The 56,529-nt window shown below is 72.3% G+C and carries 52 protein-coding genes and 2 tRNA genes; 29 read left to right on the top strand and 25 right to left on the bottom strand.

What is annotated here, in order from left to right; all coding sequences use genetic code 11:
* Positions 1-18: 18 nt before the first annotated feature.
* Positions 19-648: a MerR family transcriptional regulator gene (locus H0H10_RS15575; protein ID WP_188181644.1), complete on the top strand. Its 630-nt coding sequence runs from the start codon at positions 19-21 to the stop codon at positions 646-648.
* Here H0H10_RS15575 and H0H10_RS15570 read toward each other — a convergent pair.
* Positions 645-1,448, bottom strand: coding sequence for an exodeoxyribonuclease III (locus tag H0H10_RS15570; RefSeq protein WP_188181544.1), 804 nt, complete (start codon positions 1,446-1,448; stop codon positions 645-647). The genes H0H10_RS15575 and H0H10_RS15570 overlap by 4 nt on opposite strands.
* Before the next feature lie 66 nt (positions 1,449-1,514).
* Here H0H10_RS15570 and H0H10_RS15565 point away from each other — a divergent pair, with 66 nt between their 5' ends.
* The gene (locus H0H10_RS15565) at positions 1,515-1,991 is read left to right on the top strand and encodes a GNAT family N-acetyltransferase (RefSeq protein ID WP_188181543.1); all 477 of its coding nucleotides are present in this window, start codon (positions 1,515-1,517) and stop codon (positions 1,989-1,991) included.
* A 1-nt stretch (position 1,992) separates the two neighbouring features.
* Here the strand turns inward: H0H10_RS15565 and H0H10_RS15560 are convergent, their stop codons facing one another.
* Both H0H10_RS15560 and H0H10_RS15555 read right to left on the bottom strand, forming a co-directional pair.
* Positions 1,993-2,661 (bottom strand): response regulator, encoded by a 669-nt coding sequence (locus H0H10_RS15560; protein ID WP_188181542.1) that lies wholly within the window; start codon positions 2,659-2,661, stop codon positions 1,993-1,995.
* Entirely contained in the window at positions 2,625-3,899 is a 1,275-nt protein-coding gene (locus tag H0H10_RS15555) for a sensor histidine kinase (protein ID WP_188181541.1), read from the bottom strand. The genes H0H10_RS15560 and H0H10_RS15555 overlap by 37 nt, the downstream gene beginning before the upstream one ends.
* Positions 3,900-4,066: 167 nt before the next feature.
* Between H0H10_RS15555 and H0H10_RS15550 the strand changes: the two genes are divergently transcribed.
* Entirely contained in the window at positions 4,067-4,834 is a 768-nt protein-coding gene (locus H0H10_RS15550) for an ABC transporter ATP-binding protein (protein WP_188181540.1), read from the top strand.
* Entirely contained in the window at positions 4,828-7,248 is a 2,421-nt protein-coding gene (locus H0H10_RS15545) for an FtsX-like permease family protein (RefSeq protein ID WP_188181539.1), read from the top strand. Before H0H10_RS15550 ends, H0H10_RS15545 begins: the two co-directional genes overlap by 7 nt.
* Positions 7,249-7,366: 118 nt before the next feature.
* Here H0H10_RS15545 and H0H10_RS15540 read toward each other — a convergent pair whose 3' ends face one another.
* From H0H10_RS15540 to galU, 8 genes are all read right to left on the bottom strand, one after another.
* Positions 7,367-7,729: a hypothetical protein gene (locus tag H0H10_RS15540; RefSeq protein WP_188181538.1), complete on the bottom strand. Its 363-nt coding sequence runs from the start codon at positions 7,727-7,729 to the stop codon at positions 7,367-7,369.
* A 164-nt stretch (positions 7,730-7,893) separates the two neighbouring features.
* Positions 7,894-7,967, bottom strand: a tRNA-Ala gene (locus H0H10_RS15535).
* Positions 7,968-8,041: 74 nt separating this feature from the next.
* Positions 8,042-9,211, bottom strand: coding sequence for a divisome protein SepX/GlpR (gene sepX, locus H0H10_RS15530; protein ID WP_188181537.1), 1,170 nt, complete (start codon positions 9,209-9,211; stop codon positions 8,042-8,044).
* 168 nt (positions 9,212-9,379) lie between these two features.
* Positions 9,380-10,024 (bottom strand): GNAT family N-acetyltransferase, encoded by a 645-nt coding sequence (locus H0H10_RS15525; RefSeq protein ID WP_188181643.1) that lies wholly within the window; start codon positions 10,022-10,024, stop codon positions 9,380-9,382.
* A 20-nt stretch (positions 10,025-10,044) separates the two neighbouring features.
* Positions 10,045-10,584: a MogA/MoaB family molybdenum cofactor biosynthesis protein gene (locus tag H0H10_RS15520; RefSeq protein WP_188181536.1), complete on the bottom strand. Its 540-nt coding sequence runs from the start codon at positions 10,582-10,584 to the stop codon at positions 10,045-10,047.
* Complete coding sequence (moaC, locus tag H0H10_RS15515) at positions 10,581-11,084, bottom strand: cyclic pyranopterin monophosphate synthase MoaC (protein ID WP_188181535.1); 504 nt, start codon at positions 11,082-11,084, stop codon at positions 10,581-10,583. The genes H0H10_RS15520 and moaC overlap by 4 nt, the downstream gene beginning before the upstream one ends.
* An 86-nt stretch (positions 11,085-11,170) precedes the next feature.
* Positions 11,171-12,508: a molybdotransferase-like divisome protein Glp gene (gene glp, locus H0H10_RS15510; RefSeq protein WP_188181534.1), complete on the bottom strand. Its 1,338-nt coding sequence runs from the start codon at positions 12,506-12,508 to the stop codon at positions 11,171-11,173.
* A gap of 5 nt (positions 12,509-12,513) precedes the next feature.
* Positions 12,514-13,416 carry a UTP--glucose-1-phosphate uridylyltransferase GalU gene (galU, locus tag H0H10_RS15505; protein WP_188181533.1) on the bottom strand — a complete coding sequence of 301 codons (903 nt, stop codon included), beginning with the start codon at positions 13,414-13,416 and terminating at the stop codon, positions 12,514-12,516.
* A gap of 132 nt (positions 13,417-13,548) precedes the next feature.
* Between galU and H0H10_RS15500 the strand changes: the two genes are divergently transcribed.
* The gene (locus H0H10_RS15500; protein WP_188181642.1) at positions 13,549-14,124 is read left to right on the top strand and encodes a 5-formyltetrahydrofolate cyclo-ligase; all 576 of its coding nucleotides are present in this window, start codon (positions 13,549-13,551) and stop codon (positions 14,122-14,124) included.
* Positions 14,125-14,234: 110 nt separating this feature from the next.
* Here H0H10_RS15500 and H0H10_RS15495 read toward each other — a convergent pair whose 3' ends face one another.
* Positions 14,235-17,048 carry a penicillin acylase family protein gene (locus H0H10_RS15495; protein WP_188181532.1) on the bottom strand — a complete coding sequence of 938 codons (2,814 nt, stop codon included), beginning with the start codon at positions 17,046-17,048 and terminating at the stop codon, positions 14,235-14,237.
* 234 nt (positions 17,049-17,282) lie between these two features.
* On the opposite strand from H0H10_RS15495, the gene H0H10_RS15490 reads away from it, so the two are divergent.
* From H0H10_RS15490 to mscL, 6 genes are all read left to right on the top strand, one after another.
* Positions 17,283-18,836, top strand: a complete 1,554-nt coding sequence (locus H0H10_RS15490) for a potassium/proton antiporter (protein WP_373566843.1) — start codon at positions 17,283-17,285, stop codon at positions 18,834-18,836.
* Between the two features lie 374 nt (positions 18,837-19,210).
* Positions 19,211-20,440 carry an MFS transporter gene (locus tag H0H10_RS15485; protein WP_223179951.1) on the top strand — a complete coding sequence of 410 codons (1,230 nt, stop codon included), beginning with the start codon at positions 19,211-19,213 and terminating at the stop codon, positions 20,438-20,440.
* A 67-nt stretch (positions 20,441-20,507) separates the two neighbouring features.
* On the top strand, positions 20,508-20,813 hold the full coding sequence (locus tag H0H10_RS15480) for an FmdB family zinc ribbon protein (RefSeq protein ID WP_188181530.1): 306 nt from the start codon (positions 20,508-20,510) through the stop codon (positions 20,811-20,813).
* Positions 20,814-20,918: 105 nt separating this feature from the next.
* Entirely contained in the window at positions 20,919-21,761 is an 843-nt protein-coding gene (locus tag H0H10_RS15475; protein WP_188181529.1) for an S-methyl-5'-thioadenosine phosphorylase, read from the top strand.
* A gap of 279 nt (positions 21,762-22,040) precedes the next feature.
* The gene (locus H0H10_RS15470) at positions 22,041-22,619 is read left to right on the top strand and encodes a CpaB family protein (protein WP_309141813.1); all 579 of its coding nucleotides are present in this window, start codon (positions 22,041-22,043) and stop codon (positions 22,617-22,619) included.
* 111 nt (positions 22,620-22,730) lie between these two features.
* Entirely contained in the window at positions 22,731-23,201 is a 471-nt protein-coding gene (gene mscL / locus H0H10_RS15465; RefSeq protein WP_188181528.1) for a large conductance mechanosensitive channel protein MscL, read from the top strand.
* Positions 23,202-23,244: 43 nt separating this feature from the next.
* On the opposite strand, the gene H0H10_RS15460 is transcribed toward mscL, so the two are convergent.
* Positions 23,245-23,427, bottom strand: a complete 183-nt coding sequence (locus H0H10_RS15460) for a hypothetical protein (protein ID WP_188181527.1) — start codon at positions 23,425-23,427, stop codon at positions 23,245-23,247.
* A 112-nt stretch (positions 23,428-23,539) separates the two neighbouring features.
* Here H0H10_RS15460 and H0H10_RS15455 point away from each other — a divergent pair, with 112 nt between their 5' ends.
* The 4 genes from H0H10_RS15455 (at position 23,540) to H0H10_RS15440 (ending at position 28,147) form a co-directional block, all read left to right on the top strand.
* Entirely contained in the window at positions 23,540-24,769 is a 1,230-nt protein-coding gene (locus H0H10_RS15455) for a low temperature requirement protein A (protein WP_188181526.1), read from the top strand.
* 39 nt (positions 24,770-24,808) lie between these two features.
* Positions 24,809-25,834, top strand: a complete 1,026-nt coding sequence (locus H0H10_RS15450; protein ID WP_188181525.1) for a P1 family peptidase — start codon at positions 24,809-24,811, stop codon at positions 25,832-25,834.
* A 185-nt stretch (positions 25,835-26,019) separates the two neighbouring features.
* Positions 26,020-27,243, top strand: a complete 1,224-nt coding sequence (locus tag H0H10_RS15445; protein ID WP_188181524.1) for a L,D-transpeptidase — start codon at positions 26,020-26,022, stop codon at positions 27,241-27,243.
* 157 nt (positions 27,244-27,400) lie between these two features.
* Positions 27,401-28,147: a DUF6227 family protein gene (locus H0H10_RS15440; RefSeq protein ID WP_188181523.1), complete on the top strand. Its 747-nt coding sequence runs from the start codon at positions 27,401-27,403 to the stop codon at positions 28,145-28,147.
* A 197-nt stretch (positions 28,148-28,344) separates the two neighbouring features.
* Here the strand turns inward: H0H10_RS15440 and H0H10_RS15435 are convergent, their stop codons facing one another.
* The 4 genes from H0H10_RS15435 to H0H10_RS15420 form a co-directional block, all read right to left on the bottom strand.
* Positions 28,345-30,471 (bottom strand): PTS fructose transporter subunit IIABC, encoded by a 2,127-nt coding sequence (locus H0H10_RS15435; RefSeq protein WP_188181522.1) that lies wholly within the window; start codon positions 30,469-30,471, stop codon positions 28,345-28,347.
* An 85-nt stretch (positions 30,472-30,556) separates the two neighbouring features.
* Positions 30,557-31,504, bottom strand: coding sequence for a 1-phosphofructokinase (pfkB, locus tag H0H10_RS15430; protein WP_188181521.1), 948 nt, complete (start codon positions 31,502-31,504; stop codon positions 30,557-30,559).
* The gene (locus H0H10_RS15425; RefSeq protein WP_188181520.1) at positions 31,501-32,262 is read right to left on the bottom strand and encodes a DeoR/GlpR family DNA-binding transcription regulator; all 762 of its coding nucleotides are present in this window, start codon (positions 32,260-32,262) and stop codon (positions 31,501-31,503) included. Before H0H10_RS15425 ends, pfkB begins: the two co-directional genes overlap by 4 nt.
* 185 nt (positions 32,263-32,447) lie before the next feature.
* Positions 32,448-33,965 carry an MFS transporter gene (locus tag H0H10_RS15420; RefSeq protein WP_188181519.1) on the bottom strand — a complete coding sequence of 506 codons (1,518 nt, stop codon included), beginning with the start codon at positions 33,963-33,965 and terminating at the stop codon, positions 32,448-32,450.
* 62 nt (positions 33,966-34,027) lie between these two features.
* Here H0H10_RS15420 and H0H10_RS15415 point away from each other — a divergent pair, with 62 nt between their 5' ends.
* A complete protein-coding gene (locus tag H0H10_RS15415; RefSeq protein ID WP_188181518.1) occupies positions 34,028-35,017 on the top strand; it encodes a helix-turn-helix transcriptional regulator in 990 nt (329 codons plus the stop codon).
* Between the two features lie 331 nt (positions 35,018-35,348).
* On the opposite strand, the gene H0H10_RS15410 is transcribed toward H0H10_RS15415, so the two are convergent.
* From H0H10_RS15410 to H0H10_RS15400, 3 genes are all read right to left on the bottom strand, one after another.
* Complete coding sequence (locus H0H10_RS15410) at positions 35,349-36,050, bottom strand: TetR/AcrR family transcriptional regulator (RefSeq protein WP_373566842.1); 702 nt, start codon at positions 36,048-36,050, stop codon at positions 35,349-35,351.
* A gap of 555 nt (positions 36,051-36,605) precedes the next feature.
* On the bottom strand, positions 36,606-37,604 hold the full coding sequence (locus tag H0H10_RS15405; protein WP_188181517.1) for a sigma-70 family RNA polymerase sigma factor: 999 nt from the start codon (positions 37,602-37,604) through the stop codon (positions 36,606-36,608).
* Between the two features lie 488 nt (positions 37,605-38,092).
* The gene (locus H0H10_RS15400) at positions 38,093-38,878 is read right to left on the bottom strand and encodes a dioxygenase family protein (protein ID WP_188181516.1); all 786 of its coding nucleotides are present in this window, start codon (positions 38,876-38,878) and stop codon (positions 38,093-38,095) included.
* 96 nt (positions 38,879-38,974) lie between these two features.
* Here H0H10_RS15400 and H0H10_RS15395 point away from each other — a divergent pair, with 96 nt between their 5' ends.
* Positions 38,975-39,490, top strand: coding sequence for a MarR family winged helix-turn-helix transcriptional regulator (locus tag H0H10_RS15395; protein WP_188181515.1), 516 nt, complete (start codon positions 38,975-38,977; stop codon positions 39,488-39,490).
* 111 nt (positions 39,491-39,601) lie between these two features.
* On the opposite strand, the gene H0H10_RS15390 is transcribed toward H0H10_RS15395, so the two are convergent.
* A complete protein-coding gene (locus H0H10_RS15390; protein ID WP_188181514.1) occupies positions 39,602-41,131 on the bottom strand; it encodes an MFS transporter in 1,530 nt (509 codons plus the stop codon).
* A gap of 206 nt (positions 41,132-41,337) precedes the next feature.
* On the bottom strand, positions 41,338-41,988 hold the full coding sequence (locus tag H0H10_RS15385; RefSeq protein WP_188181513.1) for a TetR/AcrR family transcriptional regulator: 651 nt from the start codon (positions 41,986-41,988) through the stop codon (positions 41,338-41,340).
* Between the two features lie 521 nt (positions 41,989-42,509).
* Here H0H10_RS15385 and H0H10_RS15380 point away from each other — a divergent pair.
* From H0H10_RS15380 to H0H10_RS15355, 6 genes are all read left to right on the top strand, one after another.
* A complete protein-coding gene (locus H0H10_RS15380; protein WP_188181638.1) occupies positions 42,510-43,754 on the top strand; it encodes a M6 family metalloprotease domain-containing protein in 1,245 nt (414 codons plus the stop codon).
* Positions 43,755-43,818: 64 nt separating this feature from the next.
* Positions 43,819-45,465 (top strand): IclR family transcriptional regulator domain-containing protein, encoded by a 1,647-nt coding sequence (locus H0H10_RS15375; RefSeq protein WP_188181512.1) that lies wholly within the window; start codon positions 43,819-43,821, stop codon positions 45,463-45,465.
* Positions 45,366-45,896, top strand: a complete 531-nt coding sequence (locus H0H10_RS41255) for an FAD-dependent oxidoreductase (protein ID WP_373566845.1) — start codon at positions 45,366-45,368, stop codon at positions 45,894-45,896. Before H0H10_RS15375 ends, H0H10_RS41255 begins: the two co-directional genes overlap by 100 nt.
* A 127-nt stretch (positions 45,897-46,023) precedes the next feature.
* A tRNA-Arg gene (locus H0H10_RS15365) sits at positions 46,024-46,096 on the top strand.
* 181 nt (positions 46,097-46,277) lie between these two features.
* On the top strand, positions 46,278-46,544 hold the full coding sequence (locus H0H10_RS15360; RefSeq protein WP_062698815.1) for a hypothetical protein: 267 nt from the start codon (positions 46,278-46,280) through the stop codon (positions 46,542-46,544).
* Entirely contained in the window at positions 46,541-46,987 is a 447-nt protein-coding gene (locus H0H10_RS15355) for a hypothetical protein (RefSeq protein ID WP_121747553.1), read from the top strand. The genes H0H10_RS15360 and H0H10_RS15355 overlap by 4 nt, the downstream gene beginning before the upstream one ends.
* A 215-nt stretch (positions 46,988-47,202) precedes the next feature.
* Here H0H10_RS15355 and H0H10_RS15350 read toward each other — a convergent pair whose 3' ends face one another.
* Positions 47,203-48,276 carry an ADP-ribosylglycohydrolase family protein gene (locus H0H10_RS15350; protein WP_507227370.1) on the bottom strand — a complete coding sequence of 358 codons (1,074 nt, stop codon included), beginning with the start codon at positions 48,274-48,276 and terminating at the stop codon, positions 47,203-47,205.
* Between the two features lie 154 nt (positions 48,277-48,430).
* On the opposite strand from H0H10_RS15350, the gene H0H10_RS15345 reads away from it, so the two are divergent.
* The 5 genes from H0H10_RS15345 (at position 48,431) to H0H10_RS15325 (ending at position 54,264) form a co-directional block, all read left to right on the top strand.
* Positions 48,431-48,904 carry a restriction endonuclease subunit S gene (locus H0H10_RS15345; RefSeq protein ID WP_188181509.1) on the top strand — a complete coding sequence of 158 codons (474 nt, stop codon included), beginning with the start codon at positions 48,431-48,433 and terminating at the stop codon, positions 48,902-48,904.
* 712 nt (positions 48,905-49,616) lie between these two features.
* A complete protein-coding gene (locus H0H10_RS15340) occupies positions 49,617-49,934 on the top strand; it encodes an SCO4402 family protein (RefSeq protein ID WP_223179937.1) in 318 nt (105 codons plus the stop codon).
* A gap of 1,239 nt (positions 49,935-51,173) precedes the next feature.
* Positions 51,174-51,731 carry a DinB family protein gene (locus H0H10_RS15335; protein WP_188181508.1) on the top strand — a complete coding sequence of 186 codons (558 nt, stop codon included), beginning with the start codon at positions 51,174-51,176 and terminating at the stop codon, positions 51,729-51,731.
* A 688-nt stretch (positions 51,732-52,419) separates the two neighbouring features.
* A complete protein-coding gene (locus H0H10_RS15330; protein ID WP_223179936.1) occupies positions 52,420-52,932 on the top strand; it encodes a DUF5994 family protein in 513 nt (170 codons plus the stop codon).
* A gap of 138 nt (positions 52,933-53,070) precedes the next feature.
* Positions 53,071-54,264, top strand: coding sequence for a PP2C family protein-serine/threonine phosphatase (locus tag H0H10_RS15325; protein ID WP_188181507.1), 1,194 nt, complete (start codon positions 53,071-53,073; stop codon positions 54,262-54,264).
* 2 nt (positions 54,265-54,266) lie between these two features.
* Here H0H10_RS15325 and H0H10_RS15320 read toward each other — a convergent pair whose 3' ends face one another.
* Positions 54,267-54,749, bottom strand: coding sequence for a DUF5994 family protein (locus H0H10_RS15320; protein WP_188181506.1), 483 nt, complete (start codon positions 54,747-54,749; stop codon positions 54,267-54,269).
* A 294-nt stretch (positions 54,750-55,043) separates the two neighbouring features.
* Between H0H10_RS15320 and H0H10_RS15315 the strand changes: the two genes are divergently transcribed.
* Positions 55,044-55,538 carry a hypothetical protein gene (locus H0H10_RS15315; protein WP_188181505.1) on the top strand — a complete coding sequence of 165 codons (495 nt, stop codon included), beginning with the start codon at positions 55,044-55,046 and terminating at the stop codon, positions 55,536-55,538.
* Between the two features lie 76 nt (positions 55,539-55,614).
* On the opposite strand, the gene H0H10_RS15310 is transcribed toward H0H10_RS15315, so the two are convergent.
* A complete protein-coding gene (locus H0H10_RS15310; RefSeq protein ID WP_188181504.1) occupies positions 55,615-56,406 on the bottom strand; it encodes an ABC transporter permease in 792 nt (263 codons plus the stop codon).
* Positions 56,407-56,529: the final 123 nt, after the last annotated feature.

Here is a 56,529-nt window from a genome sequence, read left to right as displayed (position 1 = left end):
GGCCCCCGCGAGTACCGCATGGAGGAGCTGGCCCGGCTGGCCGGCATCACCGTGCGCACGCTGCGCTTCTACCGCGAACGCAAGCTGATCCCGCCGCCCCGCCGCGAGGGCCGCATCGCCTGGTACGACGACCACCACCTGGCCCGCCTGCGCACCATCTCGGCACTCCTGGAGCGCGGCCACACCCTGAGCGGCATCGCCGAGCTCGCGGACGCCTTCGACCACGGCCGCGACGTCGGCGACCTGCTGGGCCTCGGCGAGCCCACCGAGGAGACCCCGGTCCGCCTCACCCCCGAGGAACTCGCCGCCCGCTTCGAGGGGGAGGTCACCCCGGAGAACCTGGCCGCCGCGATGGACCTGGGCTACCTCGGCACCGACGGCGACGAGATCGTCCACATAAGCCACCGCCTGCTGGAGGTCTCCTCGGCCCTGGTCCGCGAGGGCATCCCCCTCGCCGAGGTGCTCCAGGCCGGCGCCCGCGTCCGCGAACACGCCGACGCCCTCGCCGAACTCTTCGCCGACCTGGTCCTGCGCCACGCCCCGGAACAGGACCTGCCCCGCCTGCGCCCGCTGGCCCGCAGCGTCGTGGAGGCGGAACTGTCCCTGGCCATGGACCGGCGGATGCGCAAGCAGACGGGCCGGGACTAACGGTCGTAGACCACCGTCACCGGCGCGTGGTCGGACCAGCGCTCCGCGTGCGTGGCGGCACGCTCCACGAACCCCTTGACGGCCCCGGCCGCGAGGCCCGGCGTCGCGGCCTGGAGGTCGATCCTCCAGCCCGTGTCGTTGTCAAAGGCCCGCCCCCGGTACGACCACCACGAGTACGGCCCCTCCACGTCCGGGTGCAGCGCCCGCACCACGTCCACGTACCCGCCCTCCGCCGGGTCGAAGACGCGGCTCAGCCACTCCCGCTCCTCCGGCAGGAAGCCGGAGCTCTTCGTGTTGCCGCGCCAGTTCTTCAGGTCGGCCTTCTGGTGGGCGATGTTCCAGTCCCCGCAGACGACGACCTCGCGGCCCTCGGCGGCGGAACGCTCGCGCAGCTCCTTGAGGTACGCCAGGAACTCGCCCATGAAGCGGACCTTCTCGTCCTGGCGCTCGGTGCCGACCTCGCCGGAGGGGAGGTAGAGGGAGGCGACCGTCACACCCGGCAGGTCGGCCTCGACGTAGCGGCCGGCGGTGTCGAACTCGGCCGAGCCGAAGCCGACGCGGACCCGGTCCGGCTCGCGGCGGGTGTAGAGGGAGACGCCGGCGCGGCCCTTGGCGGCCGCGGGGGCGTGCGTCACGTGCCAGCCGTCGGGCGTGCGGACGTGTTCGGGCAGCTGCTCCGGCTCGGCGCGCACCTCCTGAAGGCACAGCACATCGGCGGAGGTGCCGGCGAGCCATTCCACGAAGCCCTTCTTCGTGGCGGCGCGCAGGCCGTTGACATTGACGGAGGTCACGGTGAGCACCCCGGCACGATACCGGCACACTGGACTACGTCCCGATCTGGATTGCATTGACATACGGTAGGCAGCATGAACATACGCCGGGTCTCCTTCGACCACCCCGACGCCGTGAAGCTGAACGACGAGGTCCAGGCCGAGTACGACCTGCGCTACGGCGACGGCGGTGACGCCACGTACCTGGACCCGTCGCACTTCGCGCCGCCGAACGGCCTGTACCTGCTCGCGTACGACGCGGACGACTCCCCGGTGGCCTCGGGCGGCTGGCGTGCCCAGGAGGCGAACGCCGAGAACTACCGGGACGGGGACGCCGAGCTGAAGCGGATGTTCGTCGTCCAGCAGATGCGCGGCCGGGGGCTGGCCCGCCGCATCCTGGCCGCCCTGGAGGAGGACGCCCGCGCCGCGGGACGCCGGCGCATGGTCCTGGAGACCGGCACCAAGCAGCCGGAGGCCGTCGCCCTGTACCTCTCCAGCGGCTACGAGCCCTGCGAGAAGTTCGGCTACTACCGCTTCCACGACGAAAGCCTCTGCTACGCGAAGGCGCTGTAGCTCACGCCCGCAGGAAGGCCAGGACCGCCAGGACCCGGCGGTGGGTGTCGTCGGCCGGGGGCAGGTCCAGCTTGGTCAGGATCGAGCCGATGTGCTTGCCGACGGCCGCCTCGGACACCACCAGCGTCCGGGCGATCGCCCCGTTCGACTTCCCCTCCGCGACCAGGGCCAGCACCTCACGCTCGCGGGGGGTGAGCCGGGCCAGCGGGTCCCGGCGCCGGCGCAGCAGCTGCCGTACCACCTCCGGGTCGACGACCGTGCCGCCGGCGGCGACCTCGGCGAGCGCGGCCACGAACTCCTCGACGTGGCCCACGCGGTCCTTGAGCAGATAGCCGACGCCGGTGCCGTCGCCGGAGTCGAGCAGTTCGGCGGCGTAGGCCCGCTGCACGTACTGGCTGAGCACCAGCACCGGCAGCCCGGGCCGCTCCGCGCGCAGCCGCACGGCCGCGCGCAGCCCCTCGTCCTGGAGCCCCGGCGGCATCCGCACGTCCGTCACCACCGCGTCGGGCCCGTGCTCGGCGACCGCGGCGAGCAGGGCGTCGGCGTCGCCGACGGCCGCGACGACCTCGTGCCCGAAGCGGGTGAGCAGTCCGACGATGCCCTCGCGCAGCAGCACGCTGTCCTCGGCGAGGACTATCCGCAGGGGTCTTCCGGAGGAATCGGCCGGCAAGGGATCTCCACGTGCAGCAGGGTCGGTCCGCCCGGCGGGCTGGACAGGGAGAGTCTGCCATCGAGCACCGACACCCGGTCCGCGAGTCCGGTCAGCCCGGTGCCGCCGTCCGGGTCGGCGCCGCCGCGGCCGTCGTCGCGGACCCGCAGCACCAGCCGCCCGTCCCCGTACCCGCCGCTCACCTCGGCGCGGTCCGCTCCGCTGTGCCTGGCCACGTTGGCGAGGGCCTCGCAGACCACGAAGTACGCGGCGCTCTCCACGGGCCGCGGCAGCCTCCCCGGCAGGTCCAGGTCCACGTCCACCGGGACCGGGCTGCGGTCGGCGGCGTCCGCGACGGCCGCGTGGAGACCGTAGTCGGCCAGCACCTTGGGGTGGATGCCGTGGATGAGCTCCCGCAGCTCCACGAGGGCCCGCTCGGCCTCCCCGTGGGCCGCGGCGAGCTGGTCGGCGAGCGGTCCGGGCGGGGCGTCCAGCCGGGCCAGGCCCAGCGTCATGGTGAGGGCGACGAGCCGCTGCTGGGCCCCGTCGTGCAGATCACGTTCGATGCGCCGCCGCTCCGCCTCGAAGGCGTCGACCAGCCTCACCCGGGAGCGGACGAGTTCGGTGACCCGGTCGGCATCCTTGCCGGCCAGCAGCACCCGCGCCAGCTCCGCCCGCGCCCCGGCGACCACGCCGAGGGCGTAGGCCCCCGCGGCCAGCAGCACCAGCCCCAGCGCGGCGGCCGCGAACGCCCCCGGCCAGGTGTCGACGAGCCACAGCTTGACCACCTTCGCCTCGCCGCCGGCGGCGACCAGCGCGGGCGCGGCGACCATGGACAGGGGGAGCACCGCGCCGACCACGACGGCCGCCGCGTCGAGCGGCCACAGCACCACGCCGAACAGCACCGCGTACGCCAGTTCCCGCCAGGTCGCCGTCTCCTTGAGGCGCGTCGCCAGCCACGCCGGCAGTCCCGGCCGGCCGGGCGTCCGGTGCTGTCCGGCGGGCACCGGGGCGACGCCGGCCAGCCGCAGCCGCCGGCGCTCGACGGCGGCCACGGGTATCCCGGCCAGTGCGGTCAGCACCAGCAGCGGCAGCCCGACGACGACGACGGCCAGGGCGCCTCCGGCCACGGCCCCGCTGACGATCACCACCAGGACGACGGCGCCGAGCAGTGCCCCGCTCGTGAGGTACGCGACCGCGCGCCAGGGCCACGCCGATCCGAGGTATCCGCGCCCGCCGAGCGCCCGCCACACCGTCATGCGGATCACCGTACGGGCGGCTTGCGGACCGCCGCCATCGGCGCAGCCGGAGGTGCGGGGGTATGCCTGGCCCTACCCCAAGTCTCGCCCCTGCCGCACTGATCCGGCCCGCCCTCCCGGGGTTTCGTTGAGCCGAAGGCACCGGACGAGTGGGAGCAGAGGCAGACATGGGAACCGACGCGATCGAACTGCGTTCCGTCAGCAGGCGCCACGGGAGGGGAGACGGCGCGGTGACGGCCCTGGACCGTGTGTCCCTGGCCTTCCCCGCGGGCACCTTCACCGCCGTCATGGGCCCGTCCGGCTCGGGCAAGTCGACGCTGCTGCAGTGCGCGGCGGGTCTGGACCGGCCCGACTCGGGCTCGGTGCGGCTCGGCGGGACGGAGCTGACGGAGCTGAGCGAGCGGCGGCTGACGCTGCTGCGCCGGGAGCGCATCGGGTTCGTGTTCCAGGCGTTCAACCTGCTGCCGTCCCTGACGGCCGCTCAGAACGTGGCCCTGCCGCTGCGCCTGGCGGGCCGGCGCCCGCGACGCGCCGAGGTGCGCGAGGTGCTGCGGCGGGTCGGCCTCGCGGAGCGTGCCGGGCACCGGCCGTCCGAGCTGTCCGGCGGCCAGCAGCAGCGGGTCGCGCTGGCCCGTGCCCTGATCACCCGGCCCGAGGTGCTGTTCGGCGACGAGCCGACCGGGGCGCTCGACTCGGTGACCGGCCGCGAGGTGCTGGCGCTGCTGCGGGACATGGCCGATGCCGAGGACCGCACGATCGTCATGGTGACGCACGACCCGGTGGCCGCCTCGTACGCCGACCGCGTCGTGTTCCTGGTCGACGGCCGGGTGCACGGGGAACTGGCGGGTGCCTCGGCCGCCGAGATCGCGGCCCGGACGGCCGGCCTGGAGACGGCCGGGGCGGAGACGGCCGGGGCGGAGGCCGTGCCGTGCTGAGCATCGCGCTGCGCACCCTGCGCGCCCGCTGGACCACCTTCGCGGGCAGTTTCGTCGCCCTCGCGCTCGGCACCGGGCTGCTCGCCGTGATGGGCCTGGCCCTGGCCTCCGCGCAGAACGCCCCCCAACGCGCGCCGGAACGGTTCGCGGCGGCGCCGGTGGTGGTGCGGGGGCAGGACACCCTGCGCGTGCCCACCGCGATCGGCGTGAAGACGGAGAAGCTGGCGCATCCCCGCCCGGTGCCGGAGCGGACCGTGGCAGCCCTGCGCGCCCTCGGCCCGGTCGCCGAGGACCGCTCCTTCCCGGTACGTGCCGAGGGCGGGCCCGGCGGACTGGTGGGCCACCCGTGGTCGACGGCGGCCTTCGCCCCGTACGAGCTGAGCGCGGGCCGTGCGCCGAGGACGGCCGGTGAGGTGGTGACCACCGGCGGCTGGGCGGCCGTCGGCCAGCGGCTACGCACCGGTCACGGCACGGTCCGCGTGGTCGGGACGGTGGACGACCGGGGCTTCGAGGACGCCGTCTTCTACACCGACGCCCGCGCCGCACACCTCGCGCCGGTCAGTACGCAGCTGGTGGTGGACGCCGACCCGGCCGAGGTACGGCGGACGGTGGGCGAGCACGCCCAGGTGCTGACGGGTACGGCACGGCGGCTCGCGGACGCCGGCCCGGACCGGGACCGGGAGGCGGTGACGGCGCTGACCGCCCTGTTCGGCACGGCGGGCGGGGTGGCCGGGTTCGTGTCGGTGTTCGTGGTGGCGTCGACGTTCGCCTTCACGGTGGCCCAGCGGCGCCGGGAGTTCGGGCTGCTGCGCACGGCGGGCGCGACGCCGGGCCAGATCCGTCGGCTGGTGTGCGGGGAGGCGCTGCTGGTCGGCGTGCTCGCCTCGGCGGCGGGCTGCGCGCTCGGCGCGTACGCCGCCCCGCGTCTGGCCGCGTGGGTGGTCTCCGAGGGGCTTGCGCCGGCCTGGTTCGCGATCGGCGGCCAGGTGTGGCCGTACCACCTGGCCTTCTGGACCGGTCTGCTGGTCGCGCTGTGCGGGGTGGCAGCGGCGTCCTGGCGGGCGGGGCGGACCGCCCCCGCACAGGCGCTGCGCGAGGCGTCGGTGGACACCGGGACCCTGACCCGGGGCCGCCTGCTGTGCGGTACGGCGCTGCTGGTCACGGCCGCCGCGACGCTTGCCGTGGCCCTGCTGACCGACCCGTCGGACCTGCTGCACCGCAAGACGTACGTCAGCCGCCCGATGCTGCTGATCACGGCGGTGGCGCTGCTGTCTCCGCTCCTGGTGCGCCCGCTGACCCGGCTGCTCGCCTGGCTGCCGTCCCGGCTGCCCGGCGCGGGCGGGATGCTGGTGCGGGAGAACGCCGCCGCGTCCGTCCGGCGTACCGCGGCCGTGGCGGCGCCGGTCCTGGTGACGGTGGCACTGGCGGGCTCGCTGCTCGGGGCGACGGCGACGCTGGACGAGGCGCGGGCGGCCGAGGCCCGGCAGCGGACCGCGGCCGGCTTCGTGGTGACCGCGGACGGCGGCCTGGACCGGGCCGCGGTGCGGCGGCTGCGGGCGGTCCCCGGCACCGTCGTCTCGCCCACCGCGCCGAGCGCCGTGTACGTCCTGGAGGAGGGCGTGGCCCTGATCAGGTCCGAGGCCCGCGCGGTCGACCCCCGGGCGCTCGCGGCCACGACACGGGTGCCGCTGACGGCCGGGCGGCTCACCGGCCTCGACGACGGCTCGATCGTCGTCAACGAGGAGTGGGAGCGGCACACGGTCGGGCAGCGCGTCACCGTCCGGCTCGGCGACGGCACCCGCCGGTCGCTGCGGATCGCCGCGGTGATGCCGGTGGGCACCGGCGACAACGGCGCCTACGTCACGTTCGCCAACGCACCCGGCGCCACGGTCGACCGGGTGGAGGTCACGGTCGCCGAGGGCGCGGACCGGCGCGCCGTGGCGGCGGGACTGCGGGAGGCGGTGGAGTCCTCGGGCGGGCGGGTGCTCACCCGGGAGGCGTGGCTGAGCGCCACGGCACCCCGCGCCGACGGCACGACACGGGCCGGCTTCCTGGTGGTCCTGGGCATCGCGCTGCTCTACGCGGGCATCGCGCTGGCGGGAACCCTGGTCATGGCGACGTCCGGCCGGCGCCGGGAGCTGGCGGCGCTGCGTCTGGCGGGTGCCACCCGTGGCCAGGTGCTGCGGCTGGTGGCGGCGGAGGCGCTGACCGTGGTCGCGGTGGGCGCGCTGCTCGGGGTCGCGGTGGCGGCGGTGAACCTGCTCGGGATGCGGGGCGCCCTGTTTCTGCTGTCGGCTCCGGCCCGGCTGGTCCTGCCGTGGCCGGCCATGGGGGCCGCGGCCGGTGCGTGCGCGGTCGTCGCCGTCGTCGCGGCGGCCGTCCCGGCCGGGGCGGCACTGCGCCGACGTACCTGAGCGGGCCGCACGGGGGCTTCGGGCCGCGCCAGTTGGGCGGCCGCGAAGCCCGAGCCCCTGCCGGCCTTCCCTGGCAGGGCTCCATGCCGCTTGGACTGGACGGGATTTGTCGAGCCCCTCATGGGCTGGAGACGGCCAGGGCGTGACCTCCGAGCACCACGGCGACGATCAGGCAGGCGACGGTGACGCCGGCGGCCACGCGCCGCCCCGGTAGAAACCTGCGCGGCAGGCAGACAACCAGCACCGCACTGACCCACGCCACGGACACCAGCCGGGGGAGCCACGCCTCGGCCCGGTCATTGACCAGGTAACAGTGCTCAGCCCGCGATCCGTGGACGCCGAAGTAGAAGAGACAGTCGTTCCCGAAGTTCTCGGAGAGCAACGCGGTGAGCCCCCACCACACGGTGGTGAGGACGGCCGCGGCCACCGCGACAGCGAGGAACGAGCAACCGCCGGGGCCACGCGGCGCGGCTGTGTCCATACTCCGACTTCTCCAGCGAGGAACCGTTCCGCCGAGGGATCCCGGCAGAGCTCGGAACATACGGCACCCGCTGACCGACGCCAATGCTGCAGGGCATGAACCGCGCTGCCCTACAACATGTCAAAGCCCCGGTCGGGAGTTCCCTACCGGGGCTTTGAGCTGCGTGGACCTGAGGGGATTTGAACCCCTGGCCCCCTCGATGCGAACGAGGTGCGCTACCGGACTGCGCCACAGGCCCTTGCAACGAGTGAAACTTTAGCATCCCGATCGGCCTGCTCAAAAATCCCTTCCGGGACACGGCCGCGGGGCGGCCTACTCGTTGGCCGCGCGGGGACGGTCGCCGTCCTCGTACTGGTCGAACAGCGGCGTGCGGCCCCGCTCGCGGGCCCGGCGGGCGGACGCGGCGCGGCGGGCGTCGCTGCGGCCGGCGCTCTCCGGCCGCTCCTCCGTGCGAGGGGCCGGGGAACGGTCCGGCTCGGGGGCGGCCGCCGCGTCCTGCGCGTCCGGGACGACCGGCCCGGACCGGGCCGAGCTCCAGGCGTCGGGGGCCGCGAGGTCCACGTCGGCCGTGGCGCGGGGCGCGACGGGTGCGGTCACGTAGGTGGGCAGCGGCACGGGCACCGGGTCCCAGCTCTCGCCCTGTCCCGGCCGCTGCTGCCGCTCGCGCTGCTGGTCGACCCACTCGGCGTGGTCGGTCTGCTCCACCAGGGCCCGCCGGTCCGCGGCGAGGGCGGACAGGCCCGGGTCGGCCTCGGTGTCGGGTCCCTCGTCCGGCTCCTCGGCGTCGGGGTCGCCGACCGCCTCGGCGGACGCGCGCCGCCGGGGCTGGCGGTCGCGCTCCCGCAGCCGCTGCGCCGCGGCCTCGGCCAGGCGCCGGTCCATCTGGAAGGCGAACCGGCGGCGCTCCTGGGAGCGCAGGTAGGCGATGTACGCGCTGAGCATGACCGCGGGCACGCCGGGTGCCCACAGGAAGGCCAGTCCGCCGACGGCCGCGACGATCGAACCGAGGGTGAAGGCGAGGAAGAGCACGACGGTGGTCCGCCGGCGCCGTGCGAGCACCTTCGAACGGCGGGCGCGGGCCGCGGCCGCCGGTGACACGGGTGCCTGGCGGGCTCTGGAGTCGTCCACGGACTCGTCCGTCGCTCCGCGCGCGGGTGCGGGCCGGTCCGCGATGTGCTGCGACGCGGTCTGCCGGGTGTGCCGGCGCGTTCTGGACACGGCGAAGGCCCGGACGTCCACCGAGTCGGTGACGGCATCCGGGTCGTCCTCGTCGTGCTCCGCCTCGTCGGCGGGGCGCGACCGCAGGTCCTTGGCGTACCGGCGCTCCATGCCCGCCCGTCCGGACAGCAGCCGGATGGCGGTACTGAAGCGTTCCGTCGGACGGGCCTCGTTCAGCTCGTCCTGCCTACGGAGCCACATCGGCACCAAGTAGGCGGCCCAGGCCCCGACGATGACTGCGTAGATGAGGCCGCTGCTGCTCACGCCTCACACGGTAGAGGGGTTTGCGTGGGGCCATCCGCCAATTGGGCCGGTGTGTCGCACGATCTGGCTGATATTTCGAACTTTTTTTGTGACCGACGCGATCAGCCGGCCGTCAGGGCGGCGAATTTCCCGCCTCCGGATGGTCACCAATCGATCAATTTCGAACGTTTATTCAATTCCGGTGCCCGGCCGGGCGGGATTCTCCGAGGTGCCGTGGGATGCGCCGCGAGCCCGTGACCGGTGCCAGCGCCGCAGCAGTCCCTCGGGGGCCTCTTCCGCGGTGAGCGCGAACACCAGATGGTCGCGCCAGGCCCCGTCGATGTGCAGATAACGCGGCCTGAGCCCCTCCTCGCGGAATCCGAGTTTCTCCACGACCCGGCGGCTCGGCCCGTTCTCGGGGCGAATGCAGACCTCGACGCGGTGCAGCCCGACCGTGCGGAAACAGTGGTCCACGACGAGCGCCACGGCCGTCGGCATCACCCCGCGGCCGGCCACCGCCTCGTCCACCCAGTAGCCGACGTGCCCCGAGCACATCGAGCCCCAGGTGATCCCGGCGACCGTCAACTGCCCGACCAGACGCCCCTGGTACTCGATGACGAACGGCAGCATCCGGCCCGCGTTCGCCTCGGACCTCAGGTGGCGGACCATCTGGCGGTAGGTCGGCCGGTGCGCGAGGGGCCCGCCGGGCGCGGGCGGCGGGATCGTCGCCTCCCACGGCCTGAGCCAGTCGCGGTTGCGCCGGTTGACCTCGCGCCAGGCCCGCTGGTCGCGCAGCCGTATCGGCCTCAGGACGATCTCGCCGTCCCTCAGCACCACGGGCCAGGATGGGCTGTTCAGCTCGCACCCCCACTGACGGCCGGTCTGGGGTGGTCACCGCCGCGGATCTGGTCGACGGCGTGGACGAGCAGGGGCTCCAGCACGGCCAGGCCGTCCCTGACCCCGCCGGTGGACCCCGGCAGGTTGACGATCAGCGTGCCCTTCGCCACTCCGGCCAGACCCCGGGAGAGCACCGCGGTCGGCACCTTGTCCCGGCCGTACGCCCGGATGGCCTCCGCGATGCCCGGGACCTCGTACTCGATCACCGCCCGGGTCGCCTCGGGGGTGCGGTCGGTGGGCGAGATGCCGGTGCCCCCGGTGGTGACGATCACGTCGTAGCCGGCGTCGGTGCCGGCGCGGAGGGCGGCCTCGACGGGGTCGCCGTCGGGCACGACCTGGGGGCCGTCGACGGCGAAGCCGAAGCGGCGCAGGCCCTCGGCGATCAGCGGACCGCCCTTGTCCTCGTAGACCCCGGCGGCGGCCCGGTTGGAGGCGGTGACCACGAGAGCGGCGTACGGCGCGACGACGGCGCCCCCGGCCGGCGTGTGCGCTGTCATGCCCGGCTCCAGTCGCCCGACTTGCCGCCCGTCTTCTCCTCCACCCGCACGTCCGTGATGACCGCTCCCTTGTCGACCGCCTTGACCATGTCGACCACGGTGAGCGCGGCGACGGAGACCGCGGTGAGGGCCTCCATCTCGACGCCCGTACGATCCGTCGTCTTCACCGTGGCGGTGATCTCCACGGCGTCGTCCGCGACCGACAGTTCCAGTTTCACACCGGAGACCGACAAGGGGTGGCACAGCGGGATCAGGTCGGGGGTGCGTTTGGCGCCCATGATGCCCGCGATCCGCGCGGTGGCCAGGGCGTCGCCCTTGGGGACGCCCTCGCCGCGCAGCAGCTCGATCACGCGGGGCGCGACGAGGACGCGTCCGCTCGCGCGTGCGGTGCGCGCGGTCACGTCCTTGCCGGAGACGTCGACCATGCGGGCGGCGCCCGCCTCGTCGATGTGCGTCAGTCGGTCCTGCGTGTCCTCGGTGGGTCGGTCCTGCGTGCTCATGCTCGTGTGGCGCTCCCGGTCCGGGCCCGGCGCGGTGCGGCGCGCGGGCCTGCTGTGCGCGACACGGTACCGCCAACCCGGTGGGGTCAGCCGAGCAGGACCACCTCGACCTCGGCGCCGGGCTCGACGGACTCGGCGTCCTCGGGGACGACGATCAGCGCGTCGGCGTGCGCCAGGGCCGCCACCAGGTGGGATCCGGCCCCGCCGACCGGGGTGACCGTGCCGTCGGCGTAGGTGCCGCGCAGGAACTGGCGGCGTCCCTTCGGCGAGGTCAGCGCCTTGTCGGCGGACAGGGTGGCGGTGGCCGTCGGGCGGTGGACGTCCTTCAGGCCCATGAGGGTGCGGATCGCGGGGCGGACGAACAGCTCGAAGGAGACGTACGACGACACCGGGTTGCCGGGCAGGGCCAGCAGCGGGATGTGGTCGGGGCCGATGGAGCCGAAACCCTGGGGTTTGCCCGGCTGCATGGCCAGCTTGCGGAACTCCACGCCGCTGCCCGGCTCGTCCTCGTCGGCGACGTGCGCCAGCGCCTCCTTGACCACGTCGTAGGCGCCGACGCTCACCCCGCCCGTGGTGACCATCAGGTCGGCGCGGACCAGCTGGTCCTCGATCGTGGACCGCAGTGTGTCGGCGTCGTCGGCGACGGCGCCCACGCGGTAGGCGATCGCGCCGGCGTCGCGGGCGGCGGCGGTCAGGGCGAAGCTGTTGGAGTCGTAGATCTGACCGTGCCCCAGTTCCTCGTCGGGCTGGACGAGTTCGCTGCCGGTGGACAGCACCACCACGCGCGGGCGCGGGCGCACGCGGACCCGGCCGCGGCCGATCGCGGCCAGCAGGGCGATCTGGGGCGGGCCGAGGACCGTGCCGGCCCTGAGGGCGGGGTCGCCGGCCTTGACGTCGCTGCCCTTCGCGCGCACGTGCGCGCGAGCCTCGGCCGGGCGGTACACGTGCACCTCGCCCTCGGCGCCCTCGGGGGCCAGGCTGCGGGCGCGCATGCCGGCGACCGGGCCCTCGCCGAGGCCGCCGTCGGTCCACTCGACGGGGACGACGGTCTCGGCGCCGGGCGGCAGCGGGGCACCGGTCATGATGCGGGCGGCCTGGCCCGGACCCACGGTGGGCGGGTCGGCCCGGCCCGCCGCGACGTCCCCGACGACCTCCAGGACGGCCGGGAACTCCTCGCTCGCGCCCGTGACGTCGGCGACCCGCACCGCGTACCCGTCCATGGAGCTGTTGTCGAACGGCGGCAGGGAGACCGGGACCGTGACGTCGTCGACCAGGACGCAGCCCTGGGCGTCGAGCAGGTTCAGCTCGATGGGTTCGAGGGGGCGGACCGTGGCGAGGACGTCCTCCAGGTGCTCGTCCACCGACCACAGGCGGTCCGGGCCGGAGCGGTCGTCACCGGTGTCGCGGGGCGCGGCGCTGCTCAACGTCGTTACATCTCCTCGGCTACGTAACTGCGAAGCCAGGTCCGGAAGTCCGGGCCCAGGTCCTCACGTTCGCACGCCAGTCTGACAATGGCACGCAGATAGTCGCTGCGGTCACCGGTGTCGTAGCGGCGGCCCTTGAAGACGACGCCGTGCACCGGGCCGCCGACCTTCTCGTCCGCGGCGAGCTGCTGGAGGGCGTCGGTGAGCTGGATCTCGCCGCCGCGGCCGGGCTGGGTGCGGCGCAGTATGTCGAAGACGTGCGGGTCGAGGACGTAGCGGCCGATGACGGCGTAGTTGGAGGGGGCGTCGGCCGCGTCGGGCTTCTCCACCAGACCGCTGACCTTGACGACGTCGCCGTCCTCGGTGGTGTCCACGGCGGCGCATCCGTAGAGGTGGATCTGCTCCGGCGCGACCTCCATGAGGGCGATGACACTGCCGCCGTACTGGGCCTGGACCTCGATCATGCGCTGCAGGAGCGGGTCGCGCGGGTCGATCAGGTCGTCGCCGAGCAGGACCGCGAAGGGCTCGTCGCCGACGTGCGGGGCGGCGCACAGGACCGCGTGGCCGAGGCCCTTGGGGTCGCCCTGGCGGACGTAGTGGATCATCGCGAGGTCGCTGGATTCCTGGACCTTGCCCAGCCGCTCGGTGTCGCCCTTCTTCTCCAGGGCGGACTCCAGCTCGTAGTTGCGGTCGAAGTGGTCCTCCAGGGGGCGCTTGTTGCGGCCCGTCACCATGAGGACGTCGTCGAGGCCCGCGGACACGGCCTCCTCGACCACGTACTGGATCGCCGGCTTGTCCACGACCGGCAGCATCTCCTTGGGAGTGGCCTTGGTGGCCGGGAGGAACCGGGTACCGAGGCCCGCTGCGGGGATGACAGCCTTGCTGATCCTGGGGTGCGACTGAGTCATGCCCGACACCATATCCGGTGCCTTTAGGGAGAATCTGTGGGTCCGGATGATTGACGCTCATATGAGCGCATTGGAACGGTACGGGAGCGACCTTTGAGTCACATCGGACGTGCGGCCGAGCCTGACAAGCGGATGTTGCGGCGGGAGTTCCTCAAGGTGAGGAACAGTTTGCCAGCCGATGACGTGCGGGCGGCAGCGGGTGCGCTGGCCGAGCGGGCGCTCGGTCTGCCGGAGCTGGCACGGGCGCGCACGGTGGCGGCCTACGTGTCCGTGGGCGCCGAGCCGGGCACCCTCGCGCTGCTCGACGCGCTGCGCGCACGAAGCGTGCGCGTCCTGCTGCCCGTGCTGCTGCCCGACAACGACCTGGACTGGGGCACCTATACCGGGGAGGGCTCCCTCGCGCGCGTGGAGCGCGGTGGCCGGATGGCCCTGTTCGAGCCCGCCGGCGAGCGCCTGGGGCCGGACGCGGTGACGGCCGCCGACGTCGTGCTGCTGCCGGGCCTGGCGGTCGACGAGCGCGGGATGCGGCTGGGGCGGGGCGGCGGCTCCTACGACCGGGTCCTCGCGCGTCTGGAGCGGGCGCGGTCGCGTCCCGCGCTGCTGGTGCTGCTGTACGACTCCGAGGTCGTCGCGCACGTCCCCGAGGAGCCCCACGACCGTCCGGTGGACGCGGTGGTGACCCCGTCGGGGGTGCGGCGGTTCCGCTGACCGCCCAGAAGCTCCGGTCGCTCTGGTCACTCCGGTCGCTCCGGTCGCTCCGGACACGGAAAAACGGCCTCCACGCGTGCGTGGAGGCCGTTTCCGTCAGGGGCGCGTGCTCAGGGCTTGAGCACCAGCGTGTCGGTCGTGCCGTCGTCGACCGCCTTCTTCGAGAACGACCACGGCAGCAGCTCGCCCTCGGCCCACTTGTCCGTCTGGTCGGTGTAGTGGGCGCTGTAGGCGTGCCCGGAGGCGCCGGACAGGTTGATCCACCGCGACTTGTCGAGGTCGCCGAGGTTGACCACCATCCGCATGGACGGCACCCACACCACCTCGTAGCCGCCGGCCGCGTTCCAGCCGGTGGCGTTGACCGCCGCCTCGCCGCCGCTGAGCTTCCACGGGCCCCGGTTGAGGGCGTACTTCAGGAAGCCCGGGCCCTCGGTGCCGAGGGTCTGGTTGTTCAGGAACAGGCGGTGCAGCCGGCCCCAGTTCCAGGTGTCGATGTCCTTGCCGAGCTTGGCGGTCAGCTCCCAGCGGGCGTCGACCATGGCGCGCTTGAACAGGTCGTCGCGGTTGTCGGCGCCCTTGCGGGTGCCGGACTTGGGCGTCGTCCACCAGTCGCTGTCGGGGTCGTCCATGAGGTTGCGGACCACCTCGAACCAGCGGTCGCCGCCGTCCGGCTGCGCCTGGTCGGCGTCCCGCTGACCGCACTCGCGGACCTTGTTCGTCTCGTCCGCGGGCCCGGTGGTGTTGACCGGGTCGACCCACAGGCACTGGCCCTCGACCCGCAGCTCCTTGGGCAGCTTGTTGCCGAAGGCGAGCTTGAGGATGTTGCGCCAGACGGCGTTGAAGTAGGCGGCCGCCGCCGAGTCGGCGTCCTGGGTGTAGTCCCAGCCCTCCAGAAGCTTCTGCGCCTGGCGGACGTCCTTGTCCTCGACGTCGATCTTCAGCAGCTGGGGCACGAGCAGCTTGGCGATCTCGCTGCTGTTGTCCAGCTGCATCTGGCGCATGTCGTCGGTGGAGATCTTGCCGCCGTCCTTGATCTTCTGCTCGATCAGGGAGGTGATGCGCTGGCTGCGGGTGCCGTAACCCCAGTCCGTGGTCAGCGTGTACGGGTACTTCTCCCCGTCTATCACGGCCTGGTTGGCGGTCACGATGTAGCCGCGGTCGGGGTCGTACTCGTACGGCAGCTCGTCCTGGTCGATGTACTCGCCGGTCCAGCGGTAGTCGGGGTCCCAGCCCGGCGCGGGGACGGAACCGTCGTGCTTCTCCGCGCGCACCGGGATCTTTCCGGGCAGCGTGTAGCCGATGTGGTCGTCGGTGTCGGCGTAGACCAGGTTCTGCGAGGGCACGTCGAACAGGGCGGCGGCCTCGCGGAAGTCCTCCCAGTTCTTCGCCCGGTCCATCGCGAAGACGGCGTCCATCGTGGTGCCCGCCTCCAGCGCGGTCCAGCGCAGGGCGACGCCGTAGCCGTCGCCGCGGTCGGGTGCCGCGGTGTCGACGGTGGCCTTCCGCCCGACCTTCACGAGCTCGTCGTCGCGGTCGGACAGCAGGGGGCCGTTGTTGGTCTCGCGGACGACGATCTTCTTGGGCGCTCCGCCGGCGACCTTGATGGTCTCCTCGCGCGTCTTGAAGGGGACCACCTTGCCGTCGTACTGGTAGCCGTCGCCGGTGATCTTCTCCAGGTACAGGTCGGTGACGTCGACGCCGGAGTTGGTCAGGCCCCAGGCGATGTCCTGGTTGTGGCCGATGACCACGCCGGGCATGCCCGCGAAGGTGTAGCCGGAGACGTCGTACTGGCACTTGGCGGAGACCGTGCGGCAGTGCAGGCCCATCTGGTACCAGACGGAGGGCAGCGACGGCGACAGGTGCGGGTCGTTGGCGAGCAGCGGCTTGCCGGTGATGGTGTGCTCGCCGGAGACGACCCAGGAGTTGGAGCCGATGCCGTTGCCGTTCACACCGACGGCGGTGGGCAGGTCGTCCAGGACGTTCTGGAGGGCGGACAGTTGACTCTGCAGGCCGGCGCCCGTGCCCGTTCCTGTGCCGGTGCCCGCTCCCGTACCGAGGCCCGTGCCGGTACCGGTGCCGGTGCCCGTGCCGGTACCGGTGCCCGTGCCGGAGTCCTCGCCGGTGCCGGACGCCCCGCTGCCGTCGAACGTCTGCGTCAGCTCGTCGTACTGGCCGTCCTGGACGATCGCCCCGTTGCGGCTGTACGGGTACGCCGGGTACAGGTCGGCGATCTGCTTGGGGCCGAGCCGGCTGGTCATCAGGGCGCGGTCGACCTCGTCCTGCATGTTGCCGCGCAGGTCCCAGGCCATCGCCTTCAGCCAGGCGACGGAGTCGACCGGGGTCCACGCCTGCGGCTTGTAGTCGTTGGTGAACCCGAGGGCGGCGTACTCCAGGGAGATGTCCGCGCCGTCCTTGCCCTCCAGGTAGGCGTTGACCCCCTTGGCGTACGCCTGGAGGTACTTCTTCGTGGAGGCCGACAGCTTCTTGTCGTACTCCTCCTTCGCCACCCGGTCCCAGCCCAGGGTGCGCAGGAACTCGTCGTTGTCGACCTGGCTCTTGCCGAACATCTCCGACAGGCGCCCGGAGGTCATGTGGCGGCGCACGTCCATCTCGTAGAACCGGTCCTGGGCCTGGACGTAGCCCTGCGCCATGAACAGGTCCTCCTCGGAGGAGGCGTAGATCTGCGGGATGCCGTAGTCGTCGCGCTTGACGTCGACGGGTCCCGACAGGCCCTCCAGCGTGATCGACCCCTCGGTCTGCGGGAAGGAGGCACGGACCGTGCTGATCGACCAGTACGCCCCGTAGGCGAGGCCGCCGATGACGGCCAGTACCAGCACGAGGGCGATCAGGCGCGCTTTGCGCCCCTTTTTCCTGCCGGACTTGCCGGGCTGCTGACCCGAAGAGGCGGTGTTGGTGGGCGGCATCGCTGTCCTTGCTGTCCTAACACGAGCGGCAGGGCGGGCTGTGCTTTCTACTGAGCGCTGGAGCAACCATAGGCGCAGGGCCCGCTGCCCCTTGACGCGGAGTCGGGGAACCGGCGAGCACGGGCGTTCGATCTTGCCAAGCCGAGCGTCAAGAAATCGTCAAGAGTTAGGTAAGGTAACGAAGTAGTTGGCCGCGGGGTCCGCGGCCTCGTGTGCCATGGATGTGCGCCGCGCGTGGGCGCTGTGCGCGCTGTGCGCCAGGGAAGGGAACGGCCGCTGACTGTCCACCACCTCAACCAGCTCCTGCTCGTCTGCTCGCTCGTCCTGCTCATCGCCGTCGCGGCGGTCCGGATCTCCTCGCGCAGCGGGCTCCCCAGCCTGCTCGTCTACCTGGCCATCGGCATCGCCATGGGCCAGGACGGCATCGGCGACATCCAGTTCGACGACGCCGAACTGGTCCAGGTCATCGGGTACGGCGCCCTGGTCGTGATCCTGGCCGAAGGCGGTCTGGGCACGAAGTGGAAGGAGATCAAACCGGCCCTGCCGGCCGCCTCGGCACTCGCGCTGGCCGGGGTCGCGGTGAGCGTCGGGGTGACGGCGGCGGGCGCGCACTACCTGACCGGGCTGGAGTGGCGGCAGGCGCTGATCGTCGGCGCGGTGGTGTCCTCCACGGACGCGGCGGCGGTCTTCTCGGTGCTGCGCAGGATCCCCCTGCCCTCGCGCATAACGGGCACGCTGGAAGCCGAGTCCGGCTTCAACGACGCCCCGGTGGTCATCCTCGTGGTCGCCTTCTCCACGGCCGGCCCGATGGAGCACTGGTACGTGCTGCTGGGCGAGATCGCCCTGGAGCTGGCCATCGGCGCGGCCATCGGCCTCGCGGTGGGCTGGCTGGGCTCGTGGGGGCTCAGGCACGTGGCGCTGCCGGCCTCCGGCCTCTACCCGATCGCCGTCATGGCGATCGCCGTCTCCGCCTACGCGGCCGGCGCCCTCGCCCACGGCAGCGGCTTCCTCGCCGTCTACCTCGCCTCGATGGTCATGGGCAACGCCAGGCTGCCGCACTGGCCCGCGACGCGCGGTTTCGCCGACGGGCTCGGCTGGCTCGCCCAGATCGGCATGTTCGTGCTGCTCGGCCTGCTGGTCACCCCGCACGAACTGGGCGACGACATCGTGCCCGCCCTCCTGATCGGACTGGTGCTCACCATGGTCGCCCGTCCGCTGAGCGTCGTGCTGTGCCTGGTCCCGTTCCGGGTGCCGTGGCAGGAGCAGACCCTGATGTCCTGGGCGGGACTGCGCGGCGCCGTGCCCATCATCCTGGCGACCATCCCCATGGTCGAGGGCGTCGCGGGCAGCCGCCGTATCTTCAACATCGTCTTCGTCCTCGTCTGCATCTACACCCTGGTCCAGGGGCCGACCCTGCCCTGGCTCGCCCGCAAGCTGCGCCTGGGCAAGAGCGACGAGGCCGCCGACCTCGGGATCGAGTCGGCGCCCCTGGAGCGGCTGCGCGGCCATCTGCTGTCCGTCACGATCCCCGAGGGGTCGCGGATGCACGGCGTCGAGATCAGCGAGCTGCGGCTGCCGGCCGGGGCCGCCGTCACGCTGGTCGTCCGCGAGGGGAAGTCGTTCGTCCCCCTGCCGACGACGGGACTGCGGCGCGGCGACGAGCTCCTCGTGGTCGCCACGGATCCCGTGCGCGACGCCGCCGAGGCGCGGCTGCGCGCGGTCGGCCGCGGCGGCAAGCTCGCCGGCTGGCTGGGGACCACCGGCAACGGGAACGGCATTCGCAGGTGAGCGCGGCGGGCGTGCTCGCTTTCACAGGGCACGCCCCATTGATCCCTGTACGATGAAGGCGTCACCTGATCGAACCAACTCTGCCTGACGCAGAGCTGGCGCGACCGTATGGCGGCCGGAACGCCCCCTTCCGCACCGGGCCCCGGTATCTACCGCAGTCCGCGCAAGAGGACAGCTCTCGGCGCTCCCCGCACGGTGACCAGCCACAACAGGGGTCGGCGCTACCAGGCGGCAGAAAGGCACGGGCCGTGGCATCCACGGTCACCCCGTCGAAGAAGCCGAAGGAGCCGGCGAACACGCCGGAAGGGTCGGCGAACGCGCCGGAGGAGCGGCAGCACACCGCGCCCGCCTCCTCCCGCCCCGGATACGGACAGCTGCTGCGCACCCGCGGCGCCTGGACGTTCCTGCTGCCCGGCTTCGCGGCACGCCAGCCGTTCGCCATGCTGACGATCTCCATCGTGCTGCTGGTGCAGCACACCACCGGCTCCTACGGTGCCGCGGGCGCCGCCGCGGCCGTCACCGGCGTCTCCATGGCCCTGTTCGCCCCCTACAGCGGCCGGCTCGCCGACCGCTACGGGCAGCGGGCCGTCCTGCTGCCCGGCGTGCTCGTGCACGCCCTGTCGGGCCTGACCCTGACGGCCCTGGCGCTCGCCGGCGCTCCCCTGTGGGCGCTGTTCGCGGCGGCCGTGCCGACGGGTGCCTCGGTGCCGCAGATCGGTCCCATGGTCCGGGCCCGCTGGGGCGTGAAGCTCAAGGGCTCGCCCCTGATGAGCACGGCCGCGGCCTTCGAGTCCGTCACGGACGAGCTGACCTTCGTCCTCGGCCCGCTGGTCGCCACCGCCCTGTGCACGGCCGTGGACCCGGCCGCCGGCCTGGTCACCGAGGCCGCCCTGACGCTGGTCGGTGGTCTGCTGTTCGCCGCGCAGAAGAGCACGCAGCCGCGGGTCGGCGGCGCCGACGGCGACCACGCGCGCGTGGAGCACGTCTCGGCCCTGCGCGTCCCCGGGGTGCGCGTGCTGATCGTGACCTTCCTGGGCATCGGCTCCGTCTTCGGCGGCATGCAGGTCTCGCTGGCCGCGTTCACCGAGTCGATCGGCGAGCCCGGCCTGAACGGCGTCCTGTACGGCGTCTTCGCCGCGGGCAACATGCTCTCCGGCCTCGCCTGCGGTGCCATCGCCTGGAAGGCCGCCCCGCAGCAGCGTCTCCTCGTCGGCTACACCGCCCTCGCGCTGACCGCCTCCGGCCTGTGGGCCGCGCACTCGGTGCTCGTCCTGGCCGGCCTCGGCCTGCTCGTCGGCATGTGCATCGCCCCGGCCCTGGTCACCGGCTACACCCTGGTCGATGACCTGGTCCCCGCCCGCGCCCGAACCGAGGCGTTCACCTGGCTGACCGGCGCCGTCGCCCTGGGCCAGGCGGCCGCCGTCACGGTCGCCGGACAACTGGAGGACCGGTTCCGGGACGGCGCCGGGTTCCTGGTGCCGATGGGCGGCACGGTGCTGGCGCTGGCGGTCCTGGTGGCGCTGCGGTCGCGGCTCGCGGCGCGGCCCGGCGGCCGTACCGTCGCGCGTGGCGTCGGTCACCGCTCCCCCGCCGCAGTGGACTGATCCCTCGGAATACGTCAGTATGGACCGTCGTTAGCACTCATTGAGTGAGAGTGCCAGGAGGAACACAGTGCCGACCTATCAGTACCAGTGCACCGAGTGCGGCGAGGGCCTCGAGGCGGTGCAGAAGTTCACCGACGACGCCCTGACCGAGTGCCCGAACTGCAAGGGCCGCCTGAAGAAGGTGTTCTCGGCCGTCGGCATTGTCTTCAAGGGCTCCGGCTTCTACCGCAACGACAGCCGCGGCGCCTCGTCCAGCAGCTCGCCGGCCTCGTCGTCGAAGTCCTCGTCCTCGTCGACGTCCTCCTCGGACTCGGGTTCGTCGTCGGGCTCCGGCTCCGCCGGCTCCACCACCAGCAGCAGCACCGCCGCGTAACCCTCTTCGCTTCAGGGACCCGGCCGGTCCCACGGGACCCTGTCGTCGCCGGACGACAGGGTCTTCGGCGTACACGGGTTCGCCCCGGGAGCTAGGGTTTCGGGCATGGCGAACAAGGTGAACGCCGAGATCGGCGTGATCGGCGGCTCCGGTTTCTACTCGTTCCTCGACGACGTGACCGAGGTCCAGGTGGACACGCCCTACGGGCCGCCCAGCGACTCCCTCTTCCTCGGTGAGGTCGCCGGCCGGCGGGTTGCCTTCCTCCCCCGGCACGGCCGCGGCCACCACCTGCCGCCGCACCGGATCAACTACCGGGCCAACCTGTGGGCGCTCAGGTCGGCCGGCGTGCGCCAGGTCCTCGGCCCCTGCGCGGTCGGCGGCCTGCAGCCCGAGTACGGGCCGGGCACGCTGCTGGTGCCGGACCAGTTCGTCGACCGGACCAAGTCCCGCGCGCAGACGTACTTCGACGGGCTGCCGCTGCCCGACGGCACCATGCCGAACGTGGTGCACGTGTCGCTGGCCGACCCCTACTGCCCGGCCGGCCGGGCCGCCGCGCTGAAGGCGGCTCGGGGCCAGGACTGGGAGCCGGTGGACGGCGGCACCCTGGTCGTGGTCGAGGGGCCGCGCTTCTCGACCCGCGCCGAGTCGCTGTGGCACCGGGCGCAGGGCTGGTCGGTGGTGGGCATGACCGGGCATCCGGAGGCGGCACTCGCCCGTGAGCTGGAGCTCTGCTACACGTCGCTGACCCTCGTCACCGACCTCGACGCCGGCGCGGAGAGCGGCGAGGGCGTCTCGCACGAGGAGGTGCTGCGGGTGTTCGCCGCGAACGTGGACCGGCTGCGGGGCGTGCTGTTCGACGCGGTGGCCGCGCTGCCGGCGACCGGGGAGCGGGACTGCCCGTGCGCGACGGCGCTGGGCGGCATGGATCCGGGGATCGCGCTGCCGTGATCGCGCGGCCGTGGCGGGCGGGGAATCTCTCGTTCGGGTGAGGGAGTTGTCCACAACCCGTCGGTAGCACACGGGCTCCGGCGGGCGGTGGCGCGAGGCCGCATCGTGGAGATCGCCAGCCGGTCCGGGTGGGCCGGACTCTCGTCGCAGCAGGTGGTGATCGCCGTGTCCTTCCTTCCCTCGTCCCCGTCCGCTCCTTCCCCCTCCCCGTCCCCGTCCCCGTCCTCGTCCTCTCCTTCCCCCTCCCCGTCCTCGTCCCCGTCCTGGTCGCTTTCCCCGATTCCGTCGTACTCCCCGTCCTCCGCCCTGTCCGCCCTGTCCGCCCTCTCCCCTCGTCCGCCCGGCACCGACGCTCCGCCCACGTGCGAGGTGCCGCACTTCGCGCCCGTGCGGGTGGGCGGCGGATGTCACCGGCTGCGGCGGCTCGTCCGGCACCGGCGGCGGGCCGTGGCCGCCGGGCTCGCCGTCACCGCGGCGGCGCTGGTGGCGGCCGGCCCCCACCCCGGCGCCGGCGCACAGGACGCCCAGCGGGCACGTGGGCATCCGGCGACCGCGACCGACCGGGTGCGCGAGCGGCACCCCGCGGAACTGGTGGCGGCGCCGGTCCGGATCGCCGACGCGGCCACGGTGCGGCTGCTCAGCCCCGGCGACCGGGTCGACGTCATCGCCGCCCGGGACGGCGCCACGGGCGGCGGCACCTCCGTGGTCGCGCGCGGTGTACGGGTGACGGAGGTGCCGGAGGTCCCGGAGTCGACCGGTGGGAGCGGGGCGCTGGTCGTGCTCTCGGTGCCGCGCGCCACCGCGCCCCGGCTGGTCGGCGCCGGTACGACGGCACAGTTGGCGGTGACGCTGTGCTGAGCCTGTCAAGTCCCTCGATCGAGGGACCGAATTGGACAGGGTGGCCCAACGCTGACGTAGGTTGCGGAGCGTTTTGTTCCATAACCTGTTCATGCGAGGAGTGGCCCCGAGGTGAGCGAGAAGAAGGAGCCGGGCGTCTGGCAGGGCTTCAAGGCCTTCCTGATGCGCGGGAACGTCGTCGACCTGGCGGTGGCGGTGGTCATCGGTGCCGCCTTCACCAACATCGTCAACTCGGTGGTGAAGGGCGTCATCAACCCGCTGGTCGGCGCCTTCGGCACCCAGAGCCTGGACAGCTACAGCTCCTGCCTCAAGGGCCCGTGCACCGGCACCGGCGACAGCGCCACGGGTGTCCGGATCCTGTGGGGCTCGGTGCTCGGGGCGACGCTCACGTTCCTGATCACCGCGGCCGTCGTCTACTTCCTGATGGTCCTGCCCATGTCGAAGTACCTGGCCCGGCAGGAAGCACGCCGCAAGGCCAAGGAGGGCACGCAGGAGGTCGTCGAGGTGAGCGAGCTGGAGGTGCTCAAGGAGATCCGCGACGCGCTGGTCGCCCAGCGCGGTTCGGGCCACGACCGGCCGTAGCGCCGGCGGCGCGGCGCCGGCCACCGGCGGCGGCCGGCAGGGCTCACAGGTGGTGGGGCGGCTTCTCGTCGAGGAAGCGCTTGAGGTCGGCCGCGCTGTCGCCCTCGGCCCGCTCGCCCCAGCCGCGGTCGGTGTCGTCCGAGGACTGCTGGTCCAGCGGGTCGTCGAAGACCAGCGCGGGCTTCGGCGCGCGGGGCTCGGAGTCGGGTTCGGGGGCGGTGCTCATGCGTCCAGGGTACGGCCCTCCGGGTGATCGCAGCCCCGGCCGCCCGGCCGCCTCCCCCGCGGACGGAGCCGCCCACAGGCACATCCGTGCCGGGTCTGCTGTGCTGGGGATCATGATGTCCAGTCCGACTCCCGGCGCGTCCTCCGGCCCGTCCGACGCCCACAGGCCGCTGCGCAGGCTCACGGCCCGCGCCCGCCACGAGGCGCACCGTGTCACCTCGTCGCTGGAGCTCTTCTTCGACCTGTGCTTCGTCGTGGCCGTCGCCCAGGCGGGCGTCCAGCTGGTGCACGCCGTCGCCGAGGGGCACGCGGGTGAGGGGATCCTCAACTACGCGATGGTCTTCTTCGCCATCTGGTGGGCGTGGATGAACTTCACCTGGTTCGCCTCGGCGTACGACAACGACGACGTGCTGTACCGGATCGTCACCCTGGTGCAGATCTCCGGCGCCCTGGTCCTGGCGGCGGGGGTCTCCCGGGCCTTCGACAACCACGACTTCCTGGCCGTGTGGCTGGGCTACGCCATCATGCGGGTCGCCTTGTCGGCGCAGTGGCTGCGAGCGGCGCGGGCGAGCCGGCCTCCGGAGCGCACCATGGCCCTGCGGTACGCCGGCGGCGTGCTGGTCTGCCAGGTCGGCTGGCTGGGGCTGGTGCTCCTGCCGGAGCACGGCAGGCCGTGGCTCTTCCTGGCGATGGCCCTGCTGGAGATGTGCGTGCCGATGTATGCGGAAAGAAAGCACATGTCGGCCTGGCATCCGCACCACATCTCCGAGCGGTACGGGCTGTTCACGATCATCGTGCTCGGCGAGACCGTCGCGGCGGCCACGGTCGCGGTGAAGTCGGGCATCGACGAGAACGACGCCCTCGGCGAAGTGCTGCCGATCGCGGCGGGCGGGCTGCTGATCGTCTTCTCCGCCTGGTGGATCTACTTCGTGGTGCCCGTCCACGGCCGTCTGCGCTCCAGCAGACAGGCGTTCGTGTGGGGCTACGGCCACTACCTGGTGTTCGCGGCGGCGGCCGCGATCGGGGCGGGCCTGGAGGTGGCGGTGGAACAGGCGGTCGGCAAGGCGCACATCTCCACCCTGGCGGCGGCGGCCGCGGTGACCCTGCCGACGGCGCTGTACCTGCTCACGGTGTGGCTGCTGCACGCGCGCCACTTCAAGGTGGGCATCGCCGAGCAGCTGGTGCTGCCGAGCGCCGCGCTGCTGGTGATCTGCTGCACGTTCCTCGGCGACTGGGCGGTACTGGTGGCGGGGATCGTGCTGGCGCTGACGGTGGCTGCCGGTGTGGCGCTGACCGCGCGCCGGCTGCGTCCGGCGGGACGCACCGCGGCGCCGGCCGGCTGATGCCGCCGAGGGTGCCGGTGGCTGGACGACACTGGCGGCATGACAGTTGACGCATTGACGGACGTCGCCGGCGTGCGGGTGGGGCATGCGACGCGCACCGGCGACGGGTGGCTCACGGGCACGACGGTGGTGCTGGCGCCGGAGGGCGGGGCGGTCGCCGCCGTGGACGTGCGCGGTGGCGGTCCCGGCACCAAGGAGACCGACGCGCTCGACCCGCGCAACGTGGTGCAGAAGATCGAGGCGGTGGTGCTGACCGGCGGCAGCGCGTACGGGCTCGACGCGGCGTCCGGGGTGATGGCCTGGCTGGAGGAGCGGGGGCGCGGGGTGCGGGTCGGGCCGGATCCGGCGCACGTCGTGCCGGTGGTGCCCGCCGCCTGCGTCTTCGACCTGGGGCGCGGCGGCGACTTCCGGGCGCGGCCGGACGCGGCCACCGGGCGGGCCGCGGTCGAGGCGGCCGACGCGAGCGCGGCCGGCGCCCGGGTACCGGAGGGCTGCGTCGGTGCGGGTACCGGGGCCGTGGTCGGGGCGCTGAAGGGCGGGATCGGCACGGCGAGCACGGTGCTGGAGTCGGGGATCACGGTGGCGGCGCTGGTGGTGGCCAACGCGGCGGGATCGGCGGTGGATCCGGAGACGGGGGTGCTGTACGGGGAGCTGTTCCGGGGCCGGCGGGTGGCGTATCCGGAGCGGGGCGTCCACGAGTCCGCGCGGCGGCGTCTCGCCGAGGCCGCGGCGAGGAACGCGCCGCCTCCGCTCAACACCACGCTCGCCGTGGTGGCCACCGACGCCGGGCTGTCCAGGGCGCAGGCGCAGAAGCTGGCCGGTACGGCGCACGACGGCATCGCGCGTGCCGTCCGGCCGGTGCACCTGCTCAACGACGGGGACACGGTGTTCGCGCTGGCCACCGGGGAGCGGCCGCTGGACGACGGGCGGCCGCTCGCGCTGAACGACGTTCTGGCGGCGGGCGCCGACATGGTGACGCGCGCGATCGTGCGGGCCGTGCGGGCCGCCGAGCCGGTGGACGGGCCGGGCGGGGCCTGGCCGTCGTACGGGGAGTTGTACGGGTAGCCGGGCAGCCCGCCGGCTGTCCGGGCGGGCGCACGGGGCGTCCAAGTACGCCCGGGTGGCGGTCGATTGTCGCGGTTCTGTCACGTACCGGCGTTCCGCGCGGCCGGCGGGAACCTCGCCGGCCGCCGGTTCCCTCTTCAGGGCTGTAAGTGGACGACACACTTCACCCGAACCTGGAGCAGCCCGTGACAACGCCGGACATAGCAGCGCGGCGCGTACTGGGGGCCTGTGCCGCCCTGGTGGTCGGCGCCCTCACCCTCACCGCGTGCGGCGGCAGCGCCAACGCGGACGACAAGAAGGACGACAAGGGCGGCGGGGACTCCGTCAAGACCTCCGTCGCGAAGATCGCCATCTCGGCGAAGGACGGGTCCACCGGCGCGTCGATCAACAGGACCGGCGTCAAGGTCAGCGACGGCACGCTGACCGAGGTGAAGATGACGGTGGCGGAGACGGGTGCCGCCGTGCCGGGCTCGGTCACCGGCGACGGCCGGAGCTGGAAGCCGAAGGAGCAGCTGGAGCGGGGGACGAAGTACCGGATCACGGCCACCGCGAAGGACGCGAACGGGCGGACGGCCGCCGCCGACTCGATCTTCACCACCGTCTCCCCGGCCAACAGCTTCATCGGCACCTACACCCCGGACGGCGGGACCACGGTCGGCGTCGGGATGCCGGTGTCGTTCACGTTCGACAAGGCGATCAGCGACCGGAAGGCCGTGCAGTCGCACATCACGGTCACCTCCAGCAGCGGACAGCAGGTGGTCGGGCACTGGTTCGGGTCGCAGCGGCTCGACTTCCGGCCCCAGGAGTACTGGAAGTCCGGCTCCAAGGTCTCGGTGAAGATCGACCTGGACGGGGTGGAGGGCGCGAACGGCGTCTACGGCGTGCAGAAGAAGACCGTCACCTTCACCGTGGGCCGCTCGCAGGTCTCCACGGTCGACGCGAACACCCAGACCATGACGGTCGTGCGCGACGGCAGGACGATCGAGTCGGTCCCGATCTCGGCGGGCAGCGCGGAGAACCCCACGTACAACGGGCAGATGGTGATCTCCGAGAAGTCCCTGCAGACGCACATGGACGGCTCGACGGTCGGCTTCGGCGGCGAGTACGACATCCCGGACGTACCGCATGCGATGCGGCTGACCCGGTCCGGCACCTTCCTCCACGGCAACTACTGGTACAACCCGGGCAATCCGCCCTTCGGGCGCCAGGGCACCAGTCACGGCTGCGTCGGACTGCGGGACGTCCAGGGCGGGCAGGGCGACACTCCGGGCAAGCGGTTCTACGACAGCTCGCTCATCGGGGACGTGGTGATCGTCAAGAACTCCCCCGACGGCACGGTCGCACCGGACAACGGCCTCAACGGCTGGAACATGGCGTGGAGCGAATGGGTCGCCGGAAGCGCCGTCTGAGCAGCGGATTTTGACGATTCGTCGGGTCGCGCGGGAACTTCTCGCGCGGCCCGCGCGTTTTTCATGCGTACGTTTTCTCGGTTCCCGGACATGATGTCCGACCGAGGGGCTACGGTATGCACCCACTAGGTGACATGCAGCAACGCCGGGAGAAACCTTGAGCGTTCCGTACGAGACGGCAGCGTACGAACCACCCGAGTCGCCCGAGTCTCCGGAGGAGCACCTCGCGCGACTGCTCGGCCGCGCACTGAACTCGTTCGAGCTGCCCGACGAGACGATACGGCAACTGGACTGCGCGCTGGCGCACGACGGTTCGCTGCACTCCGCGCACCACAGCGCGGGACTGCACCGCGAGACGTACCGGCACACGTGGCTGCTGGCCGACGGCTCGGCGCTCACGCTCTGGGAGCTCGTCCACAACACCGCCCCGGGCAGCGAGCCGCAGCACGAGGTGTACGTGGACGAGGAGGAGCTGCGCGCCGCCACCGCCCGGCTGCCGCTGCCGCCGGACGCCCCGGACTTCGAGCTGCCGGTGCTGGTCCAGCTGTCGCCGATCCCCGCGCCGCCACACACCTATGTGCGGGGCGGCTCGGCGGACCACGCCCGCCGGCTGCTGCGCCGCGCGGAGAACGCGGACCGGCCGGGCGCCGACGTGGCCGCGCTGCTGGCCACGGCGACCGCGCACCAGATCACCCAGGCCTTCGGCCGCCCCGGCCGCACGGGCCGCGCGGGGCTCAGCTTCTCGCTCTACGAGCACGCGTTCCTGCTGAGCGACGGCGAGGAGGTCTCCCTCTGGGAGGTCGAGCACACGGCGACGCCCGACGGGCGGCACATGTGCGAGGTGTACGTGAGCGAGGACGCCGCCCACCAGGCGATGGACCGGCGGGCCGCGCAGGTCTCCTGACCGGCCCCGCCGCGTGGGAGACCGCCCGGCCTTGTCCCGTGGGAAGCCGTCGGGCCCGGTCCGGTGGGAAGCCGCGCCGCCGGGCCCGGTCCCATGAGAAGCCGCCGGGCCGGATCCCGTGAGGAACCGGCCCGGCGGCCTCCGCCCTTCGCTTCGCCCTGAGTTCTCTTGCGTTCCCTTGGGCGGCCACCGGCTGCTTATGCCGCCACCGGCTGCTTCGCCTCCGCCGCCGAGGCCGCGGGGCCCTGGCCGGGCGCGGGTGCCACCGCTCCCGGCACCGGCTTGCGCAGGCCCTTGAGGACGATCACCAGCGCGGTGGTGACGCAGACGCCCGCCGCGATGGCGACCAGGTAGAGCAGCGGGTTGCCGATCAGCGGGACCACGAAGATGCCGCCGTGCGGGGCGCGCAGCGTCGCCTCGAAGGTCATAGACAGCGCACCGGTGACCGCACCGCCCACCATCGAGGAGGGGATCACCCGCAGCGGGTCGGCCGCCGCGAACGGGATCGCGCCCTCGGAGATGAAGGAGGCGCCGAGGACCCAGGCCGCCTTGCCGTTCTCGCGCTCGGCGGCGTTGAAGAGCCTGCCGCGCACGGTCGTCGCCAGCGCCATCGCCAGCGGCGGGACCATACCGGCCGCCATCGCCGCCGCCATGATCTTCATCGCCGAGTCGCTCGGGTCCGAGACCGCGATACCGGCGGTGGCGAAGGTGTAGGCGACCTTGTTGACCGGGCCACCGAGGTCGAAGCACATCATCAGGCCGAGCAGGGCGCCGAGCAGGACCGCGTTGGCGCCGGACAGGCCGTTCAGCCAGTCGGTCATCCCCTTCTGCGCGGAGGCGATGGGTTTGCCGATCACGACGAACATCAGGAACCCGACGATCGCCGAGGAGATCAGCGGGATCACCACCACCGGCATGATGCCGCGCAGGGCCGCCGGGATCCGCACCCGCTGGATCGCCATCACGACGGCACCGGAGATCAGACCGGCCGCGAGACCGCCGAGGAAGCCCGCGTTGATCGTCAGCGCGATCGAGCCGCCGACGAAGCCGGGGACGAGGCCCGGGCGGTCGGCCATGCCGTAGGCGATGTAGCCGGCCAGGACCGGGACGAGGAAGGCGAACGCCACCCCGCCGATCTGGAACAGCAGCGCCGCCCAGCTGTCTGCTTGCGTCCACACGAAGTGGTCCGTCACCGACGGCGCCTTGTTGATGTCGTAGCCGCCGATGGCGAAGCCGAGCGCGATGAGCAGGCCGCCCGCCGCGACGAACGGCACCATGTAACTGACGCCCGACATGAGCCATTTGCGGAGCTTCGTCCCGTAGCCCTCGCCGGACTCGCCGGTGCGCTCGACGGGCGTGCCGGCGGAGCCGGCCGCGGTGACCTCGCCGCGCGCCGCCTTCCCGCGGACCTCGGCGATCAGCTCGCCGGGCCGGTTGATGGCCGCCTTCACGCCGGTGTCGACGGTGGGCTTCCCGGCGAAGCGGTCCTTGTCGCGCACGGGCACGTCGTGGGCGAAGATCACGCCGTCGGCCGCCTCGATCGCCGCCGGGTCGAGCCGGGTGAACCCGGCCGAGCCCTGGGTCTCGACGAGGACTTCGACGCCTGCCTCGCGGCCCGCGTTCTCCAGCGACTCGGCCGCCATATAGGTGTGCGCGATGCCGGTGGGGCAGGACGTGACGGCGACGATACGGAACGGGCGTGCGGTCTCCGCCGAGGGCGGCGGCGTGCCGGTGCTGCCCGTGGCGGCGTCGGCGGAGGCCGCCGCCGACGCCGCCACGGAGTCTTCGGTACCCGCCGGCCCGGAGTCGCCGGCCGCAGGCTCGGAGTCCCCGGCCGCCGGTCCGGTCGCGTCCGCCGGGGATGCGGTGACGTCCGCCGGGGATGCCTCCCCGCGGATCAGCGCGGCCGCGGTGCCGGCGTCCCGCACCGCCCGCAGCGCCGTGGTGAACTCGTCGTTCATCAGCTGCCGGGCCAGGGAGGACAGGATCGTCAGATGGGCGTCGTCGGCGCCCGCCGGCGCGGCGATCAGGAAGATCAGGTCGGCCGGTCCGTCCGCCGCCCCGAAGTCGATGCCCTCGGCACTGCGCCCGAAGGCGAGCGTCGGTTCGGTGACGTGCTCGCTGCGGCAGTGCGGGATGCCGATGCCGCCGTCGAGGCCGGTCGGCATCTGGGCCTCGCGGGCGGCCACGTCGGCGAGGAAGCCGTCCAGGTCGGTCACCCGGCCCAGGGCCACCATGCGCTCGGCGAGGGCGCGGGCCGCCGCTTCCTTGGTGTCGGCGGACAGGCCGAGATCGACCAGTTCCGCGGTGATCATGTCGCTCATCGCGGGCTCCTTAGCTCGCGTATCGCCCTGACCGGGGGACGGGCGGGGGCGGGGAGGGGGAAGGGGACGGGGGTGTGGGGGGAGGTCATGGCGCCGGCTCCTTCAGCGGGCGGTCCACCGGCACGTCGGCCGTGACGGTCACCGCGTCCGGGTCCAGGTCGGCGGGCGTCGGCATCACGCTCCCGGGCAGCCGGACGGCGGCGGCACCGTGGGCGACGGCGGAGGCGAGCGCCTCCGGCCCGGCGCCGCCCGCGATCAGGAAGCCGGCGAGCGAGGCGTCTCCGGCACCGACGTTGCTGCGCACGGCGTCCACGAGGGCGCTGCCGAACCAGGTGCCCGCGTCGTCCACGAGCAGCTGCCCGTCGGCGCCCAGGCTCGCGAGGACGGCCCGCGCACCCAGCTCGCGCAGCTCCTCGGCGGCCTTCACCGCGTCACCGACCGTGGCCAGCGGCCGTCCGACGGCCTCCGCCAGCTCCTCGGCGTTCGGCTTGACCACGTCGGGCCGCTCGCGCAGGGCCCGGAGCAGGGCGGGTCCGGAGGTGTCCAGGGCGATGCGTACGCCGGCGGCGTGCGCGCGGGCGACCAGCGCGGCGTACCAGGACGGGTCGAGTCCGCGCGGCAGGCTGCCGCAGCAGGCGATCCAGTCCGCGCCGCGCGACTGCCGCCGCACCGTCTCCAGCAGCAGCTCCTGCTCGGCGGCCGACAGCTCGGGGCCGGGCGCGTTGATCTTCGTGAGGACCCCGTCGGCCTCCGCGAGCGCGATGTTGGAGCGGGTGGCACCGGCGACCGGCACCGGGGCGGCCTCGATGCCCTGGGCGTCGAGCAGGTCGGCCACGAGGGCGCCCGGAGCACCGCCCAGGGGCAGCACCGCGACCGTGCGCCGCCCGGCCGCGGTGACCGCGCGCGAGACGTTCACGCCCTTGCCGCCCGGGTCCACGCGTTCGCCGGTGGCGCGGACGACCTCGCCGCGGTCGAGGGAGGGGACCTCGTAGGTGCGGTCCAGGGACGGGTTCGGGGTGACGGTGAGAATCATGCGCGTACTACTTCCGTGCCGCCGCGCTCGATGGCGGCGGCGTCCTCGGGGCTCAGCCCGCTGTCGGTGATCAGCAGGTCCACGTCGCTCAGGTCGCCGAAGCGGGCGAAGTGCTCCTGGCCGTGCTTGGAGGAGTCGGCGAGCAGCACCACGCGGCGGGCGGCCGCCACCGCGGCCCGCTTCACGGCGGCCTCGGCGAGGTCGGGCGTGGTCAGGCCGTGCTCGGCGGAGAAGCCGTTGGCCGCCACCAGGGCCACGTCGGCGCGGATCTCGCCGTACGCGCGCAGCGCCCAGGCGTCCACGGCCGCGCGCGTACGGTGCCGCACGCGCCCTCCGACCAGGTGGAGCTGGATGCCGGGGTGGTCGGCGAGGCGGGCGGCGATGGGCAGGCTGTGGGTGACGACGGTGAGCGAGGCGGCCTGCGGGAGGGCGGCCGCGAGGCGGGCCACCGTCGAACCGGCGTCGAGGATCATCGTGCCCTCGCTCGGCAGTTCCGCCAGGGCGGCCTTGGCGATCCGGTCCTTCTCGTCGGCCGCGGTCGACTCGCGCTCGGCGAGGTCGGGCTCGAAGTCGAGGCGTCCGGCCGGGATCGCTCCGCCGTGCACCCGGCGGAGCAGGCCGGCCCGGTCGAGAGCCTTCAGATCGCGGCGGATGGTCTCGGCCGTCACCTGGAACTCCTCGGCGAGCGAGACCACGTCCACCCGGCCGCCGTCACGGGCGAGGCGGAGGATCTCCTGCTGCCGCTCCGGTGCGTACATGTCCGTTTGCCTCCGACCATGCCCGAACGTGTGGTTTCCCTGGGAGGCTACGCCCGGATTTCGAGAAAGTAAACAGGTTCGGACTCAGGCGGGCATGAACGGGCTTCCCAGATGTCGTCGCGGACGCAGGGGACGGGCCCGGCGGTGAGGCGCCGGGCCCGTCCCCTGTCCGTGTCCCGCGGTGCTCAGGAGACCAGCGCGGCCTCCCGCTCCTCCGCCGGGGACTCGTCCCCGGCTCCCTCGACGTGCTGCGCCGGCCGCTTCGGCAGCGCGAACATCAGCAGGAAGATGGCGCCCATCACCGCCGCCACCCAGCCGAGCGCGTTCTGGAAGGCGTCCACGAAGGCCGGGCCGATGCGGTCGGGGGTCAGGTGGTCGCTCATCGCGCCGAAGAAGACCACCGACACCAGGCCGAGCCCCAGCGCGTTGCCCATCTGCTGCACGGTGTTGATGAGCCCCGACGCCGCACCGGCGTGCTCACGCGGCACCTCGGAGAGCACCGCGTCCGTCAGCGGGGCGACGATCAGCCCCATGCCGACACCCATGACGACCAGGGGCAGCGCCATCTGCCAGGGCTCGATGCCGAGGCCGTAGCGCCCGGACTCCCAGATGTAGAGCAGCACCCCGGCCGCCATCACCAGCGCGCCCGCCTGGAGCACCTTGCGCCCGAAGCGCGGGACGAGCTTCTGCACCGACATCCCGGCCGCCACGGAGACCGCGATGGAGAACGGCACACCGGTCAGACCGGCCCGCAGCGGGCTCCAGCCGAGCCCCTCCTGCATGTACAGCGTCCACACGAGGAAGAAGACGCCGAGCCCGACGCCGAAGACGGTCTGCACGGCGATGCCCGCCGCGAAGCTCTTCACCTTGAACAGCGACAGCTCGACCAGCGGGGAGCCGTCCCGTACGGTCTTGCGCCGCTCGTAGGCCACCAGCGCCGCGAAGACGACGAGCGCGCCGGCCATCGAGACGTACCCCCACAGCGGCCAGCCCAGCTCGCGGCCCCGGGTCAGCGGGTAGATCAGCATCAGCAGGCCGAGGGTGACGAGGGCGACACCCACCAGGTCCAGCTTGAGGGCGCGCGGGGCCTTGGACTCGGTGATGAAACGGCTGCCGAGGACCAGGCCCGCGATGCCGACCGGCAGGTTGATGAGGAAGATCGGCCGCCACTCCAGACCGAACAGGTTCCACTCGGTGAGCAGGGCGCCCAGCAGCGGACCGGAGACGGCGCCCAGTCCGACGATCGCGCCGAACAGCCCGAAGACCTTGCCGCGTTCGTGGGCCGGGAAGGTGGCGTGCACGATCGACAGCACCTGCGGCACCATCAGCGCCGCCATCGCGCCCTGGAGGATGCGGGAGGCGACCAGCATCTCCGGGTTCACGGCGAGGCCGCAGAGCGCGGAGGCGACGGTGAAGCCGCCGATGCCGACGAGGAACACCTTCTTGCGGCCGTGGATGTCGCCGAGCCGCCCGCCGGTGATCAGGCCGGCGGCGAAGGCGAGGGCGTAACCGGCGGTTATCCACTGGATCTGGCTGAAGGTGGCGCCCTCGTCCCGCCGGATCGAGGGGATCGCGATGTTGACGATCGTGACGTCGACGAGGTCCATGAACGCGGCCGTCATCACGATCGCGAGGGCGAACCAGCGCCGGCGGTCACCGACGGCGGGCTGAGCTGGGGGTTGCGAGGTCTCGGAGAAGGACATGACCCGAACCTAGGACCCCAGTAGGTCAGATCATGTCCTAGATCCGCGGCATCCTCGTATCCATGACGACGGACACTCCGGCCCGGCTCCTGACGCTCCTGTCCCTCCTGCAGACGCCCCGCGAATGGCCCGGCGGCGAGCTCGCCGAGCGCCTCGGGGTGTCGCGGCGGACGGTCCGGCGGGACATCGACCGGCTGCGTGAGCTGGGCTACCCGGTCCAGGCGACCATGGGAGCCGACGGCGGCTACCGGCTGGTCGCCGGCAAGGCGATGCCGCCGCTCGTGCTCGACGACGAGGAGGCGGTGGCGATCGCGGTGGGGCTGCGCGCCGGGGCGGGGCACGCGGTCGAGGGCGTGGACGAGGCGTCGGTGCGGGCGCTGGCCAAGCTGGAGCAGGTGCTGCCGGGCCGGCTGCGTCACCGCGTCGCCACGCTCCAGGCCGCCACGACGCCGCTGACCAGCGGGGACGGGCCGAGCATCGCGCCCGAGACGCTGACCGTCATGGCGTCGACGGTGGCCGGGCACGAGCGGCTTCGGTTCGCCTACCGCGCCGGGGACGGCACCGAGTCCCGGCGCCTGACGGAGCCGTACCGGCTGGTGTCGACGGGGCGGCGCTGGTACCTCGTGGCCTACGACCTCGACCGCGACGACTGGCGGACCTTCCGCGTGGACCGGGTGAGCGAGCCGTTCGCCACGGGGGCGCGGTTCGCTCCGCGGGAGCTGCCGACGGGGAGCGCGGCGGAGTTCCTGCGGCGCTCGATGCACCGGCGGAGCGACTCGTACGAGGCCGTCGTCGCGTTCGCCGCGCCGGCCGAGGTCGTCGCGTCACGACTGCGCGGGTGGCTGGGGACGCCGGAGGCGTCGGAGGACGGGGCGTCGTGCGTCCTGCGGGCGACCGTGTCGGACTCACCGGAGTGGCTGGCGGCGCGACTGGCCCTGCTGGGCGTGGAGTTCACGGTACGGGCACCCGCGAGCCTGGTGGAGTGCACCAGACAACTGGCCGCCCGACTGGGCCGCGCGACCGGCGGCGGCGACGCGGTGCCGGGGGCGTGACCCGGGGGGGCGGCGGTTACCGGCGGACGGCGGGGCGCGGCTGGAGACGGGGGCGGGAAGCGACCCGGGCAGGTGGCGCCGGGCCGGGCGCGGCTGCGGGTGGAGGACCACGGGCGGTAGACAGGCCCCCAGGGGTCCGGGCGGGGCGAGCGCGGGGGCCGGCCCCCGGGGCGGGGCGGTCGCAGCGAACTGCGGGGAGCCCGGCCAGTGGTGGGGCGCTGGGGGCCGGTGACCGGACGTCGGGCGCGCGGGCGGAGGTGGGGACCGACGGCGCGGCGCGGTGGGCGTCGTCGGTGCGGTTCCGGGGCCGGCGCCAAAGACGTGCCCGGTGTCATGGCGTCATGTTCGCCCAGCGGAGGGCCCTCAGCGCCTCCAGGTTGCGCAGCGCCGGTTCCAGCGGGCCCCGTCGGGGCTTGCCCGGGGTGTCGTCGCAGGCCCAGTGCTCCACGGCCACGCGGACGGCGGTGCCCGCGGCGGCCGCGGCGAAGCGCAGGTCACAGGAGGCCGCCAGGCGGGCGGCAACGTTGTCGTCGCCCTCGGCCATCCGCTGGGCCAGGGCCTCGGCCAGCGTCAGTTCCGTGGTGTGGCAGACCTCGGCCCACACCTTGCGCAGGGCCGGACTGGTGCCCGCCAGACGGATGAGGGTGCGGGCCCATTCCCAGCCCGGTGCCGACACCCCGGCGCCGGGCGTCAGCGTGTGGCGTACGGCGTGTTCCAGGGCTTGCGGCGGGGACAGCTCGGCCGGTGCCCGGCGCACCGCCTCCGCCCAGCGCTGGGCGCCCATCGCGTAGAGCGGAGCGACCGCCTCTTCCTTGGTGGCGAAGTAACGGTAGAAGGTGCGCGGGGCGATGCCGGCGGCCCGGGCGATGTCCTCGGCGCGGGTGGCGCGCAGTCCCTGGCTCACGAAGAGCCGGGCCGCCGCACGCGCGATCTCCATCCGGGTCTCCGCCTTGCGCCGCTCGGTCAGGGAGGCCGGTCGGGCGGGTGCCTCACCCGGCGTGGACGGGGTGGGGTCTGGGGTGGTGCTACTCACTTCGGCAGGCTATGCCGCTGTGGCAGAATCTGCCATCCGGCGGGCCACCCCGGGGTTCAGGTCCGGGGTGCCCCGCCCCTCGGCCTGCCCGCAACGGCCCTGGAGCTCCGCGAGACATCCGCCACGGACCCGCGGCCGCCCGCGAGAGACCCGCCACGGACCCGCGGCCGCCCGCGAGAGACCCGCCACGGACCGGCGGCTCCGCGAGACCACCCGCCACGACCCGCAGCCCCGCGAGCACCCACTACGAGCCCGCGCCCCCGCGAAACACCCACCACGAACCCGCGGGCCCGCATGAGAGAGGAGCCGGGCCCGGCGCCCGGGGGGAAGGACGCCGAGCCCGGCTCGGGGAGAGTCCCGGCGCCGGGGGGAGTGCGTCGGGACTTGGTTCAGGGGGTCAGGGGCGGTGGCCCCGGACCCGTACTGCCGGGCCCGAGACTCTTGTTCCCGGGCCCCCAGGGGTTGAAGCAGCGTTACACAGCCATGTTTGCGCGGGGTTCAGCCACCCGGCGTACGCCCCATGTGTCACCCCACGCCCCCTGGCTCACGACCGCCTTACGCCGCCGCCTCGAAGCCGGTGTCGCGGGCCAGCTTCTTCAGCTCCAGCAGCGCGTGCTTCTCGATCTGGCGGATCCGCTCGCGGGTCAGCCCGTGCTCCTTGCCGACCTCGGTGAGCGTGCGCTCCCGGCCGTCCTCGATGCCGTACCGCATCTTGATGATCGAGGCCGTGCGCGGGTCGAGGCGGCCGATGAGGTCGTCGAGCTCCTCGCTGCGCAGCAGCGTCATCACCGACTGCTCGGGCGACACCGCGGAGGTGTCCTCCAGCAGGTCACCGAACTGGGTCTCGCCCTCGTCGTCCACCGACATGTTCAGCGAGACCGGGTCGCGGGCCCAGTCGAGGACGTCGGTGACGCGCTCCGGCGTCGAGCCGAGCTCGGCGGCGATCTCCGCGGGCTCCGGCTCACGGCCGTGCTCACGGTTGAACTCGCGCTGCACGCGGCGTATCCGGCCCAGCTCCTCCACGAGGTGGACGGGCAGCCGGATCGTGCGCGACTGGTCGGCGATCGACCGGGTGATCGCCTGACGGATCCACCAGGTGGCGTAGGTGGAGAACTTGAAGCCCTTGCGGTAGTCGAACTTCTCGACCGCGCGGACCAGGCCGGCGTTGCCCTCCTGAATGAGGTCGAGGAGCGGCAGACCGCTGCGGGGGTAGCGGCGGGCGACCGCGACGACCAGACGGAGGTTGGAGCGGATGAAGACGTCCTTCGCCCGCTCGCCCTCGTCGATCAGGGCCTGGAGCTCCTCGCGGGTGGCATCCGCCCCGGTCTCCTCGTAGCCTTCGAGGACCTGCCGCGCGAACACACCCGCCTCGATGATCTGGGACAGCTCGACCTCCTTGGCGGCGTCGAGCAGGGGGGTCCGCGCGATCTCGTCGAGGTACATGCCGACCAGATCGCGGTCGGCGAGCTCGCCGCCGTTGGCGCGGACGCTGGTTGCCGCGTCGGGCGTCTCGCCGGTGGCGGACTGACGACGGGCGACGGCACGGGTTGCCATGCGTGCTCCCTTGCGATGGTGGTTCAGCGGGTGGTCCAACGGACACTCGGCACCGTCTGGGCTTGTCTCCCGGTCTCGTCTCCGGACTCTCCTCGGGTGCCCTGCATCCGATGGAAACAACGACTGGAATCCGGACAGAATTCCCAACCCGCCCCCCGATTTTTCTGATCATGCAGTACCCTGTGCCGCCACACGACGGCACGCGGCACTGCCCCGCGGGCAGAGGCCCAGGTCAGGCCGGGAATCGAGGAGTCCTCCACCCTCTCGCCGATCTTCGCGGCCGCCGCGCCGGTGAGACGCCCGTCACGCCCGCCACGCCCGCCATACCGGGCTCCCGTGCCCTCGCCCCGGAGGACGCCCCCCTCGGCCCCCTCCGCCCCTGAAGACGGCACGCGCCCGCCCAGGGTTGCCTGCCGCAGGGAGGCGGGGACCACAGGCCGCGCCCCGGCACCGCGGCGCCCGGTGAGGCGGCCCGCACCCCGCCGAGGTCAGCCGAACTGCACCGACCGCTTCGCCAGCCCCATCCAGAACCCGTCGATCACCGACCGCCGGGTGTCCAGCTCACCGGCCGCGTCCGCCGCCCCCATCGCCACGAACAGGGGCGCGAAGTGCTCGGTGCGCGGGTGGGCGAGCAGGCCCGCCGGGGACTTGTGGGCGAAGTCGAGCAGCCCGTCCACGTCACCCGCCTCCAGCGCCTGCCGCCCCCAGTCGTCGAACTCCGCGGACCAGGCGGGGACCCCGGCCTGGCGCAGCGCGGCCAGGTTGTGGGTGAAGAAGCCGGAGCCGACGATCAGTACGCCCTCGTCGCGCAGTGGCGCGAGCCTGCGGCCGATGTCCATCAGCCGCGCCGGGTCGAGGGTCGGCATCGACACCTGGAGGACCGGGACGTCGGCCTCGGGATACATCTCCACCAGCGGGACGTACGCGCCGTGGTCGAGTCCGCGGTCGGGGACGTCCTGCACGGGCGTGCCGGGGGCGCGCAGCAGCTTGCGCACGGAGTCGGCGAGCCCCGGCGCGCCGGGGGCCTCGTAGCGCACCCGGTAGTAGTGCTCGGGGAAGCCCCAGAAGTCGTACACGAGCGGGACGGTGCGGGTGGCGCCGAGGGCGAGCGGGGCCTCCTCCCAGTGGGCGGAGACGACGAGGATCGCCTTGGGGCGCGGCAGTGCGGCGGCCCAGGCGGCGAGTTCGCCGGGCCAGACGGGGTCGTCCGCGAGCGGCGGGGCGCCGTGGCTGAGGTAGAGGGCGGGCATGCGCTCCCGGGTGGTGGCGGACATGGCGGCGGCTCCAGTACTTGAACTCTCAATCTCTCTTGAACCGAATCTACGCCCACTTTGTTTAACCTTCAAGAAGTGGCCTCGTACAGTGGATACATGAACACGGCACCCATCTCGCACTCCGCCGACGAGCCCCGCTGGCTCACCGCCGAGGAACAGCTCGTATGGCGTTCCTACATCGAGGCCGCCACCCTCCTGGAGGACCACCTCGACCGCCAGCTCCAACGCGACGCGGGCATGCCGCACGTCTACTACGGCCTGCTGGTCAAGCTCGCCGAGTCCCCGCGGCGGCGGCTGCGGATGACCGAGCTGGCCAGGTACGCGAAGATCACCCGCTCCCGCCTCTCGCACGCGATCGCCCGTCTGGAGAAGAACGGCTGGGTCCGCCGGGAGGACTGCCCCTCCGACAAACGCGGCCAGTTCGCCGTCCTCACGGACGAGGGCCACGAGGTGCTGCGCCGGACCGCGCCCGGCCATGTGAACGCCGTGCGCCAGGCCCTGTTCGACCGGCTCACCCCGGAACAGCAGAAGTCCCTCGGCGAGATCATGCGGATCGTCGCCGAGGGACTCCAGCCCCGCGAAGCGGGGGCGGACCTGCCCTGGCTGCGCTGAGCGCGGCCGGGGCAGGTCCGCGGGAACCGTGCGTACGGGGGCGTCCCCTCCCCCGTGCACGGGTGGAACGAAAGGTCCCGAAGGCCCGAAGGGGTGGTGGTGCCGCCGGCCTCAGTGGGCGATGACCGGCACCGGCACCTCGTCCTCCGCAGCGCCGGCGGAGCCCGCGACGGCGGTACCGCCCGGACGCCCGGCGTTGACGAAGGTCAGGGCGATCACGGCGGCGACGACGAGGATGCCGACGGCGAACCAGATCGCGCTGGTGTAGCCCTGCACCATGCCCTCCAGCTGGACCAGCTGCTGCTGCGGCCGGGTGGCCGCGGAGCCGATGTGGTCGGCGATGTAGGACGTGGTGGCGGAGGCGGCGATCGTGTTCAGCAGGGCCGTGCCGATCGCGCCGCCCACCTGCTGGGAGGTGTTGACCATCGCGGAGGCGACACCGGCGTCCCGCGGCTCGACGCCCTGGGTGGCCAGGGACATGGCCGGCATGAAGGCCGTACCCATGCCCAGACCGAGCAGCAGCATGCCGGGCAGCAGCACGGCCGCGTAGGACGTCCCGATCTCCAGCTGCGTCAGCAGCAGCATGCCGACGGCGGCGACGAGGAAGCCGGGGCCCATCAGCAGCCGCGGCGCGACCCTGGTCATCAGGCGGGTGCCGATCTGGGTGGAACCCGTGATCATGCCCGCGACCATGGGCAGGAACGCGAAACCGGTCTTGACCGGCGAGTACCCCTTCACGATCTGCAGGTAGTAGGTCAGGAAGAGGAACAGGCCGAACATCGCGATGATCGCCAGGCCCAGCGAGAGGTAGATACCGCCGCGGCTGCGGTCGGTGACCACGCGCAGCGGCAGCAGCGGGCTCTTGACCCGGGCCTCGACGAGCACGAAGGCGAGCAGCAGCACGGCGGCGCCGACGAACATGCCGATCGTCAGACCGTCGCTCCAGCCGGCGGACTCGGCGCGGGTGAAGCCGTAGACGAGCGCGACCAGGCCGAGCGTGGACAGGATGACGCCGGGGATGTCGAGCGGCGAGCGGTTGCGTCCGCCCTCCGGCTCATGGATGACGAACCAGGCACCGGCCGCGGCGACCACGGCGAACGGGATGTTGACGAAGAAGGTCCAGCGCCAGTCCAGGTACTCGGTGAGGAAACCGCCGAGGATCAGACCGACGGCGGCACCGCCACCGGCGATGGCACCGTAGATGCCGAACGCCTTGGCGCGCTCCTTGGCGTCCGTGAACATCACGGCCAGCAGGGACAGCGCGGCGGGCGCGAGGAGGGCGCCGAAGACGCCCTGCAGGGCGCGGGAGCCGAACATCATCGCCTCGTTGGTGGCCGCGCCGCCGAGCGCGGAGGCCGCGGCGAAGCCGGCCAGGCCGGTGACGAAGGTGCGCTTGCGGCCCCACAGGTCGGCTATCCGGCCGCCGAACAGCAGCAGACCGCCGAAGGCGAGGGCGTAGGCCGTGACGACCCACTGCCGGTTGCCGTCGGAGATGCCGAGGTCCTGCTGGGCGGAGGGGAGGGCGATGTTCACGATGGTCGAGTCGAGGACGACCATCAGCTGGGCGAGCGCGATGAAGACGAGCGCCTTCCAGCGGCCGGCGTCGGGGACGCCGGGAGCCTTGTCGGCTGTTCGGGACATGGGGATACCCACTTCAGTACTTCGTGACGGAAAAGGGGTGACGTGTAAAAAAAGGTGACGTGACGTGACGTAAGGGATGACTCGTCGACGGCGCTGCCGAACGCGTCAGGACGGATGGGATTCGTGGAACCGGACGGATGAGACTCTCGGAGCTCGCGGGACTCGCGGGACGCTCAAGACCGGCGGGACTGGCGGAACTGGCGGAACTATTCGCAGGGCCGGCGCAGGTCCTCCATGGTCACGGCCGTACCCGGCAGGGTGGACCGGGCCGGAGCCCGTAGCCCGTCCAGGAACAGCTGCAGATGGCGGTGGACGAAACGGTCGCCGCGCAGGCACTGGGTTCCGGCCGGCGGGCGGCTGAGCTGGGCCACGGCGACCATCAGGTCGCCCAGCCCCACGTCCGGGCGAAGCTGCCCGGCCGCCTTGGCCCGGCCCATGACCTCGGCGATGAGCCGCTCGACCCGTTCGCGTGCCGCCTCCAGGTCGGGGTGGTACTGGTCGAAGGTGCTGGAGACCATCGGGCACAGCGCGCTGATCCGCTCGTCGGCGGAGACGTGCACGAAGTGTTCCAGCGCCTCGAAGGCATCGCCGGTCTCCGCGAGCGCCTTCTCCGCCGCCCGTGCCGTACGGTCCATGACCGAGCAGACGACCTCGCGGACGAGGGCGTCGCGGTCGGGGAAGTTGCGGTACACCGTGGCGTTGCCGACCCCGGCCCGGCGGGCGATCTCGTCGAGCGGCACGTCGGGACCGTGCTCGACGAACATCTCCCGGGCGGCGGTGACGATCCGCTCCCGGTTGCGCAGGGCGTCGGCACGCGGCCGGGGCGCCTTGCGCTGCTCGGGGGTGGCGGTCTGCACGGCGTACTCCTAGGACGAATGTGGTTCAACGAAGCGGGGACACTCTCCCCGTTTCGCTCGGACACAGGGCTAAACGGGGAAACGGTCCCCGGTTATTTCCCGCCACCCAGGACTTCTCGTGTGACCTGACCCACATCACTGCTGGGTCACCGTCCCGCCACTGCGGGCAACCGGAGTCCCACGCACCCCACTTGGCTCACTCGCACCCCGCCCGGCCCCCTACCGGCGAGAAACCCACGATCGGCTGCTCCAGCGAGCGCCCGCGCACGCCTCGGCACAGGGTGATCGCAAGGGTGCAGCCGGAGACCGGCGGCTGCCGTGGTCCGGAGGTCTGCATGGAGCCGCAGTCCCAGCCCCAGCCGCAGCCGCCGAGCCGTCGCATACGCCCGCGCCGCCTGACCGTGCTGCGCCGCCTGACGGTACTGCGACGCCGGGCCGTGCTGCGACGCCGGGCCATACTGGGCCACCGGGCCGCACTGGGCCACCGGGCCATACTGGGCCGCCCCGCCGCCCCGCGCCGCATGGCCGCCCTCGCGACCGTCACCGTCCTGACCCTCGCGGTCAGCACCTCCGCGGGCACCGGCCCCCTCGCATCGGGCGGCACGAAGGCCGGTCCCGGCCCTTCCCCCCTGTCCCGCTCCTCCGCCCACCGTCCCTGTCTGATCAGCGGCGGCCCGGAGATCCAGATGTCCGAGGGCGTCCCGACCACCGCCGGCTACTCCCGCTCCACGGGCACCGTCCGCGCCCTCACCCTGATGATCGACTTCTCCGACGCGCCCGGCGAGGGCAAGGCCCTCGACCGCTACGCGGAGTTCTTCCCGCAGACCCAGAAGTGGTTCCGCACCAGCTCCTACGGCCGCCTCGACTACCGCCCCGAGACGCCGCTGCGCGACTGGCTGCGGATGCCCAAGAGGTTCGCCGACTACGGCATAGAGCGCGGCGCCCCCTTCGACCCCGGCTACCGGAAACTGGTCGAGGACATCGTGACGGCGGCCGACCCCAAGGTGGACTTCCGCTCCTACGACCTGCTGAACGTGCTGGTCACGCCGAACGCGGGCCCCTCCGCCCTGGACACCGTGCTGTCCGTCACCTTCGCCGGCAACGCCGAGGCCCCGATGGCCGACGGCGTCCCGGTGGCGAACGCGTCCTTCGTCTACTCCCGCCAGGACGACGGCTCCGGCTCCTACGACAAGACGGGCTACCGCGTCCTGCCCCACGAGAACGGCCATGTCTTCGGCCTGCCCGACCTCTACACCCAGGAGGGCGGGGGCGCGGTCGGCCACTGGGACATCATGAGCGAGGACTGGGGCGCCAACAACGACCTGCTCGGCTGGCACAAGTGGAAGCTGGGCTGGCTGGAGTCCTCCCAGGTGCACTGCGCGTCGGCGCCGGGGACGAAGGAGTACACGCTGACGCCGCTGGCCCGCGCGGGCGGCGACAAGCTGGTCTTCGTCCCGCTGGACGCGCGCTCCGGGTACGCCCTGGAACTGCGCACCCGTGCGGGCAACGACGAGACGGTGTGCCGGCCGGGCGTGCTGATCTACAAGGTCGACGCGCACGTGGACACCGGGATGGGCCCGGTACAGGTCTTCGACTCCCGGCGGGACAGCGGCGGCTGCACCCGCAGCCCCAACGTCCACGCCGAGCTCTCGGACGCCACCTTCAGGCCGGGCGAGACCTTCAAGGACCCGCGGCGGGGCATCACCATCGCCGTGGCCGGGGCCGACCTCAAGGGCGACCACAAGGTGCGGGTCACCCGGAGGTGACGGCCCGGGGCGGGTGCCCGGCGGATTACGGTAGCCCTGCCGCGACCGCCGTACCGGAGACCCGATGCCCGCCAACACCACGAACGACGCCCGCGACGAGGATGCGGAGACCGCGTCCGGCGCCGCACCGGCCGAGGCGGTGGCACCGCTGCTGCGCGGGATCGCCGTACTGCGCCGGCTGACCGCGGCCGACGGCACGCTCAGCCTGAGCGCCCTGGAGAAGGCCACCGGCCTCGCCCGCTCCACGGTCGACCGGATCACCGCCACCCTCGCCCGCATGGGCTACGTCCGTCTCGACGGCCGCGACGTGTCCCTCGCCCCCCGCCTGATGGAGCTGGGCAACGCCTACCTGGCCGCCCTTCGCCTCCCCGGCCTGCTGTCATGGCGGGCGGACGCCCTGGCCGACGAGCTGGACGAGTCGGTCTCCCTCGCGGTCGGCGACCGCGACGGCATCCGCTTCATCCACCAGGCCACCCGCCGCCGCGCGATGTCCCTGAGCTTCCGCATCGGCGACCTGCTGCCCGCCGAACGCACCGCGCCCGGCCCGCTGTTCGCGACGGAGTGGACGGAGGCCGACTGGCACCACTGGCGCGAACGCCGGGCGGCGGACCCGCAGGACCGGACCTTCCCGGCCGTACCGCCACGTGAACACCCCACCCCCGACGAGGACTTCGAGCGCCGTACGGCACGGGCGGCGGCCGACGGCTGGGCACTGGACGACCAGTTGATCGAACCGGGGCTGGTCGCGGTCTCGGTTCCGGTACGGGACCCCCGTACCGGCGGGGTGGCGTGTGTGGCCAGCGTGGTCAGCCACACCAGCCGGCACACGGCCGAGGACCTGCGCGGGAGCCTGCTCCCCCGGCTCCGCGCGGCGGTGGCAGCAATGGAGGAGGACCTGCGCACCGCGCCACCGCCCGAGCCGGGCGCGGCCCCCGCCGGGCTGGCCACGTGGACGGGCGCGTCGAAGCAGGAGCTGGGCAGGGAGTTCGTCGAATCCCTCGCCCGCGGCCTGACCGTCCTGACCGCCTTCGGCGAGGGGCGGCCCGCGCTCACCCTCACGGAGGTCGCGAAGGCGACGGGCCTGGCGCGCGCCACGGCACGCCGGGCCCTGATCACCTACGAGCACGCGGGCCTGGTCACGCAGGCCCCCGACCGGACGTTCGCGCTCACCCCACGCGTCCTCTCCCTCGGCTTCCCGCCCCTCTCCCGCACCTCCCTCGCGCAGATCGCCCAGCCCCACCTGTCCGCCCTGGCGGACCTGGTCCACGAGTCGGCGTCGCTGGCCGTCCTGTCGGAGTCGGGCGAGGAGATCCAGTACACGGCACGGGCGGCCACGGGCCGCGTGATGAGCGCCCACGTCACGGTCGGCACCCGGCTCCCGGCCCACGCGACCTCCCTCGGCCGCGTCCTGCTCGCCGGCCTCCCGGCCACCGCCGCCCCGCCGTCCCTGGCCGGCCTCCTCGACGAGGTCCGGGCGCAGGGCTACGCCCTGGTCGACGAGGAGCTGGAGGCCGGCCTGCGCTCGATCGCGGTCCCGGTCCGCGACCGCACGGGCCGCGCGGTGGCGGCGGTCAACGTGGCGATGCACGCCGCCCGCCGCTCGGCCGGGGCCTGCGTGGAGGAGATCCTGCCGGAACTGATCACGACGGCCACTCGCATCGAGACCGACCTCCGTGTGGCAGGCCGCTTCCGCCGAGTACCCCCGGCCTGACGCCCGCCACCCACACCGCGGCGCCCCCTCACCACGCGAGCCCACCCGGCCGCCCGCCCTCCGGCGCGGCAGGCCGCTTCCGCCGTTCCCGCCGTCTGACCTCCGGGGCGCAGCACCCCGGCCGTCGCCGGCGGCTCGTCGGCGCACGGGGCGCGCCGCCGCACTGCGGGCCTCGCTCGCCTCCGCCCGGCGCGCGGTGGTGGTGGGGGGCCGGGCTCACCGGGCTCGAATTCGCCGCCGTGGCCCGCCAGTCGGGCTGCGTGGTGACGGTCGTCGAAGCGCTCGACCGCCCGCCCTCCCAGTCCGTCTCGGCGCGGACCGCCGAGTACTTCACCCGGCTGCATCCCTGCGCGGGCACGCGGCTGCTGTTCGGCCCGGCCCAGGGGCCAGGCGTGTGGCGGCCCTGCACGGCAACGGCCGCTCGTGCGTGACGGCGGTGGAGCTGACCGACGGCACCCCACACCCCGAACCACCCATCCCCACCGCCCGGCCAAGCGCCACCACCGCACCAACGGCCACCCGCTACACTGTCGGGTGGCGGGCAGGCGACCCCGCCTCGCCTTCGTAGCTCAGGGGATAGAGCACCGCTCTCCTAAAGCGGGTGTCGCAGGTTCGAATCCTGCCGGGGGCACAACGCGTTACCGCTCTGACCTGGGGCTTCTTCCCCAGGGAGGGCCCCTACTCGGCCTCGGGCTCCTCGTCCGGGGCCGTTTTGCGTGAGCGGACGGAGAGTTGATCTCCCGAATATCTCCCAAAGGATCTGCATCATCCGGCACGGCCTCCGAGCCGGGCGAACATGGCATACTTGAAGTATGGCAACCCGGAAGATCACCATCACCGTGCCGGAAGAGCTGGTGGAATCGATCAAGGAGCGCGTCGACGCACGCGGAGTATCCGGCTATATCGCGGCCGCCGCCGCTCATCAGGACGCCATGGACCGACTGCGCGAGCTGGCCGGGCGCCTCGAGGAAGAGCACGGCGCCGTGACGGACGACGAGCAGCAGGCAGCGCTGGACCGCATCGCCGCCATTGACGGCTGGCATGACGAGCAGCGATCACATTCGGACGAGGCCGCGTGAGCCGCACCGCCCGGGCGAGGCTGCATCGGCCGCGACAGCGCGTCTTCGTGTTCGACTCCGAGGCTCTCTCCAAGGCGGTTCAGGGCGATCGGGAGATGGCAGCGCTGATCAAGACGGCTCCACGGCTCGACATCCCGATCGTCACCTCGGCGCTCACGACCTTGGAGGCATGGGACCCTCGCGAAGCGTCGAGGCAGGCACTGTGGAACTGGACGCTGTCCCGGATCCGCGTCGTGCACACGGACGACCAGGTGATCGCCATGGCGCGCGACATGCTGAAGACAGCCGGCCTGCATGGGCACAAGTACGCCATCGACGCAATTCTGGCGGCCGTGGCCGGGCAGGAAGCCGCGCAGGGAGCTGAGGCAACCGTCTTCACCTCCGACACCGACGACATGAATCAGCTCCTCGCCGGGCACTCCGTGCGAGTCGAGAAGGTCTGACGAGACGCCGCCCACACTTCACTCCGACGACTCGCCGGCTCCCCCGACTGCCCGCTGGCCGTACACCGACAGGCACCCTCCGTTACGGGTGTCAAGCCGACCGCCGGGACGGAAAAGCCCAAGCGCGCTCTACAAGTTGCGGAGGTACGAGGACATCGGCCCAGAACCCAACCGTCACCGGCCTCACCGATGATCGTGGACGGTCGATCGCGCCGTCACCCCGCAGGCGGCTCAGCATTATTGACGGAGACGATCAGATACGGGTCGATCTGCAGCCAGAAGGCACCGCCGTCCCGTTGGACCGCTCCGTCGAATCCCATACCGCGCAGCCGCTTCCATGCCGCAAGGACGTCGGGGATCGCGACGCGGAGTTGGGCTCCTGGAACATCCGTGGCCCGCTCCTTGCGGTACCACTGCCTGATGACCAGGTTCTCGTAGGAGACCCAGTCCTTGCCGCGGCGGGACGTGGTCATCCCCAGAGCTGTGAGGGCTTCGTTCACGCGGCCGATGTCGGTGACAGGCAAGTACGCACCCTGCAGTCGGGGTTGTACAGGTGATCGGTTCTCGATGTCCGCCGGCGCCTCCGCGCCAGGCACATCGTGGACATCGTCTCCCGTTTCCACGCGCCGCACCCCACGGATGAGGAAGAGGTTCTGACCGTCCACAGTGGTCAGACGAGTGCGATATGCAGACCAGTTGCCGGCCATCAGCGTGCCTCGACTCACGACGCGTGCCTCGCGGCGGTCCGGAAGCAGAAGGCCGGTTCCGATGCCGGCGGCGTCGAGTTCATCGAGAAACCGCGACCGTGCCTGACCGGCTTCATCCGGGGAGGGCGGAGTCAGGGGCTCGGGGACCGGCCGGAGCAGGTTCTCAGCCAGCGCGTTCAGCAGAGGCGCGTCCTGAACGGACCGGCCGTACGAACCGAGCCATTCCTGCCCCAGACCCGCGCCGAGCAGACCGGCGGTCATGGATGCCAACGTGTCTGTGTCCGCGCCCTCTTGGCGTGCCGGAACGCCGACGCCGCGCTCTGGGCTGGAAGCGGACCGCGCGGCAAGGTACATGGCGGCCACCGCGCACAGGGTCCCTGAGCCGCGAGTCTTCGTCCGCGTCAGGCCATGTGTCTCCAGAAAGGCGGAGGGAGCGCTGAGCGCGCCGCTCTCCAGCGAGGCTCGTGCGCTGCTGAGGAGTTCCTCCACCTCTTGCACAGTCTCCTCCCAAGCGCGTTCGTAGCCCTCCGGGAACGCCTGGGACGCGGCGTCCAGCCAGCGCCGGTCCAAGCCCTGCCACACCGATTCCCGCCAGGCCGGACCGTCCTATTCCAAGCTCGGCAAGAAGCAGCGCAGCACCCACGGCCCGGTTCCCGTGGTGTTCCCACGGCATCTGAAGGATCGGCGCATCAGTGACGAGGCGGACGAGCGGGTGACGGAGGAGACGGCCCGTCGGGTGAGGAACTTCGAGCTGTGGCACAAGGACATCGTGTGTGTCCGCTCCGGTGCGATCGTTCAGCCGGCGCTGGTGCAACAGCATCAAATCGGCTGGCTCATGAGCCCCAACGTCATCCGGCTCCGTGTGCCCGAGGCGCAGGAGGGCCGGGTGCTGCCGGAGTACCTCCTCCACTACCTGTGCCTGGACAAGTCCGTCGCCTGGATGCGGGACCGGGCCGCCGCCACCGCTGCCCCGTCACTCCGGTCAGAATCCCTCGGATCGCTGCGAATTCCACTGCCGGACCTGGCCGAGCAGCAAGAGATCGTGGCCTCGCTGAACGGCCTTGACGAGCTGGACCGCGCGCATCTGGCCGTCGCTGCCTCCGTACGACGCACCCGCATCGCCCTGGCCGGCGCACTACTGGGCCCGTCTACCGAACCCGCCCCTGACATCATCCCTCGCCGCCGACTCGAGAAGGAAGCATCGCTGTGAACACCCAGCGCCGATCGTCCGCTCCGACAGCCCCTCCCACATCGGCCTCGGAGCCCGCGAACAGTTCTTGGATTCCCTGGCTGCTGGTCATGGTGCTGTGCTCCGCCCTCGTCGCGGTATGCGTCGGTTTCCTCAGGGTCCTCGACGGCACCCCGGATTCCGGGGCCCTGCTCTCGGCAGGTGCGGCGTTCGGAGGAACCGCCCTGCTCTGTTTGGCCGTGGTGCCGGTAGTCCAACAGCTGCGTCAGCGCAGCTAGCCAGCTCCACATAGATCTTGCTTGGCTCGCGTGCGCCAGTCCGCTCCACCGTAGGCGAAAGCCCCCGGGCGCGTGAGCGGCGCGTGAGCGGACAGTCCGGCAGGAGGTGTTACGAGCGGGATTGGGCGCGAAGCCGCGTGGCGCCGACCAGGTGAAACAGCTCCACGCGGCAGCCTCCGGCACCACCCGGCAAGAATCCGATCCCACTCCTAAAGCGGGTGTCGCAGGTTCGAATCCTGCCGGGGGCACAGAGAAAAGGGCCAGCTCAGGAGGGGTTTCCTCCCGGGCTGGCCCTTGTCGTTCCGGACGCCGTGCCCCAGGCGTGTCACCAGCATCCACGCGGAATCCGCATCTCCCGGCCCGACCCCTCCCACCCTCGTGGATCATGGTCCCGAGGAGTTGGGTGACGTCCCGGTGTCAGCACTGCTCCGCAAGCTGCCGCTACCCTCTGCCCCGTGAAAGGGGACAGCCGACGCCTGGCGAACTTCCGAGTCCACCTCGTCCCGGCAGTACTGGCCCTGGCCAACCCTCCGTGGCAGCGGGACGTATGGCTGGACCCGTCAGCGTTCGAGAACCTGGACCACATCTTCCACACGCTCTTCGACGACTTCTGCGACGCCGAAAACCCCGAGAACCACCTGGGCACCAGCCTGAGGCCCCAGGAAGAGGTCCTCCTCATGCGGCAACTCGGCACCGCACTCAACGCGGCGACGGCCGACGCGCCCAACGACACCGACGAAGAACACCTCGCCTCAGGTCATGGTCGCGAATGACCTGAAGGAGCTCGTCGCACTGCACGAGTCCGCGCCGGCAACCGATGACGTGCTGCCCCGCACGTCAGGAGCCGCACCGCAAGCGCACCAGATCGAGCGGGGAACCACAACGAAGAAGGACCAGCCTGAAGAGACGGCAGGGGCACCGTTCGCCCAGTTCAGCGCCCTATCTGGTGCCAACGTTCCGCAGCAGCCGTTTTGGACAGTCTCGCCGCCAACCTGTTGTACGAGACCGATCAGCAGCAGGCACGCGCTGAGGCTGAGGCGGCCCGGGATCAGGCCCGAGCGATCCGCGCCCGGCACTCCACCTAGATCCTTGCGCGTCACAACTTCCGACTCATCTAGCATCGTTCAAGAGATGCACCGCAATTGGCGCTTCGGCCACGGATCGGCCGCTGTTGTCCTGAGGCTGTTCGACGCCACAAGCCAATAGCGTGGCTGATGTCGGCGGGGATGCAGCGAGGCCCCCGCGTGCGTGGTCGGCCGGCGTACCCACCATCGTGGCTGACTGTCGTCGGTGGAGGTTCGTGCCACTGTCGTGCCGGATACAGGGGTCAGCCACGGTCAATACGGGCGTCCTATGGCCCAGTTGCGAGGTACCGCAACAGATATCCAAGCCCCAGGTCAGCCGTCCGGCACCCCAGCCTCTCCCCGAACGCGGCGGTCTTCGAGGCGCGATGTCGTTCGGCTGGCGGATTTGCAGCTTGTCGTGGGGCTTCGGACAGGGGCGTGTTGAGCAGGCGGCGCACGCAAGGGTGGCTGGTCGCCGGTTGGCTCGTGCTGGTTGTCGCCAGTTGGTCATTTACAGAGTCGATCAACGATGGGATTGAACCGACGTCGGCCCCGGACGGAGCCTTCGTCCTCGAGTTCTGCCTTGGGATGTCCGGCGCCGTCAGCCGACCCGGAGCGCAGCCTCACCGCCCACGCCAGCACGGAGCCCGATTTCATCGCCACAGCGTTCATCTGCAGGGCGTCAGGCTGACACCATGCCCCATTGAGACGTACAGACCCGCGCCGATCAGCGCAGGTAAGGGGCACACCAACCCAGGGCAGAACCCTCACCCAAGTTGCTTCGAGACGAAGAGGTCGCGAATTCAGATTTTCGCCGCCCTGAGAGGTGAAGCCCCAGGTCAAGCCTCAGCACCCTTGTCTCTGCCGCCATGTAGGTCGGAACTTGACCTATATGACCCCTAGTGTCCTTCCTGCCCGGCGGAACACGAACCACGGAAGGCAGCGATCATGAGCGGGACCACGACTGTCAACGAACCGGCCACCCACAATCCGGCCTCCACCGGCGAGCGCGCCGACCTGCTGGAGTCCCTGGCCAAGCATCGGCACTTCCTGCGCTTCACCACCCGTGAGCTCACCGATGAGCAGGCCGGGCGTCGGACCACCGCCAGCCAGCTGTGCCTGGGCGGCCTGATCAAACATGTCACTGCTGTCGAGCGAGCCTGGGGTCAGTTCATTCTGGACGGCCCGTCGGCGATGCCCGACTTCACCGCCATGACCGAGGCGGACTGGGCCCGACGGGCCGACGAGTTCCGGATGCTGCCCGGCGAGACGCTGGACGGTGTGCTCCTCGACTACGCCGACGTGGCCCGCCGAACCGACGAGCTGGTCGCCACCCTCCCCGACCTGAATGCCACACAACCGCTGCCCAAGGCCCCGTGGTCCGAGCCGGGCGCGCGATGGTCGGCTCGCCGGGTACTGGTGCACATCATCGCCGAGACCGCCCAGCACGCCGGCCACGCCGACATCATCCGCGAGTCCCTGGACGGCGCCAAGACCATGGGTTAGCCGACGGCGCGGCAGGGTGTATCGCTCCCTACATGGGGGCGATACACCCGGTGACCTTGCAAACGCCTTTGCCGCCTGCTCCGCGGGTCAGGGACGTCGGCGAGGCCGGCTGACATCCAGTCCTGACATCAACGGGCGCGAGCGCCGGCGCATCAGTGCAGCTGAGTACGCACCCACGAACTGCGGAGCGAAGCCGCTACGCAGGCCGAGAGGGGCCGCCGGACCGAACTCCTTTAGAGCGGGTGTCGCAGATTCGCTCCTGCCGGGGGCACTGACTGCGTAGCAGGTCAGAGGGGTTCGGAGGCTTCCCGTTATTCGAACGGGAGGCCTCTGCCGTGATCAGGATGGCCCGCGAGAGGGCAGGAGCGTCTCCCCACGCGCGCCTTAAGTCGCGTCTCTCGAATGCCTGCAGGTGCCCGGCGGGGAGGCAGGCCCAGCAGGGGCTCCCGCCGACGCCTTGACTGAGTCCTGGCATCTAACTGGGTGAAGGGGAGTGCCGCACGCGGCGCGTTATCTCGTCGCGGTGGCTGTCTGTCACTCCACGCCATGGCTGCGTGCCACGACGCCCGCAGTGGCCGGGAGTAGCCTGACAGGTACCGAGAACTTTCGGGCCCACGACCCCGGTGGCGCCGTTCCCGGCGAGTGACAGACACGGGCAGCCGGAAAACGCCCGGAATGGGATCGCACGATGAACGCCATCACAAAGCCCGTCGAAGGTACGGCGCCGGGTGACGGACACTCCTACCGGATGCCCCTCCCCCGGCTGCGCCTCACGCGGGACGCCAGCCACGGCCCGCTGGACGGAGCGTGGTGGCCGCGCTGCGACGCGCTGGAGCTGGAGCTGCCCGCGCTGATCGGCTCCCTGGATCCGAGCGTCGGCACCGTCACCCGCGTCACCGTGGGGACCGCCGCCTGGCCCGATGCCCCGCAGAAGGTGATGGCGCCCGGCCATGTGATCGAGGTGGTCCGGACCGACCGCGCCGCCGAGGCGCATGCCATCACCGTGGACTGCGGCACCGTGGGGCGCTGGGAACTGCTGGTGATCCCCCCGGACGAGCCGGCCGGAGCGGCCGCCTGGCTGCTGACCGCTGCCTCCGACCCCGGGAACCCACTGTCGGCTCCGCGCCTGCTGGCACTGGCCGAGAGCGGCCTCGACGGACAGGACACATGGGAGTCGGAAGGAGGGTCCGGAGTCAGGTGAGAGGCCCGATCCGGACGGGCCCGGAAACGGGGCCGGATTCCGGGCGTTCACGACCCCTGGATGGAGCGATGGCACTGGCAGACCCTGCGCCGTCCCGGCCCGCCGCTCCGATCGGCTCGGATCACGGCGGGTGAGGCGATGACGGCCGGACAGCGCGCGGACCGCTCCGAGAGCTTCGGGGAAGCCCTGCTGGGGGAGGTCCTCGATCGCGCGCATGAACTGCCGCCCCATCTCATCGGGCCCCTGGTCGCGGACGTGGTGAAGCGGCTGGGGGGCCGCCGGCCACAGGTGCTGCTGCAGGACTACGGCCAACTGCTGCTCATCCCCCTGCCCGGCGACGGCCTGGCGGCCGGCGAACCGCAGGTGATCGACGACTCCGAGGCAGGCCGCTGCTTTCTCGACGCCCACCCCCTCGAAGTGCCCGAGGACGACGGCGTGCGCGTCGTCCTGCCCCTGCTGGACGGCGGCGATCAGGTCGGGGTCATGGCAGTGACGCTGGACGGCGTCGATGACAACGACCGCCGCATACTGAACAGGTTCGCCGCCCTGGTGGCCGACCTGCTCGTGACCAAGCACGGCTACTCCGACCTCTTCTTCGGCACCCGCCGCCGGGAACCGATGAGCGTCGCCGCGGAGATGCAGTGGTCCCTCCTGCCACCGCTGGCGATGATCATGCCTCGCGTAGCCGTGGCCGGGATCCTGGAACCCGCGTATGACGTGGCGGGTGACAGCTTCGACTACGCCCTCAACGCAGACATCCTCCAGGTGGCGATGATCGACGCGATGGGACACGGTCTGGACGCGGCCACGATGGCCACCGTGGCCATCGGCGCCTACCGCCACGCACGCCGCGCCGGCACCGGGCTGCCGGAGATCTACGACTGCATGGACCGCGCCGTGGCGGACCAGTTCGGCCCCGAGCACTTCGTCACCGCGCAGATGCTGCACCTGGACACCACGACGGGACGTCTTCAGTGGGTCAACGCCGGGCACCCGTCACCGATGCTCGTCCGTGATCACCGCGTCACACTCCGGCTGACCGGACCGACGACCCTCCCTGTCGGCCTCGGGGGTCCGCAGCCGCAGACGAACGAGATGAAGCTGGAGCCGGGGGACCGCCTCCTGTGCTTCACCGACGGACTGGTCGAGGAGCACAGTGCCGGGGAGGAGGAGTTCGGGGAGGACCAGATGATCGACTGGGTGAACCAGTTGGAGAGAACCGGCCGCGGGATCCGTACGGTGGCGCGCGCCCTGTCCCACACGCTCAAGCGGGCGCGGGCCGGGCACACCACGGATGACGCGACGCTGCTCCTGGTGGAGTGGCGCGGCTGATCTCACTCCGGCGGCCCCTGCGCGCTTCCGGTGTCGATGAGTATCTGATGCGCCTCGGTGACGTTGTCGGCCCGGACGGCCTGGGCCATCGCGGCGCGGGCGGCCTCGGGTGGGGTGTCCGGCGGAACCACCAGCAGCGAGAAGATGTCCTGGTCACCTCGGGTGATCAGCACGGTGTCGTCGCCCAGCGAAAAGGAGTCGATGTGCACCACCCGGTCGTCGACGACGATCCGCGTCGGGAGCCCTTCCCACGCCGTGCTGTCCAGCCCGACGCGCGCGAGGGGGCCCAGGTGGCCGGTGAGGGCGCTCAGCAGCGCGGGCAGCTCGGCACCGATGTCGCGCGACCGCGGCCACCACGCGCCGTCGAGGACGCCTTCGCGCGACTCCGTGGTCTCCAGCCGGAGCAGCGCGCACCCCGGCTGCACGGCGTCGTGAACGCCGCTGGGCAGATGCCGGGAACCAGGCCGTGCATCGGAGCCGGTCATGAGGATCACCCGTCTTCGTGAATCGGTGCGATCACGGGACTCGCCTCGCCTGCCTCTACACGCTACTCCTCCTACCACTCGCATCACGGGCGCCGATTTTCCGGATTCGCCCGGACCGATCTTGGTCCGGGGTCTTTTGGCATCCGCTTCCCCGGCGTCAGGGAAGAGCAGGGGGGTCGTCAGGGGGGCGTCATGGTCGGGGTGGGGGCGTGGCGGCGGGCCTAGCGTCGGGGCATGGGATGCCGCGAGCACGGGCGCGGGGCGGTGGGTGTCTGTCCGCTGCCGGGCGACGAAATGGCATACGACCGGTGCTGGTCGAAGGAGCTGCGCAGCGCGGTTTGGTACTCGGGCGCGCTGCTGGCTCTTCTGCTGCTGATCGACGGGGGCGTCGGCAGCCTCACGCCGGTGCGGGCCGTGCTGTGGGGCGCGCTCGCGCTGCTGCTGTTCGCCGTGCTCTACCCCTCCCAGGTCACGGCGGGCCCGGGCTGGCTGGCCTCCCGCGGCCTGCTGCGCGAACAGCGGGTGCGGACCGATCTGCTGGTGTCCGTGCGCTGCCTCGACGGTGTCGCCCAGCGCCTGGTCCTGCGGGACGTCTTCGGCGGGCGTGTCGAGCTCGACCCGCAGGTGCTCGTCGCCAACCCGGCGCTCTGGTACGGGGTGGCCGAGGACGCCGGCAGGTCCGCGGCGGCAGGGCTGCTGACCTGCGGCGAGACGGCCCTGCGCCGGGTCGGGGAGCGTATCGACCGTGAGACGGCTCGGACGGTGTTCAAGGTGTCGGGGCTGGAGTGAGGAGGACGCGGACGGGCGGCGTACGCCGACGCTGTGTCGGAGTACGCCGCCCCGGGGGATGGGCCGCGGCCGGTCCCTACTTGGGGTCGCGGTCGAAGAGTGACTTGGACCAGAAGTAGCCGAGGACCGCGAGCCCGAGGCACCAGGCGACGGCCAGCCACCCGTTGTGGCCGATCCCGGTGCCGAGCAGCAGGCCCCGGAGGGTTTCGATGGCCGGGGTGAACGGCTGGTACTCGGCGACCGGCTGGAACCAGCCCGGCATCGCGTCGACCGGCACGAAGGCGCTGGACAGGAGCGGCAGGACCATCAGCGGCAGGGCGTTGTTGCTGGCGGCCTCGGCGTTCGGGCTGGACAGGCCCATGCCGACCGCGATCCAGGTGAGCGCCAGGGAGACGAGCGCCAGCAGCCCGAAGGCCGCCAGCCACTCCAGGGCGGTCGCGTCCGTGGAGCGGAAGCCGATGGCCACCGCGACGGCCCCGACGAGGAGCACACTCATCATGCACTGCAGCACGCTGCCGACGACGTGCCCGACGAGCACCGACCCGCGGTGGATCGCCATCGTGCGGAAGCGGGCGATGATGCCCTCGGTCATATCCATGGCGACGGACACCGCGCTGCCGATCGTGGTGCCGCCGATGGTCAGCAGCAGGATGCCCGGGACGACGTAGGCGAGGTAGTCGGAGCGGTCCGCCCCGCCGTCCCCGATGCCCGCGCTCATCGTGTCGCCGAAGATGTAGACGAAGAGCAGCAGCAGCATGACCGGCGAGAGCAGCAGGTTCAGCGTCATCGACGGGTAGCGCCGGGCGTGCAGGAGGTTGCGGCGCAGCATCGTGGACGAGTCGCGTACGGCGAGGGTGAGGGAGCTCATCGGGCGGTCTCCTTGGGCTGGTGCGGCTGGTGCGGCTGGTGCGGCTGGTGCGGCTGGTGCGGCTGGTTGGGCACGTTGGTGCCGCCGGTGAGGGCGAAGAAGACGTCGTCGAGGTCGGGGGTG

The organism is Streptomyces griseicoloratus (assembly GCF_014534645.1).
GTDB classification, from domain to species: domain Bacteria; phylum Actinomycetota; class Actinomycetes; order Streptomycetales; family Streptomycetaceae; genus Streptomyces; species Streptomyces griseicoloratus.
Note: the sequence above shows the minus strand (reverse complement) of the source record. Positions and strands in the feature narration are given on the sequence as shown.

Bases quoted from the DNA above. Each gene is read 5' to 3' on its own strand.
- H0H10_RS15575 (WP_188181644.1), top strand. From the start codon at position 19: ATGGAGGAGCTGGCCCGGCTGGCCGGCATCACCGTGCGCACGCTGCGC.
- H0H10_RS15565 (WP_188181543.1), top strand. From the start codon at position 1,515: ATGAACATACGCCGGGTCTCCTTCGACCACCCCGACGCCGTGAAGCTG.
- H0H10_RS15555 (WP_188181541.1), bottom strand. From the start codon at position 3,899: ATGACGGTGTGGCGGGCGCTCGGCGGGCGCGGATACCTCGGATCGGCG.
- H0H10_RS15550 (WP_188181540.1), top strand. From the start codon at position 4,067: ATGGGAACCGACGCGATCGAACTGCGTTCCGTCAGCAGGCGCCACGGG.
- H0H10_RS15540 (WP_188181538.1), bottom strand. From the start codon at position 7,729: ATGGACACAGCCGCGCCGCGTGGCCCCGGCGGTTGCTCGTTCCTCGCT.
- H0H10_RS15520 (WP_188181536.1), bottom strand. From the start codon at position 10,584: ATGACAGCGCACACGCCGGCCGGGGGCGCCGTCGTCGCGCCGTACGCC.
- moaC (WP_188181535.1), bottom strand. From the start codon at position 11,084: ATGAGCACGCAGGACCGACCCACCGAGGACACGCAGGACCGACTGACG.
- galU (WP_188181533.1), bottom strand. From the start codon at position 13,416: ATGACTCAGTCGCACCCCAGGATCAGCAAGGCTGTCATCCCCGCAGCG.
- H0H10_RS15500 (WP_188181642.1), top strand. From the start codon at position 13,549: ATGTTGCGGCGGGAGTTCCTCAAGGTGAGGAACAGTTTGCCAGCCGAT.
- H0H10_RS15495 (WP_188181532.1), bottom strand. From the start codon at position 17,048: ATGCCGCCCACCAACACCGCCTCTTCGGGTCAGCAGCCCGGCAAGTCC.
- H0H10_RS15475 (WP_188181529.1), top strand. From the start codon at position 20,919: ATGGCGAACAAGGTGAACGCCGAGATCGGCGTGATCGGCGGCTCCGGT.
- H0H10_RS15460 (WP_188181527.1), bottom strand. From the start codon at position 23,427: ATGAGCACCGCCCCCGAACCCGACTCCGAGCCCCGCGCGCCGAAGCCC.
- H0H10_RS15455 (WP_188181526.1), top strand. From the start codon at position 23,540: ATGATGTCCAGTCCGACTCCCGGCGCGTCCTCCGGCCCGTCCGACGCC.
- H0H10_RS15450 (WP_188181525.1), top strand. From the start codon at position 24,809: ATGACAGTTGACGCATTGACGGACGTCGCCGGCGTGCGGGTGGGGCAT.
- H0H10_RS15435 (WP_188181522.1), bottom strand. From the start codon at position 30,471: ATGAGCGACATGATCACCGCGGAACTGGTCGATCTCGGCCTGTCCGCC.
- pfkB (WP_188181521.1), bottom strand. From the start codon at position 31,504: ATGATTCTCACCGTCACCCCGAACCCGTCCCTGGACCGCACCTACGAG.
- H0H10_RS15425 (WP_188181520.1), bottom strand. From the start codon at position 32,262: ATGTACGCACCGGAGCGGCAGCAGGAGATCCTCCGCCTCGCCCGTGAC.
- H0H10_RS15420 (WP_188181519.1), bottom strand. From the start codon at position 33,965: ATGTCCTTCTCCGAGACCTCGCAACCCCCAGCTCAGCCCGCCGTCGGT.
- H0H10_RS15415 (WP_188181518.1), top strand. From the start codon at position 34,028: ATGACGACGGACACTCCGGCCCGGCTCCTGACGCTCCTGTCCCTCCTG.
- H0H10_RS15405 (WP_188181517.1), bottom strand. From the start codon at position 37,604: ATGGCAACCCGTGCCGTCGCCCGTCGTCAGTCCGCCACCGGCGAGACG.
- H0H10_RS15400 (WP_188181516.1), bottom strand. From the start codon at position 38,878: ATGTCCGCCACCACCCGGGAGCGCATGCCCGCCCTCTACCTCAGCCAC.
- H0H10_RS15395 (WP_188181515.1), top strand. From the start codon at position 38,975: ATGAACACGGCACCCATCTCGCACTCCGCCGACGAGCCCCGCTGGCTC.
- H0H10_RS15390 (WP_188181514.1), bottom strand. From the start codon at position 41,131: ATGTCCCGAACAGCCGACAAGGCTCCCGGCGTCCCCGACGCCGGCCGC.
- H0H10_RS15380 (WP_188181638.1), top strand. From the start codon at position 42,510: ATGGCCGCCCTCGCGACCGTCACCGTCCTGACCCTCGCGGTCAGCACC.
- H0H10_RS15375 (WP_188181512.1), top strand. From the start codon at position 43,819: ATGCCCGCCAACACCACGAACGACGCCCGCGACGAGGATGCGGAGACC.
- H0H10_RS15360 (WP_062698815.1), top strand. From the start codon at position 46,278: ATGGCAACCCGGAAGATCACCATCACCGTGCCGGAAGAGCTGGTGGAA.
- H0H10_RS15335 (WP_188181508.1), top strand. From the start codon at position 51,174: ATGAGCGGGACCACGACTGTCAACGAACCGGCCACCCACAATCCGGCC.
- H0H10_RS15330 (WP_223179936.1), top strand. From the start codon at position 52,420: ATGAACGCCATCACAAAGCCCGTCGAAGGTACGGCGCCGGGTGACGGA.
- H0H10_RS15325 (WP_188181507.1), top strand. From the start codon at position 53,071: ATGACGGCCGGACAGCGCGCGGACCGCTCCGAGAGCTTCGGGGAAGCC.
- H0H10_RS15320 (WP_188181506.1), bottom strand. From the start codon at position 54,749: ATGACCGGCTCCGATGCACGGCCTGGTTCCCGGCATCTGCCCAGCGGC.
- H0H10_RS15315 (WP_188181505.1), top strand. From the start codon at position 55,044: ATGGCATACGACCGGTGCTGGTCGAAGGAGCTGCGCAGCGCGGTTTGG.
- H0H10_RS15310 (WP_188181504.1), bottom strand. From the start codon at position 56,406: ATGAGCTCCCTCACCCTCGCCGTACGCGACTCGTCCACGATGCTGCGC.